Source organism: Vibrio sp. D401a (genome assembly GCF_030248515.1).
Classification (GTDB): domain Bacteria; phylum Pseudomonadota; class Gammaproteobacteria; order Enterobacterales; family Vibrionaceae; genus Vibrio; species Vibrio rotiferianus.
In genome coordinates this window covers 1-49,259 of the sequence record NZ_JAHGAI010000052.1, presented here as the reverse complement: position 1 = coordinate 49,259, position 49,259 = coordinate 1, and the positions used below count along the sequence as shown (strand labels likewise).

Here is a 49,259-nt window from a genome sequence, read left to right as displayed (position 1 = left end):
CCGAAGGTCGTCGGTTCAAATCCGGCCCCCGCAACCAATGCGACACTAGCTCAGTTGGTAGAGCGCAACCTTGCCAAGGTTGAGGTCACGAGTTCGAACCTCGTGTGTCGCTCCAAATTAAAAGGTTTTCATCATACCTTAAATGATGAACTATGGACGCGGGATGGAGCAGCTTGGTAGCTCGTCGGGCTCATAACCCGAAGGTCGTCGGTTCAAATCCGGCTCCCGCAACCAATGCGACACTAGCTCAGTTGGTAGAGCGCAACCTTGCCAAGGTTGAGGTCACGAGTTCGAACCTCGTGTGTCGCTCCACTTTCTTTTAGAAAAGTGGGGATAGCCTTCATTGTGCTTAACAATGACATTGCGACACTAGCTCAGTTGGTAGAGCGCAACCTTGCCAAGGTTGAGGTCACGAGTTCGAACCTCGTGTGTCGCTCCAGTTTGATAGCCCTCATTGTGCTTAACAGTGACATGCGACACTAGCTCAGTTGGTAGAGCGCAACCTTGCCAAGGTTGAGGTCACGAGTTCGAACCTCGTGTGTCGCTCCAATTTGATAGCCCTCATTGTGCTTAACAGTGACATTGCGACACTAGCTCAGTTGGTAGAGCGCAACCTTGCCAAGGTTGAGGTCACGAGTTCGAACCTCGTGTGTCGCTCCAGTTTCTATTATCGTATTAATCGATAATACATGGACGCGGGGTGGAGCAGCTTGGTAGCTCGTCGGGCTCATAACCCGAAGGTCGTCGGTTCAAATCCGGCCCCCGCAACCAATTTCCAAGCGATAGTTTTAGTAGTTTTTAAACCATCGATGGATGTAACTTTCATTATTTGAAGTGTTACAACCAGTCTCATCGCTCTTTTCATAATGCTGAGAAGCATCAATCCCTAAAAAACAAAACCTTAATCCGCATCAAATGATGTCGGACGATTTTGTTTGTGTTTTAAACATGATAAAAGTCGGCCGTCCAATGAATATCCTGATGCTCAGGCACTTTTATATCTTTAATTAACAGAGTTATCCACATATCTTGTTCTGTGGATAAGTTGGTTGATAAAGTGTTTTCTGTTTGGGGTTTAAAGGTTGTAAAGAAAGATCTTTTCTAAATTCGACGGTGATAAAACTTTCCCTAAAATATCTAAGTTACTGTTATTTATAGATAAAAGTGGTTTTATTGCGGATCGGATGCGTTAATTCTGGATCATTACTTTGTGTTTTTTTGATCCTAGTCATTTCTTTAAGCTGTGTTTAACTTTTTTTAATAGCTCAATTTCACAAGACTTAAATCTTTTTTTCCACATTTCAGAATTTGAGAACAAAATCATGATTTGCTGATGCAAAAAATGTTTTCAATCTCTTGCATATGAGCTACGCGTTAAGCGTCTCGTGGAAGACCTTTCTCTACAACTCTGATTAAACGCTTCTTCTTTGTATCGATAGAATCTGATTGATTGGCAGGAATTTGGTTAAATTGCTGCTCTAGAGCCCATTCGATATGCTCATCCAGTAATTTGTTTTCACCTTGGCGAGCTTCTAAAGCCTCTATTATTAGTTGGCTGTATTCTGCATTACCAAGTGCGACAGAAATATTACGCAACCATTGCAGATGCCCAATGCGACGAATCGCAGAACCCTCCATCTGTTTGAGGAATGTTGATTCATCCCAATTAAACATGGTCACAAGATCTGGCTCTTCAAAGCTCTCTCGGCGGTGGAAGTCTTCTTGTTCGGTAATTTCGGCATATCGGTTCCAAGGACAAACTAACTGGCAGTCATCACACCCATAGATACGATTTCCCATTGGCTTGCGGAACTCTTCAGGGATCACGCCATCAAACTCAATGGTGAGATAAGAGATGCAACGCCGAGCATCCACAATCTTCTCATCAACGATTGCCTGTGTTGGGCATGAGGTGATGCATGCCTTACATTTGTCGCATTGGTCAACGCTCGGTTCATCAACTGGCAATGGCAAGTCGATAAGTAGTTCACCAAGGAAAAACCATGACCCACAGTCTTTATCCAAAATGAGTGAGTGTTTACCAGTCCAGCCTAATCCTGCTTTCTGTGCCAATGGACGCTCAAGGATTGGGGCGGAATCGACGAAAGGTCGATAGCCAAATTGCCCAACTTCTTGTTCAATAAGTTTGCCAAGTTTATTAAGCTGCTTTCTCACCAATTTATGGTAATCACGCCCTAATGCGTAGCGGCTGATGTAAGCATGGTTTGTGTTTGCCAAATTAGAGGCAAACTTCGCCTCTGGTGGAAGGTAGTCCATACGGACACTGATGGCACGGACAGTCCCTGGCAACAGCTCATCTGGTCTAGCGCGCATCATGCCATGACGAGCCATCCAGTCCATTGAGCCGTGATAGCCAGCATCGAGCCATTTTTGCAGGGCAGCTTCATGTTCACTAAGATCAACATCGCAGATACCGACTTTCTGAAAGCCAAGCTCTTTACCCCAAATTTTTATTTGTTGTGCGAGTTGTTCGTAGTTCATGTTCACCACCAAGATAAAGGGGGGCGGATCTTACCGGATCTTATTCAATGGTGCTACCAGAAAGTCGAGTAGCCAGGAGTGAGAATGAATTTTGAAACAAAGTTATCAAAAGTTGATTTAGGCATGAGAAATTTTGCTTATGCATTCAATAGAATCAGTTAATTAGGTTTCGTCTTTTTGGCTGTTTTTTCGCATATATGACATTTGAGAGCTTGTCTCTCAAAACCAACACAGTTTACTATTCTTGTTCTTTTGATTTTTATATAGTCAACGATCATTAGTTAGAGAAGCATCAATGAGCACGAAACAATTTAATCTTAAAGATGAGCATGAAACGGTAGCACTTGGAACCGCATTGGCTCAGCTTTGTTCTCAACAAACCACCATTTATTTGCACGGTGATTTAGGTGCGGGTAAAACAACATTTAGCCGTGGTTTTGTCCGTGCTCTTGGCCACCAAGGTAATGTAAAAAGCCCGACATACACGTTGGTCGAGCCTTATCAGTTGGATAAGTGGCAAGTTTACCATTTTGATCTTTATCGTCTTGCTGATCCTGAAGAACTGGAATTCATGGGGATTCGAGACTATTTCACTGATGATGCAATTTGTTTAGTTGAATGGCCTGAAAAAGGACACGGGTTGCTACCTAAGCCAGATCTTGATATGAACATTCGTTATCAGGGTGAGCAACGTATCGCGGAGCTAACCGCAAACAATGAATATGGTGAGCAACTACTCAGTCAATTGGAGCTATGTTGAGTCTTTCAAAATTTAGAGCAGTGGCGATGTTAGTCGCCACTTTTCTCCTTATCATCCCTAATTTAGCCTTTGCTAACGTCGTTAAAAGTTTCCGAGTTTGGCCTTCTCCTGATGAGACTCGAGTCGTCATCGATTTAAGCGCGGAAGCTACCTATTCTTATTTTTCTCTCTCTGGGCCAGATCGTTTAGTGGTGGATCTCAAAAACACCTCAATGCAAGCTAAGTTGCCGGTTACTGTCACGGACAGTCCAGTATTAAAACGTGTCCGTAAAAGTAGCCCGCCAAATAAAGACACTTACCGTCTAGTTTTTGAGTTAAAGAAAAGTGTCAAAGCTGAGTTATTCAAACTCAAGCCTACACCTGGGGGGCAATACGGCCATCGCTTAGTTATTGATTTGTCACATGGCTCGAACAAGTCGACGACCACGAGTGCTTCAAAACCAAGTAAGCCAGCGTCACCGAGCAAAGATATGAGTACTGTGCATCGTGCACAAGAAATCCTTATTGCAATAGACCCAGGTCACGGTGGTGAAGATCCTGGCTCGATAGGTCCATCGCGTCGTAAGTATGAAAAAGACGCGGTATTGAGCATTGCTCGTAAGATTTCAGACCAATTGAATGCCGTTCCTGGTATCAAAACACGTATGACTCGTACCGGCGACTACTTCGTCAACTTAAACCGTCGTGTTGCAATTGCTCGTGAGAATGATGCTCATCTGTTGATCTCCATTCACGCTGACGCATTTACCTCACCTAAACCACGCGGTGGCTCGGTATTTGTGTTGAACACTCGCCGCGCGAACACAGAGATTTCTCGCTGGGTGGAAAATCATGAGAAACAATCAGAGTTGCTTGGTGGTTCAGGTACGGCTTTTGTTAGTAACTCCAGTGATCGCAATGTGAACCAAACCTTATTGGATCTTCAGTTCAGTCACTCTCAAAAGGAGGGCTATAAGTTAGCGACTGAGATTTTGGGCGAGATGGGCAAAGTTGCTCGTCTACATAACTCAAAACCAATTAATACCAGCCTTGCGGTATTACGTTCACCACAGATCCCATCAGTATTGGTTGAGACTGGTTTTATCTCTAACCCGACTGAAGAGAAGTTGCTATTCCAACGTTCTCATCAAGATAAGCTGGCGCGAGCGATTACTAAAGCCGTAGTGAAGTACTTGAAAGACAACCCACCAGAAGGGACGGTTTTCTCATCTTCAGCTAAGCCGACCGTTCATACTGTGAAACGTGGTGAGTCACTTTCTGTAATTGCGCAGAAATACGGCACGTCGACGAAAGCGATCATGAGTGAGAATAAGCTCAAGTCTAGTAGCTTGGCTGTTGGACAAAAACTAAAAATCCCGGGTATGGGAGCGGCTTCGATTGCTATTCCGAATAAGCCAAATACCGTTGAAACAAAGACGATCACCCACACTGTTAAATCAGGGGAGTTCCTCGGTAAGATCGCAAGTCACTACAAAGTGAAGATTGCAGATATTCGTAGGCAGAACAATCTCAAGTCAGATACCTTGTGGGTTGGTCAGAAACTGAAGATCACCGTTGCGGTAAAAGACAAACCAATCCGTAAGCACAAAGTTGCTCGTGGTGAATACCTAGGTAAGATTGCGTCGAAATACGGCGTGAGTGTATCCAGCATCCGCAAAGCGAATAACCTGCGTTCTGATGAACTTGCCGTGGGACAGGTGCTGATCATTCCAAACAAATAAGTGAGCTTATAACTCATCATGACCATTAAGATCTTGCCCGCTCGTCTGGCAAACCAAATCGCGGCAGGGGAAGTGGTGGAAAGACCCGCCTCTGTCGTGAAAGAACTGGTAGAAAACAGTCTCGACTCTGGCGCTACTCGAATTGATATTGATATTGAGAAAGGAGGCGCCAAGCTGATTCGCGTGCGCGATAACGGCAAGGGGATTGTGAAAGATGAGTTAGGTCTCGCGTTGAGTCGTCATGCCACCTCTAAGATCCACACATTGGACGATCTTGAAGCCATCATGAGTTTGGGTTTCCGTGGGGAGGCGCTAGCGAGTATCAGTTCGGTATCGCGCCTGACCATGACATCTCGTCCAGCGGCACAAGAACAAGCGTGGAGCGCCTACTCGGAAGGGCGAGACATGAAGGTTAAGCTGCAACCGACTGCACACCCAATTGGTACCTCGGTTGAAGTCTTAGATCTGTTCTTTAATACGCCTGCGCGCCGCAAATTCCTCCGCACCGAGAAAACCGAATTTGCTCACATTGATGAATTGCTTAAGCGTATCGCTTTAAGCCGCTTTGATGTCACTATCAATGTTCGCCATAACGGCAAAATGATCCGCCAATATCGTGCGGCAAAGAATCAGCTTCAAACAGAAAAACGCATTGCAGCGGTATGTGGCAATGCTTTTGTGCGTAATATGCTTCGCATCGAGCTTGAGCATCAAGGACTTAAGCTTCATGGCTGGATCACCACTCCGGAAGGGGCGAGGCAGCAGAGTGACTTACAATACTGCTACGTGAATGGTCGCATGATGCGTGACAAGTTGATCAATCACGCTATCCGTCAAAGCTATGAAACGAGTTTAAAGCCAGATCAATTCGCTGCGTATGTATTGTTTATTGAGCTTGATCCGCACCAAGTGGATGTCAACGTGCACCCTGCGAAGCATGAAGTGCGCTTCCATCAAGCACGTTTAGTGCACGATTTTATTTATCAGGCACTGGCGGATGCTCTTGCGCAAAGCTCAGTGATTGATAAACCGCACGTCAACGAGTCCGCGTTCCACCATGCAGATCTTGCCGAGCCGATAGAACCGTTTGAGACGATGACCTCTGCGCCTGAAGCAGCAAGTTCGCCGGAGCCAGTAAGTAAACCAGAGCAAACGGGTTCACTTGTACCTGAGCGAGTGTATCAAGCAATTGATAACACACCTGCCTATCCAGGGCGTTCAGACTATGAAGCGAAATCTCGCGATAGGGAATCAAGTAACGCTTCTATACGAGAAGCGCGAGCGGCGGATTCTTTCAAGCGAACAGATTGGATTGAGTCAAAACCAGCGCCTAAACCAACTTCAAGTAAAGAACAACGTCATGCCGAGCCTGCACCAAGTAAACAAGAAGTACGTGCTTATCATGAGTTGCTTCAGACGCCTGATTTTGAGCCTCAAACAGAGTCCCCAAAAGCGCCAGTCAGCACATCGGCAGAAGTTGCTTTACCGCCTGTTACGGCACTAAGTAAAGCGCTGGCTGTGGTGGACGAACAGTTTGTCTTGATGAGCAGCGACAGCGGTGTGGCTTTGGTTGCGCTGCCAAGAGCTGAATTTTATCGAACCAAAGGTCAGCTCACACCAAGCGATGGAGCGTTAAAAGCTCAGCCACTGTTAGTTCCATTATCCGTTAAGTTGGAGCCGGAATTAGTTGAGCTTGCGCGCGATTATCAGCAAGACTTTGCGCAGTTGGGCATTCAATTGAAAGCTCGAAATGACAAAGCTTTGATGGTCATGGGTGTGCCATCACCACTGCGTCAACAAAACTTACAAAATTTGATACCAGATCTGTTATCTTACGCGCAAACTCGCGTGAGAGGAGAGGTGGCAACGGTTCAGCTGCTATCAGAGCTGATAGATTGGCTTGCTTTGCAGGTCACGACTGTTAAGAGCCACTATACTCTATCCGAAGCCATTCAAATTATTGCGGAACTTGAACAGCTAAGACATGGTCAATTGCCATTAGAAGACACGAAATTTGTGTCTGCTGTTGATTTCTCTGCCACGATTGCCAAATTAAGACCATGACAGACAAACTACCTTTGGCCCTCTTTTTGATGGGGCCAACAGCATCAGGTAAAACAGAGCTAGCGATTCGCCTGCGCCAGAAATATCCGGTTGAGATCATCAGCGTGGACTCAGCGTTGATCTACAAAGACATGAACATCGGTACTGCAAAGCCAGATGATCGTGAGCTAAGCCTAGCGCCGCATCGTCTTATCGATATTCTTGATCCCAGTGAAGCATACTCTGCGGCAGACTTTCGTCGTGATGCATTGCAGGCAATGGATGACATTGTTGCAGAAGGAAAAATTCCGCTGTTAGTCGGCGGCACCATGCTGTATTACAAAGCCTTACTTGAAGGCTTATCACCTCTTCCTGCTGCAAATCCTGAAATTCGTCAGCAAATTGAGCAAGAGGCATTGACTAAAGGTTGGTCGGTGTTGCACGATGAGCTGAAAGAGATTGATCCTGTATCAGCTGCGAGAATTCATCCAAACGATCCTCAACGCTTATCGAGGGCGTTGGAAGTATTCCGCATTTCAGGTAAAACTCTTACTGAGTTGACTCAAACAAAAGGTGATAGCTTGCCTTACCGAGTCAAACAGTTTGCAATAGCTCCCAAGGACAGGGCAGAACTTCACCGTCGAATTGAACTACGCTTCGAGAAGATGATGGAGGCAGGTTTTGAAGATGAGATGAAAGCGCTGTATGCGCGTGACGATCTTCATCCTGATCTTCCATCAATACGTTGTGTTGGTTACAGACAGATGTGGGAGTATTTAGACGGGGAGTGCTCTCGTGACGAAGCGATATTTCGTGGCGTCTGTGCAACTCGTCAATTGGCCAAGCGTCAAATCACCTGGTTACGCAGCTGGAATGATTTAACTTGGTTGGATAGCGACAACATTGAACAAGCACTCGAAACCATGTCAGAAGCAATAGCATCTGATTGAGATAGCTGTGTATAATGTGATCGTTTTTGCGTGATCGCACTCTCAAAGGATCTGTTATTGGCAGTTTTTATACTATGCTGCTAATTACTTAGGGTGCATTTTGATTCGTTTAGCTCAGATGCAAAAAGCAGTACCTTTTGCATTGCACCGCTAGCTAAATAATTACAACTACAAATTAAATAAGGAAAATAAAATGGCTAAGGGGCAATCTCTACAAGACCCATTCCTAAATGCGCTACGTCGTGAGCGTATCCCGGTATCTATCTACCTTGTGAACGGTATCAAACTACAAGGTCAGATCGAATCATTCGATCAGTTCGTGATTCTATTGAAAAACACTGTAAATCAAATGGTGTACAAGCACGCAATCTCTACAGTTGTTCCGGCTCGTCCAGTGAGCCACCACAGTGGTGATCGTCCTCAGGGTGACCGTCCACAAGAGAAATCTGAAGATTAATTCTTCATTTAGTATTGTTAAAATAAGGAGTTGATTGCTTGTTTGACCGTTATGAATCCGGTGAGCGAGCCGTACTTGTTCATATCAACTTCACGCAAGAAGGTGAATGGGAAGATCTGGCTGAATTCGAAATGCTGGTTTCTTCCGCTGGGGTTGAGGCGCTACAAGTTGTAACTGGTAGTCGTCAATCCCCACACCCGAAATACTATGTCGGAGAGGGCAAGGCACAAGAAATTGCTACTACGGTGCAATTAACGGGTGCTGAAATTGTGATTTTTAATCACTCCCTCTCTCCTGCCCAAGAACGTAACCTCGAAGCACTGTGCAAATGTCGAGTCCTCGACCGCACTGGTCTCATCCTCGATATTTTTGCCCAACGAGCACGAACACACGAAGGTAAGCTGCAAGTAGAGCTAGCCCAGCTTCGTCATATTTCTACTCGTTTGATTCGTGGTTGGACGCACCTTGAAAGGCAGAAAGGCGGTATCGGTCTACGTGGGCCGGGTGAAACTCAGTTAGAAACTGACCGTCGATTATTGCGTGACAGAATCAAAGCCATCCTTCGCCGACTTGAAAAAGTAGCGAAGCAGCGTGAGCAAGGGCGCCGTGCCCGAAACCGAGCAGAAATCCCAACGATTTCTCTTGTGGGTTACACCAACGCGGGTAAGTCGACACTCTTCAACCGTATAACAGAAGCTGGCGTTTATGCCGCAGATCAACTGTTTGCTACTCTTGATCCTACCTTACGTAAGATAGAGTTAGCAGATGTAGGGCCTGCAATACTTGCAGATACCGTTGGTTTTATCCGACATCTACCTCACGATTTGGTTGCTGCCTTCAAAGCAACCTTGCAAGAAACGCAAGAAGCTGACATTTTGTTACATGTTGTTGATGCCAGTGATGAGCGTTTTCGTGAGAATATTCAAGCTGTTCATGAAGTTTTAGAAGAGATCGACGCACATGAAGTGCCGACGCTCGTAGTAATGAACAAGATTGATAATCTAGAAGAGCAGAAACCACGTATAGAACGTGATGAGGAAGGTATACCTCGTGCGGTCTGGGTCTCTGCGATGGACGGATTGGGCATTGATCTCCTGTTTGATGCGCTGACAGAACGTTTGGCGTCGCAAATGGTTGAGCATCAGTTGCGAATTCCTCCACAGTATCAAGGACGATTCCGTAGTACATTCTTCCAAATGAAGTGTATTCAACGTGAGGAATATGACCAGGAAGGTAACTTGTTGATCGATATTCGAATGCAACAGGTAGATTGGTCTAGACTTGAAAAAAGAGAAGGGGCAGTTTTAGTCGACTTTATAGTCACTTAAAGGACTGCTACAGTATAACGTCATATCAAATGATGGAGCTTTCTAATGGCGTGGAATGAGCCTGGAAATAACAACGGCAACAATGGCCGCGATAATGACCCTTGGGGTAATAATAATCGTGGTGGCCAGCGTCCTGGTGGCCGAGACCAAGGTCCGCCAGATTTAGATGAAGTGTTCAGCAAACTGAGTCAAAAGCTGGGTGGTAAGTTTGGTAAAAAAGGCGGCGGTGGTTCTTCTATCGGCGGTGGCGGTGGCGCAATTGGCTTCGGCGTGATTGCAGTTATTGCGATTGCGGTGTGGTTCTTCGCTGGTTTTTACACCATCGGTGAAGCAGAGCGTGGTGTTGTGCTGCGTTTAGGTAAATACGACCGTATCGTAGACCCAGGTCTGAACTGGCGTCCTCGTTTTATTGATGAATACGAAGCGGTTAACGTGCAAGCGATTCGTTCGTTACGTGCATCTGGTCTAATGCTGACTAAAGATGAAAACGTAGTAACGGTAGCGATGGACGTTCAATACCGTGTTGCTGACCCATACAAATACCTGTACCGCGTAACTAATGCAGACGATAGCTTGCGTCAAGCAACAGATTCTGCACTACGTGCAGTAATTGGTGACTCACTAATGGATAGCATCCTAACAAGTGGTCGTCAGCAAATTCGTCAAAGCACTCAAGAGACACTAAACCAAATTATCGATAGCTACGATATGGGTATCGTGATTGTTGATGTGAACTTCCAGTCTGCGCGTCCGCCAGAGCAAGTTAAAGATGCGTTTGATGATGCAATCGCAGCGCGTGAGGATGAAGAGCGTTTCATCCGTGAAGCAGAAGCGTACAAGAACGAAATCTTGCCGAAGGCAACAGGTCGTGCTGAGCGTTTGAAGAAAGAAGCACAAGGTTACAACGAACGTGTAACCAACGAAGCTCTTGGTCAAGTGGCTCAGTTTGAAAAACTACTGCCTGAATACCAAGCTGCACCAGGTGTAACTCGTGATCGTCTGTACCTAGATGCGATGGAAGAAGTGTACTCCAGCACATCGAAAGTGCTGATTGACTCTGAATCAAGCGGTAATCTTCTATACCTTCCAATTGATAAATTGGCTGGTCAAGAAGGTCAAACAGACACCAAACGTAAATCGAAGTCGACTTCAACGTACGATCACATTCAATTAGAGTCTGAACGTGCTCAGCAAGACACTTCGAACACACAGTCTCGTTCAACTGGTTCACGTCAAGGGAGATACTAGAAATGCGTAAGTTAATGATCCCTGTATTGGTAATCGCACTGGCATTAATGCTGATGTCACTGTTTGTGATTCCTGAAGGTGAGCGTGGTATTGTGGTACGATTCGGTCGTGTCTTGAAAGATAACAACGACATCACTCGTATTTACGAGCCGGGTCTGCATTTCAAAATGCCACTGTTTGATCGAGTTAAGCAGTTAGATGCGCGTATCCAAACAATGGATGGCCGTGCTGACCGTTTCGTAACGTCTGAGAAAAAAGACGTAATCATCGATACCTACGTGAAGTGGCGTATTGAAGATTTCGGTCGTTACTACCTAGCAACTGGCGGTGGTAACACACTGACAGCTGAAGCGCTTCTTGAGCGTAAGGTAACAGACGTGCTACGTGCAGAAATCGGTTCTCGTGAAATCAAGCAAATCGTATCTGGTCCACGCAATAATGACGTACTTCCAGAAGATGCAAACAGTGATGAAGTGAGTACTGAAGCTGCTCGTGAAGCATTGGAAATCGATGGTGAACGTGACCTAATCATGTCTGAAGTGTTGAAAGACACGCGCGATAGTGCAATGAAAGACTTGGGTGTTCGCATCGTTGATTTCCGTATGAAGAAGATCAACCTACCAGATGAGATCAGTGAATCTATCTACCGTCGTATGCGCGCAGAGCGTGAGTCGGTAGCGCGTAAGCACCGTTCTCAAGGTCGAGAGAAAGCAGAAGTTATCCGTGCACAAGCTGAGCTTGAAGTGGCAACAATTCTTGCTGAAGCAGACAAAACAGCTCGTGTAACACGAGGTGAAGCGGATGCAGAAGCGGCGAAGATCTACGCGAATGCGTACAACAAAGATCCTGAGTTCTTCAGCTTCCTACGTTCTCTAAAAGCTTACGAAAAATCGTTCAGCTCTAAGAGTGACATTCTTGTTCTGGATCCGAAGAGTGAGTTCTTCCAATACATGAACAATGCGAAAGGCGCAGAAGCTAAATAAGCTAAGCGCTACAGCAAATTAAAAAGGCTCCGTGATGGAGCCTTTTTTGTATCTTTTGGTATCTGTTGGATAAATATCGAATAGGCACCGCGAGTATGTTAACTCATCATGATGGCGATTACGGCGCCCGCTACTACTAAACAACCGCCAATGCGACGCAACTGGTTATCCGGTTGCTCACTTAACTGAGCGACCATGTTGCGCCAACCATTTGGGGCGATCAACGGTCCAATACCTTCAACGATCAATACTAGCCCTATCGCTAGCCAAATAGACTCTGACATCATGATCCCTAGTCGAATTCTGAAAAGTAAATATTATCAGTGATGTAGTGATTTCGAAATGAGTAAGATTGGCGAGTTTGCATTCTAGTATCCACTCTGTGAACAAAAAATGACTGCAAGAAGTGTGATTCGGTGCTAGAATCCATTTTTAACTAGCAATCAGACTTGGAAAGATGGGAAATAACGTAGTCGTTCTAGGCACCCAATGGGGTGACGAAGGTAAAGGTAAAATTGTAGACCTTTTAACTGAAGATGCAAAATACGTGGTACGCTACCAAGGCGGTCACAATGCAGGTCACACACTTGTAATTGACGGTGAAAAAACCGTTCTTCACTTAATTCCATCAGGTATCCTTCGCGATAACGTAAAATGCGTTATCGGTAACGGTGTTGTACTATCGCCTGAAGCTCTAATTAAAGAAATGAAACCTCTTGAAGAGCGCGGCATTCCAGTACGCGAACGTCTTTTCATTTCTGAAGCATGTCCTCTAATTCTTCCTTACCACGTTGCAATGGACCAAGCTCGCGAAATCGCTCGCGGTAAAAAAGCTATCGGTACTACTGGCCGTGGTATTGGTCCAGCATACGAAGATAAAGTTGCTCGTCGCGGTCTGCGCGTTGGCGATCTATTCGATATGGAATCTTTCGCTGAGAAACTAAAAGAAGTAATGGAATTCCATAACTTCCAACTAGTTAACTTCTACAAAGCTGAAGCAGTAAGCTACGAAGAAGTACTTGAGCAAGCGAAAGGTTACGCTGAACTACTAACTTCTATGGTTATCGACGTAACTGACGAACTAGACGCAGCACGTAAGCGCGGCGACAAGATCATGTTCGAAGGTGCACAAGGTACGCTACTTGATATCGACCACGGTACTTACCCGTACGTAACTTCTTCTAACACGACTGCTGGTGGTGTTGCTGCAGGTTCTGGTTTCGGTCCTCGTCACATCGGTTACATCCTTGGTATCGCGAAAGCTTACTGTACTCGTGTTGGTGCAGGTCCATTCCCGACTGAGCTATACGATGGTCTAGACAAGCAAGATCCAGTAGGTAAACACCTAGGTGAAGTGGGTCACGAGTTCGGTGCGACAACAGGTCGTCTACGCCGTACTGGTTGGTTCGATGCTGTTGCTATGCGTCGTGCAATCCAAATCAACTCTGTATCTGGTTTCTGTCTAACTAAACTAGACGTACTAGATGGTCTAGAAGAGCTAAAAATCTGTACTGGTTACAAGATGGAAGATGGTTCTACGCTAGAAGTTTCTCCGATGGCTGCTGAAGCATTTGAAAAAGCAACGCCTATCTACGAAACAATGCCTGGTTGGTCTGAGAACACATTCGGTGCGAAATCAATCGACGAGCTACCACAAGCTGCTCTAGATTACATCAAGCGCATTGAAGAGCTAACTGGCGTGCCAGTAGACATCATCTCAACAGGTCCTGACCGTAACGAAACCATCATTAAGGTTCACCCATTCGAAGCTTAATCGACACTCGTTAGAGATTTTTAAAAACCGGCTATGATGGCCGGTTTTTTTATATTTGTGAATTAGAACCGTAGGTGAAAAATCGTACTCGATATGGCAAGTTGTTGCCGTTAAGATTAGACAGGAGGCAAAATTTGCCTAAAGCTTAACTAACCTTTGCCGATAAGGTAATCAAGCAGAGGAGATCCTTGGCTGATCTTTGGTTTCTTAGATACCTTAAAGAGTACATATATGAAGTTACGAACAGTGGCTGCTTCACTGTTATTGATGCTGAGTGCAACATCGGCTAAGGCAAATGTTGCCGATGTAGGGGCGCCAGTTCCTATCTACACCGAAGCAGAATTGATTAAGCTTATTGAGCAGAATAAGCATTTAGAGCGCGTGCGCGCTGATAACTGCCAGCTAGTGGAAGATATCGTGGCACGTGCGACGCGCATTAATTTGCCGTCTTATGAATTCCTTTATGGCGATATGCTTGCGTGGGGCGTGTGTGTAGAGCAAGACGTAGAGCTTGGGCTTTACTACATGGAAAACGCAGCCCACCAAGGTTTACCTGCTGCGTTAGAGCAACTTGGCCGCTACTACTCTCGTGGAACTTTAGTCCAACAAGATAAAGAACGTGCGATCCCATACCTGCGTGAAGCCGCATCGATGGGCAACTTGAATGCGCGTATTCATCTTGCCGAACTATTACTGCGCGATTACGGTAGCCCGCTCGACTACGAAGATGCCTACCGTTGGTTGTATAACTCGGTGACTGCGGATAAGAGGCAACATAAGCGTATTGCGATGCTGAGAAATGGTCTTGAGCAACGTATGCCGCAAAACATTATTGCGCGAGCCAAGCGCCGCGACACCTTCTGGTAAATGTACTCTTAAAATACCAGTAACTTCATAAAGCTCTGCCAATAGATACAACAAAGCCCACATCATGTGGGCTTTGTTGTTTTTCCCGACGAGTAATCGTGAGTGATTAAACGACTTTGTGTGGACCGAAGCACTCGTAATGGAACTGCTCTTGCGCTACGCCAAGCTCAAGCAGTTGTTTCGCGACGTGCTGCATAAAGCCAACCGGGCCACAGAAGTAGACTTGTACGTTATCTTGCTTAAGAGCCGCTTCAATTTCATTTAAGTTGACGAAACCCGTGAAGTGGAAGTCTTCACCAATCTTATCTTCTGCTGTTGGTTGGTTATACCAAACCAATGAGTTCATGTTTTCTTTTGCATTCACGATTTGGTTTACGTGCTGTTTGAATGCGTGCTGTTGGCCGTTTTCTGCTGCGTGCACCCATGTTACTGGCGCTTGGTGCTCAGAAAGGCTCTCAAGCATCGATAGAGTCGGAGTTAGACCAACGCCCGCTGACACCAAAACAACTGGTGTAGCCGCGTCCACATCCATAAAGAAATCACCCGCAGGTGCAGCAAGTTGTACCTTATCGCCGATGTCCAACTCATCGTGAAGGAAGTTCGATACTTTACCGCCTTGTTCGCGTTTTACCGAGATACGGTAAGTATTCTCTTGAACCGCAGAGGATAGGCTGTATTGGCGAATCTCTTGGTTTTCGAACTTATCACTGTTGATGTAGATACCTAGGTATTGGCCTGGTTTGTACTCGGAAACCACTTCACCATCGGTTGGTTTGAAAACAAAGCTACAGATGTTTTCACTTTCAAGCTGCTTGCCCACCAACTCAAATTCGCGCAGCCCACGCCAGCCACCTTGAAGTGCGGCATTCTCTTGGTAGATTTGCTCTTCACGCTGAATGAACACGTTTGCAAGCACGCCGTAAGCTTCTGCCCATGCATCAATCACTTCCTGACCCGGAGAGAACAACTCATCGATAGTCGCCAGTAGGTGTGTACCAACGATTTGGTACTGATCTTTAGTGATCATAAAGCTGGTGTGCTTGTGGGCGATCTTCTCTACTGCACCAAGCAGTGCTGGTAGGTTATCGATGTTGGCTGCGTAAGCACAGATTGCATTAAATAGAGCTTCACGTTGGTCACCGTTACGCTGATTGCTCATGTTGAAAATGTCTTTCAACTCAGGGTTATGGGTGAACATACGATCATAAAAGTGTGCGGTTAACTTTGGACCAGTTTCTGCAAGCAGTGGTGCGGTTGCTTTTACGATATCAATGGTTTGGTTGGTGAGCATAATGGCTTCCTATTTAAAGTTGTATTTATAATGCATGTTTAAAGTTGTATCTCAAATGTATCTTTCGATCAAGAAAAGATTTACACTTTTGCTACTAGAGAGGATAGCAATATGCAGTTAACCAGCTTTACCGATTACGCGCTAAGAACCCTGATTTACTTGGCTTCACTGCCTAAAGATGAGCTGACAAATATTACTGAAGTGACTGATTTATTTGGTGTATCACGGAACCATATGGTGAAGGTGATCAATCGCCTTGGTCAGCTTGGCTATGTGCACACCGTTCGCGGGAAAAATGGCGGTATTCGTTTATTGAAGGCTCCAGAAGAGATTACCGTGGGGGGAGTCGTGCGCGATTTAGAGCCGTTAGATTTGGTGAATTGCTCCGTGGAATTTTGTCACATCACGCCAGCATGCCGCCTAAAAGAAAAGCTCGCCAAAGCGAAAATGGCTTTTCTTGCGGAATTGGATGGCTGCACGATTGAAGAACTATTGAGTGATAATTCGGAACTGCTAATCTTACTTGCTCGTCCATAGTGTTGTTTACGCCTTTAAAATCCTCTTACTAAGACTCTTTTTTAAAGCAATTTCTGTAGCTTATCGAGAGACTCGGATATACTAGCTCTATACCTTCCTTGCTAGATAGGCGTGCCTATGTCAGACAACATTCCAAACGATCCTTTCGCAGATCGTGAATCCAAAAATTACGAAAATCCAATCCCAAGCCGAGAGTTCATTCTTGAGTTTCTAGAAGAAGCGGGCGTACCGATGAATCGCAATGATTTGTTTGAAGCGCTAAAACTTGAAGGTGAAGAGCATTACGAAGGTTTACGCCGTCGACTGCGCGCAATGGAGCGTGATGGGCAGCTCGTATTTACGCGCCGTCAGTGTTACGCGTTGCCAGAAAAACTTGAGATGGTGAAAGGTTACGTAATTGGTCACAAAGATGGTCATGGTTGGGTTCGTCCAGAAGGCAGTGCCGGCAAGGATAATGACATTGTGCTGCCACATCACCAGATGAAACATATCATCCATGGTGACTACGTATTGGTGCAACCAACCGACAACAGTAAACGTGGTCGTCGTGAAGGGCGTCTTGTGCGCGTTTTAGAAGAGCGCAACACGCAGATTGTGGGTCGTTTCTTCCTTGAATACGGTTACTCATACGTTGTCCCTGATGACTCGCGCATCAGCCAAGACATCCTGATCCCAAATGAGCACAAAGCGGGTGCCCGTATGGGTAATGTGGTTGTGATTGAGATCACCGACCGCGGCTCTCGCTCACGTGGCATGATGGGTAAAGTGGTTGAAGTCCTTGGCGAAAACATGGCGCCAGGTATGGAAACGCAAATTGCAATCCGCACCCACCAGATTCCACACGACTGGCCAGAAGCGGTGGATAAGCAAATCGAAAATCTGGGCGAAGAAGTTCCAGAAGAAGCGAAAGTGGGTCGGGTCGACCTGCGTGACTTACCGTTGGTGACCATCGATGGTGAAGACGCTCGTGACTTCGATGACGCTGTGTACTGTGAGAAGAAAAAGAGCGGCGGTTGGCGCTTATGGGTAGCGATTGCTGACGTAAGTTACTATGTACGTACAGACACTGCGCTGGATAAAGAAGCCATCAACCGTGGTAACTCGGTGTACTTCCCATCGCAAGTTGTTCCAATGCTACCTGAAGTGCTATCAAATGGTTTGTGTTCACTTAACCCGCAAGTTGATCGCTTGTGTATGGTATGTGAGATGACCATCTCTGACACCGGTAAGCTGTCAGGTTACAAGCACTACGAAGCCGTGATGAACTCGCACGCTCGTCTGACTTACAACAAAGTGGGCGCGATTCTAGAAGGGGATGAAGAACTACGCATGCGTTATCACGCTGTCGTTCCTCACCTTGAAGAGCTGCACGCGATGTACAAAGTACTTAAAGAAGCGCGTGATAACCGTGGTGCGATAGAATTTGAAACCGTTGAAGCTAAGTTCATCTTCAACGCAGATCGTAAGATTGAAAGCATCGAGCCGGTGGTTCGTAACGACGCACACAAGATCATCGAAGAATGTATGATCTTAGCGAACATCGCTTCAGCGTCTTACGTTGAGAAAGCGAAAGAGCCAGCGTTGTACCGTGTTCACGAATCTCCGGGTGAACTGCGCCTGCAAGGTTTCCGTGACTTCCTCAGTGAGCTAGGTCTGGATCTGAAAGGTGGTCTAGAGCCATCACCAACCGACTACGCAGACTTAGTAAAACAAATCGCAGAACGTCAGGACAAAGAACTGATTCAAACCATGCTGCTGCGCTCAATGAAGCAAGCGGTCTACAACGCAGACAATGCCGGTCACTTTGGTCTAGCGCTGAAACGTTACGCGCACTTCACGTCGCCAATTCGCCGCTACCCTGACTTGCTGCTTCACCGCGCAATCAAATATCTGATTGCTAAAGAAGAAGGTCGTAACCAAGATCGTTGGACGCCAACTGGTGGTTACCACTACTCGTTTGACGACATGGATTTCTATGGTGAGCAGTGTTCGATGACAGAGCGCCGTGCAGACGACGCAACTCGTGAAGTGGCTGATTGGTTGAAGTGTGAATACATGCAAGACCACGTTGGCGACGAGTTGGATGGTGTTATTGCCAACGTGACCAGCTTTGGTTTCTTTGTTCGTCTGACTGAGCTGCATATTGATGGTTTGGTGCACATTTCAACACTAGCGAACGACTACTACCAATTTGATCCGATTGGTCAAAGACTTATCGGTGAAAGCTTCGGTAACATCTATCGCCTAGGCGATGCGGTGAAAGTGAAAGTGCTTGCGGTTAACTTAAATGACAAGCAAATTGACTTTGAATTAATCGAAACAAGCCGTAAGCTACGCGGCAAAGGTAAGACTGCGAAGAAACGCGCAGCGGATGCCAAGCGCAAAGCGAAAGAGAAAAAACGTGCAGCAACGAAAGGCGGCACGCGTGCGATACCTGCGATTGAGCCCACTAAGCGACCAGAGCCTGCAGAAGCAGATAAGCCTCGTAAAGGTGGAGCGAAACGAGGCGACACTGAAGGCGTGAAAAAGCCAAAGAAAGCACGTAAGAAAAAGCCACACAGTAAGTCGAAGAAGAGCAAGCGTACCAACAGCTACGCTCAGTAGGCTGAATCGCCAATCTATTCTGGATACAGAGAGGTAGGTTGGCGTAGGCAATACGACCAGAACAACAGGTTAAATAATGAGTAACGAATTTATCTACGGCATTCACGCAGTGAAAGCGGTATTGGAACGTGAACCAGAACGTTTTATCGAAGCATACGTCCTAAAAGGCCGTCAAGACGATCGCCTAATGCCAATCTTGAATGATCTTCAGGTCTGTGGTGTTTCGATTCAACAAATGACACGTAAAACTTTAGATGACAAAGCGCATGGTGCTAATCACCAAGGCATCATTGCTCGTGTTAAAGCTGCGAAACAGCTTAATGAAAATGACATTGATGGCATCCTAGCGCAGCACGAATCACCGCTACTATTGGTGTTGGATGGCGTGACGGATCCGCATAACTTAGGTGCTTGTCTACGTAATGCAGACGCAGCTGGCGTAGCGGCGATCATCGTACCGAAAGATCGTTCTGCACCGATGAACGCAACCGTAAGCAAAGTGGCTTGTGGTGCAGCTGAAGTCGTGCCATTGATCCGAGTGACTAACTTGGCTCGTACTATGCGTACACTGCAAGAGCAAGGTATCTGGTTTGTTGGTACGGCGGGCGAAGCAACGCACGACATCTACCAAGCAAAACTGACTGGTCCTCTTGCTATTGTTATGGGGGCAGAAGGTGACGGCATGCGTCGTCTGACTCGCGAAACCTGTGATGATTTGATTAAGATCCCAATGGCAGGTAGCGTTTCAAGCTTGAACGTATCTGTGGCATCTGGCATCTGTTTGTTTGAAGCGGTTCGTCAGCGTATTGCTGCAAAGTAATTGCTAGACAAATTTCTAATAAACAAATAGTTACTGCAAAGTCAGACATAATGATAAAAACAAAGGATGGGGTGCCATCCTTTGTCGTTTTCACCGATTTATAAATAAAAATCTTCAGGGAAGTTATGACTCAACAAGACATTAAATTCATCGCCTTTGACCTTGATGGTACGTTGCTTGATAGCGTGCCAGATCTCGCAGTAGCCGCTGACCAAGCGGTACAAGCGCTTGGCTTTCCGCCTGTTTCAGAAGAGCAGGTTCGTGACTACGTCGGTAACGGTGCAGACGTGTTGATCGGTCGTTCATTAAGCCAAAGCCTGACCATCAATCCAGAGCTGAGCGAAGAGCTTCGTGCTAAAGCGCGTGTACTGTTTGATGATTATTATGAGCAAAGCGGTCATAAGCTAAGCCACCTTTACCCAACGGTAAAAGAGACACTAGCAGAACTACATAAAGCGGGCTTTGTTATGGCGTTGGTGACTAACAAACCTTCAAAGTTTGTGCCTGACGTTTTGGAAAAGCACGACATCGCAAAATACTTTGTTGATGTTCTTGGCGGTGATGCATTTCCAGAGAAAAAACCAAACCCAGTCGCACTGAACTGGTTGATGGAAAAACACCAAATTCAGCCAAGTGAAATGCTGATGGTCGGCGATTCGAAAAACGATATCTTGGCGGCGAAGAATGCAGGTTGTGCCTCATTTGGCTTAACTTACGGCTATAACCACGGCGAGCCAATTTCGGCGTCAAACCCAGACTTCGTCGCTGACAGTTTGGCAGAATTATTGGATGTCGTAGCGGTTTCTGCATAACGGCTACAAAAGAGCTTCCAAAATACTCGTTAATGAGTACACTGAGTAAACCGTGCACCTATTACTGCACGGTTTTTTTCATTTAATTAGATTAAGAAGTCAAAGGAATCATTCTAATGAGCAAACCCATTGTATTGAGTGGTGTTCAACCTTCAGGTGAACTAAGTATCGGTAACTACTTGGGTGCTCTACGTCAATGGCAGCAGATGCAAGACGATTATGATTGCCAATACTGTGTGGTAGACCTTCACGCGATTACGGTTCGTCAGGACCCTAAAGCGCTGCATGAAGCGACTCTAGATGCACTGGCGATCTGTCTGGCAGTTGGTGTTGACCCGAAGAAGAGCACGCTATTTGTTCAGTCACACGTACCAGAGCATGCTCAACTTGGTTGGCTTCTTAACTGTTACACCCAAATGGGTGAACTGGGTCGTATGACGCAGTTTAAAGACAAATCTGCACGTTACTCAAACGACAGCTCAAGCCAGTTTGGTGATGTAAACGTGGGTCTGTTTGACTACCCAGTACTGATGGCGGCAGACATCCTGCTTTACGGCGCGCACCAAGTGCCTGTAGGTAGCGACCAGAAGCAACACCTAGAACTAGCGCGTGATATTGCTAACCGCTTTAACAACATCTACTCACCAGAGCAGCCAATCTTCCAAGTGCCAGAGCCTTACATTCCGACGGTAAATGCGCGTGTAATGAGCCTTCAAGACGCAACCAAGAAGATGTCAAAATCTGATGACAACCGTAAGAACGTTATCACGCTGTTGGAAGAGCCTAAGTCGATCATTAAGAAGATCAACAAAGCGCAAACCGACACAGAAACGCCACCGCGTATCGCTCACGATTGGGACAACAAGGCAGGTATCTCTAACCTAATGGGTCTGTACTCTGCAGCAACAGGTATGAGCTTTGAAGAGATTGAAGCGAAATACCAAGGCGTTGAAATGTACGGTCCATTCAAGAAAGACGTTGGTGAAGCTCTAGTTACTATGCTTGAGCCTATTCAAGCTGAATACCACCGTATCCGTGCTGACCGCGCTTACATGAACGAAGTGATGAAGCAAGGCGCTGAGAAAGCATCGGCACGCGCGGCTGAAACGTTGAAGAAAGCGTACGAAGCAGTAGGTTTTGTTGCTCGCCCATAGGCAAAACTCGAATATAAGAAAGCTCCACCTTTGGTGGAGCTTTTTTTATGTCTGTTTACTAATGAGCAGAAATAAACCTGTCTTTAGTTTTAAAGTAATGAGCTTTTAATCTTAATTATCCATATAACATGCTAGAGAAACCAAAACTGAGCAACAACTCTAACTTTTGTTTTTAACCTCTTTAGTTATTGTATTTGTTACAAAAACTGTTTAAAGGATCTGCCCTGGCATAATTTCGACTATCCGCTTGTGACATATTTCACGGCTTTTGCTGGTATTTCTTATTTATTTCATAAATAAACCTGATAGTAGGCACAAATGGTGGGCTCTGCTCAGGGCTTAGTTTGCATTTAAATTAATATCAGGTACGACAATGGATACGTTAATCAAACCCTCTTTACTTGCACTGACGATTGCCAGCGCACTTAGTGCCAACGCTAATGCTGAAATTATTCTTTCCCAGTATGTTGAAGGCGGTTCATACAATAAAGCCGTTGAAATCGCGAACACGGGCGATGCGGCGGTAACGCTAACAGGCTATGAACTGGCAAAATCATCAAACGGTGGTGGTACTTGGGGCAGCACAATCGACCTAAGCCAAGTGACGCTACAAGCTAACCAAGTGTATGTACTGGCTCATGGTGATGCGAGCGATGCAATCAAAGCGGTAGCGGATATCACTGATAAAAGCGTGGCGAACTTTAACGGTGACGACCCGATCGCGCTGCTTAAAAATGGTGAAGTGCACGACATCATCGGTGTGATGGGTGACGTAGATTTTGGTAAAGACACCACATTGGTTCGTAACAGTGATGCGCTAACCCCTTCTGCTACTTATGATGCATCACAATGGACGGCGTTCGAGAAAGACAATATTGATGGCCTTGGTGAGCTAAACGCGACTGAGCCACCGGCACCATTCGCTTGTGAAGTAGACGGTCAACAACCGAGCTTTACTGCTATCCAAGATATTCAAGGTGAAGGTTCGACGTCTCCATTTATTGATGGCTACCCGTACATCACAGAAGAAGACCACTTTGTTACTGGTGTCGTCACGGCAGTAACAACAGGCTTGACCAAAGGCTTCTACCTACAAGCGCTAGAGAACGACAACAACGATAAGACCTCGGAAGGCTTATTTATCCATACTGATGCTGCTGATACTAACCTAAAAGCAGGCGATGTTGTTTGTGTGAAGGGTAAGGTTCAAGAGTACTACAGCAATACTCAGCTTGCTTCTGATGCCAATAGCTATGTGAAGACGGGTACTTCGGATATCGATCTTGTTACCGATCTCATCATCAAAGAAGGCGAGACTCTACGTGACGCGCTAGAGCGTCATGAAGGCATGCAAGTTGAGTTGAAATCAGCGAGCGACTTGTTCGTGACTCGTAACTTCTCTTACGACTATGATTCACGTCGTAACAACATGATGCTTTCGCATGAAGCGCCTCTATTTAAACCGACTCAACTGCATGCTGCAGAAAGTGATGCAGCGGTTGAACTTGCAAAAGACAACGCTGCAAACCGCGTATACCTAGAATCTGATGGTAAAGCGCCAAGCGGTCAAATCCCTTACTACCCAGATTTTGCTAAAGATGCAGACCAAGATGGCTCTTCTGAGCAGCATATTCGCCTTGGTTCGCGAGTAGAAGGTATACAGGGCGTGGTAGCTTATAGCTACAATGAATACCGCCTGATTGCGACTAATGAAGTCGATAACACCAACTTCGTCACTTCAGGTGAAGGTTTCGACGTGGCTCGTAAAGATGCCCCTGCGATTGCGGATTCAGACTTGCGTATTGCAAGCTTCAACGTACTGAACTACTTCACGTCGGTAGCTGATAGTGGTCATGAAAACCCAACTGGACAAAACCGTGGTGCGACTAACCTAGACGAGTTCCTGATCCAACAAGCGAAAATCGTTGCGGCGATGAACAAGATGGACGCGGACATCATTGGTTTGATGGAAGTCGAGAACAACGGCTTTGGTGATAGCAGTGCTGTGAAGAACTTGGTGGATGCATTGAATGCTGAAATCGAAGATACAGAAGACCATTACACTTACGTTGAAATCGCGGATCAAGATAAATACCAAGACGAGTACTTTGGTAGTGATGCGATCATGGTGGCGATCCTATACCGTGCTAACGCGGTGACGCCAAAAGAAGCGGCGAAAGTGATTGTGACGCCAGAGCAACACATCGAAGAAAACACTATTACGCGTAATGACGGTGCAGAAGGCAACCCTGCTTACGACAAGTACCAGCGTCATAGCTTGCTACAAACCTTCACGGTGAAAGAGACAGGTAAAGATCTATCTGTTGTTGTTAACCACTTCAAATCGAAAGGTTCTGAATGTATTGAAGAGTGGATCGCAGGCGTAGAAGACTCTGAGCCAGCGGATCTGCAAGGTAACTGTAACAACTTCCGTGTTTCTGCTGCTAACGTTGTGGGTGACGCTCTGAAAGGCATTGAAGGTGACGTGCTAGTGATGGGTGACCTGAACGCGTACGGCATGGAAGATCCTCTGCTTACACTGACTGATTACTCGAAAGAGAAATACGGCCGTGATATCTACACTGCAGCTTACACAACCATTGGTGGTGGTGAACTTCAAGTAGAGAAGACCAAAATTGAAAAAGGCTACGGTTACCACAACCTGAATACCGTGCTGCATGGTGCTGATACTTTCTCATACACTTACTCAGGTGAGCTAGGTAACCTAGACCACGCATTAGCAAGCAACAGCTTGGCGCAAAAAGTGGTGGCGATTGAAGACTGGCACATCAACTCACTAGAAAGTAACTTGTTTGAATACAGCAGCAAGTACACAGGTGATATGCCGAAGTACAAAGATGCATTCTCAGCGTCTGACCATGATCCAGTGATCATCGCGATTGATTTCCCAGATACGGACATCACACTACCAAGTTCAGGTGACAACCTGGCTGTAGAAGTACGTCTGCCGCCAAACGCAGTGGTGGGTGATATCGTGACGGTAAGTCTAACGAAAGCAGCTCAAGCAGCATCATCAACGTCAGGTTATGGTGGCTACACAGCAAGTTCAACTCTGACGCAAACAGACATTGATGCTCGCAGTGCAAATGTGGAATTCGATCAAGCACCGGCAGAAGGTCAGTACGTTCTAGAAGAGAAAGTGACAGACTCTACGGGTAACACGGTCAAGTTCAGCGATTCTCGTGATGTTACGCTAGAGCCATCGAGCACGAACCCATCAGAAGATGATGATGGCGGTTCATTTGGCTTCGGTGCGCTACTTGCCCTGCTAGGTCTAGGTTTATTCCGTCGTCGCTAAGCGGATTTATTTCCTGACAAACGGTTCCTAAATAGCTGTAAAGACCAAAGGCCAGCCTATGCTGGCCTTTTTATTCAGCAAAAACTTGCCTTTCTTGCTTGGTATAGCAAAATACCGCCCTTGATTGTCACGAACGTGGCGATTCACTACGTAAGCATTGCCAAAACGGATTGGAGCAACCGACCTTTTATGTTGTTGATCATCGATAACTACGACTCTTTTACCTACAACCTTTACCAATACTTCTGCGAACTTGGTGCAGACGTAAAGGTGGTGCGTAACGATGAAATCGACATCCAAGGCATTGAAGCACTCAACCCAACCCATTTGGTGATCTCTCCAGGGCCATGCACCCCCAACGAAGCGGGTATCTCTCTACAAGCTATTGAACACTTTGCTGGTAAGTTGCCTATTTTAGGTGTTTGTCTTGGCCATCAGGCGATTGCGCAGGTGTTTGGAGGGGAAGTGGTACGTGCTCGACAAGTGATGCACGGCAAGACATCACCAATTCGTCACAACGGTCGCAGTGTGTTTAAAAACCTCAACAATCCACTGACGGTAACCCGCTACCACTCTCTCGTGGTGAAAAACGGCACATTACCTGATGTGTTTGAATTGACCGCTTGGACTGAACTGCCTGACGGAGCCATGGACGAAATCATGGGTTATCAGCATAAAACGCTGCCAATTGATGCGGTACAGTTTCACCCTGAGTCGATTAAGACAGAACAAGGTCATGAGCTACTTGCGAACTTTCTAGCGCGCTAAATGATCTGATCGTGATCACTTTTCTTAACAAATTCTTCATATTTTTCGCCTTGGAATGGGAATGCAAAACTATGCGTTCTGCTAATTAGGCGAGTCCTATTCATTTTTCTCATTTCTTTCTGAACCTTGCCATGCATGGTTTTTATAAAAAATTGCTTCTCTATTTGCGTTTCTTGGTGCATAAATAAGCATAGATAGTGAGTATGAGGTGCTGCGCTGGTATGCGAAAAGAATAAATCACTATTGAAATGGTTAATCAAATGTAAATACAATGCCGTAATAGCTTAAATGCAAAACATTATTTGCTGGCAAAGAGTGCCGGTTAAATTCGCTTATCTGCTAGGCATGCGGTATCAATAAGGAATGTGCAATGACAACGGAAAACAAAGTAGAGCGCGGTTTATTCGATGAGGTAATGGTACCTTGCTATAACCCGATGGAAATGATCCCTGTAAAAGGTGAAGGTTCACGCATTTGGGATCAGAACGGAAATGAATACATCGACTTTGCTGGTGGTATTGCGGTGAGCTGTCTTGGCCATTGTCACCCAGTTATGGTGAACGCATTGACTGAGCAAGGTAGCAAGCTTTGGCACCTAAGTAATGTTATGACTAATGAGCCTGCACTGCGATTGGCGAAGAAGCTAACAGAAGTCAGCTTTGCTGAGCGCGTGTTCTTCGCTAACTCTGGCGCGGAAGCAAACGAAGCGGCACTAAAGCTAGCTCGTCGTTACGCAGCAGACGTTCATGGTACTGAGAAATCTGAAATCATCGCATTCAAACAAGGTTTCCATGGTCGTACTTTCTTCACGGTAACAGTAGGCGGTCAAGCGGCTTACTCAGACGGTTTCGGTCCTAAGCCGGGCGATGTGACACACCTTCCTTACAACGATATCGAAGCACTACAAGCACACATGTCTGAGCGCACTTGTGCGGTAATGATGGAGCCTCTACAAGGTGAGGGTGGCATCATTCCACCAACACCTGAATTCGCTCAAGCGGTTCGCGAGCTGTGTGACAAGCACAACGCACTGTTGATCTTCGATGAAGTGCAAACTGGTAACGGTCGTACGGGTCACTTCTATGCATACCAAGGTCTAGGCATCACGCCAGACATTCTAAGCACAGCGAAATCACTGGGTGGTGGTTTCCCTATCGGTGCCATGCTAACGACGGCAAAACTGGCTGAGCACATGAAAGTGGGCACGCACGGTTCAACTTACGGTGGTAACCCACTAGCGTGTGCAGTTGCAGAAGCCGTTGTTGAAGAAGTGACAAAACCAGAAGTACTGGCTGGCGTATTAGAACGTGAAGCGATGTTCCGTGAAGGTCTGGAGAAGATTAACGCGAAATACAACATCTTCTCTGAGGTGCGCGGTAAAGGTCTACTGCTTGGTGCAGCACTTAATGAAGAGTGGCAAGGTCGTGCGCGTGACGTACTGGTTGCTGCAGGTAAACAAGGTCTCATGGTATTGGTTGCGGGTGCCAATGTCGTACGTTTCACACCATCACTCGTTATCACACAACAAGAAATCGAAGAAGGTTTGGCGAAGCTAGATAAAGCGATCGCAACGCTGGTTTAAGCGCGATCTCCGCTTATCGTCAACCTAGACACCCCCATCAAGGATCTCTGATGGGGGTATTGTTCCTACAATATAGTTAGGATCTTCTTGCATCTGGAGGGAGTATTGATGCTAGTAGTTCGCCCTATCGCAATGTCGGATTATGACGCGCTGCACACCTGTGCGGTTGAGTCAGGTCATGGATTTACATCTCTACCGGTTAACGAAGAACTGTTAACCAATCGAATCAAGCACTCAGAATACAGTTTTGGCAAACCTGACGTGAACGAAGCCGGTGATGAAGGCTACCTAATGGTGGGCTTTGAATCTGAAACTGGTGAAGTCGCAGGTACCACAGGTATTGAAGCTTCGATCGGCTGGGATGTGCCTTTTTATTCTTACCACATCAGCAAAGTGGTGCACTCGTCACCAAAGCTTGGCGTAAACAACGTGGTGAAGCTGCTGACGTTTGGTAACAACTACACGGGTAACAGCGAAATCTGTACCTTGTTTCTACGCGAAAAATTCCGTGGTGGCTTGAACGGACGTCTGATGTCCAAGTGTCGTTTCTTAATGATGGCAGAGCACCCAGAGCGTTTCTCGGAAACCATCTTTGCTGAAATGCGTGGCGTATCAGACGAGAACGGTAACTCGCCATTCTGGCAGTGGCTTCAAGAGCATTTCTTCTCTATCGATTTTACGCTTGCGGATTACCTAACTGGTATCGGCAAGAAAGGCTTTATCGCCGACTTGATGCCGAAGTTGCCAATCTATATCAACCTACTGAGCCCAGAAGCGCAAGCTGTAATTGGTAAAGTACACGATAACACGCGTCCAGCATTGAAGCTGCTTGAGCGTGAAGGCTTTACCAACCGTGGATACGTCGACATTTTCGATGGTGGTCCAACGGTGGAGTGTGACTTACGTAATATCGAATCGGTACGCCACTCATTCCGCGCGCAAGTCAAAATCTCTGAGCATATCAGCACACAAGACTTCTTGATGTGTAACTCGTCATTCGAGAACTTCCGCGCTGCGGCAGCGAAAGCGGCGTATGACGCAGAAACGCAAAGCGTAGTGCTAGCCCCAGAACTGGCGGATGCACTCTTGGTTGAGGAAGGGGATTTTGTTCGCCTTCTTCCGCAGTAACTGACGACAGAATTTAAGGATAGAAACAATGACACATTGGATTGCAGGTGAATGGGTACAAGGTCAGGGTGAAGCATTTACGTCTCTGTCACCGTACAACCAAGAAGTGATCTGGCAAGGCAACGGCGCAACAGCAGAGCAGGTTAACCAAGCGGTGTCTGCAGCGCGTGAAGCGTTTGTTGATTGGAAGAAGCGCCCATTTGCAGAGCGTGAGGCGATCGTGTTGGCTTTTGCTGAGAAAGTAAAAGAGAACAGCGAAAAAATCGCCGAAGTGATTGCCAAAGAAACGGGCAAACCAATCTGGGAAACACGCACCGAAGCTGCAGCGATGGCAGGTAAAATTGCGATTTCTATTCGTGCTTACCACGACCGTACTGGCGAAGCGACACGTGAAGCCGCAGGCAACCAAATTGTATTGCGTCATCGCCCACTAGGTGTGATGGCGGTGTTTGGTCCTTATAACTTCCCAGGTCACCTGCCAAATGGTCACATCGTGCCAGCACTACTGGCTGGTAACACCGTAGTCTTCAAACCGTCTGAGCAAACGCCATGGACGGGTGAACTCGCTATGAAGCTGTGGGAAGAGGTAGGTCTACCAAAAGGTGTGATTAACCTAGTCCAAGGCGCGAAAGAAACTGGTATTGCGCTGGCGGATGCGAAAGGCATTGATGGCGTGCTGTTCACTGGTAGTGCAAACACAGGTCATGTTCTCCATCGTCAGTTTGCTGGTCAGCCGGGCAAAATGCTGGCGCTTGAAATGGGTGGCAACAACCCGATGGTTATCTCGGATAACTACGGCGACCTAGACGCAACGGTCTACACCATTATTCAATCTGCCTTCATCAGTGCAGGACAACGCTGTACTTGTGCTCGTCGTCTATACATTCCATTTGGCGACAAGGGTGATGCAGTCATTACTAAGCTGGTGGAAGCGACACTCAATATTCGCGTAGACCAACCATTTGCAGAGCCTGCGCCTTTCATGGGACCGCAAATTTCGCTAGCGGCGGCCAAGTTCATTCTCGATGCACAAGCGAACTTGCAATCACTGGGTGGTGAAAGCTTGATTGAAGCGAAAGCAGGCGAAGCGGCGTTTGTTTCTCCAGGCATCATCGATGTGACGAACATCTCCGACTTGCCAGATGAAGAGTACTTCGGTCCACTTCTGCAAGTGGTGCGCTACGAAGGGCTAGAGAAAGCTGTAGAGCTGGCAAACGATACGCGCTTTGGTCTATCTGCGGGCCTAGTTTCGACCGACGACCAAGAGTGGGAATACTTCGTGGACCACATTCGCGCAGGCATCGTGAACCGTAACCGCCAGCTAACAGGCGCAAGTGGTGATGCACCATTTGGTGGTCCGGGGGCGTCGGGTAACCTACGTCCAAGTGCTTACTACGCAGCAGACTACTGTGCGTACCCAATGGCATCAATGGAAGGACAAGAGACGGTCTTACCTGCCACATTGAGCCCGGGTGTAAGCCTGTAATAGAGAAACACGAAGTGGTGACAAAGTATCGCCGCTTCTCTCTGCCGGAGCTATTTACCAAGTTAGGATTCTGGTAAGCGCGCTGGCAAACGCCAAAGGCGAGCTTAAGACTCTCCAGAGCGTGTTGACTGACTGGCACTTATGCCATACATACCGTCACAGGTTGATGGCCGCTCGTTCGTGATTCTGGACAGCTTTAGGGCTGTGAACGAGCGGTCAACTTCCTCTTACCCCTAACTCTACATTTCATAACAAGGAGTCGTTATGACGCCCGATGTGTTATTTGAATCGCTATGGCAAGACTACATTCAACGTCTTTGCCCTTCCGCTGCTAAAGTCCATCAACTTCTTCAAGAAGATGAGCCTCTGATTAATGACCATATTGCGCTACGTACGTTTAATGTCGCTCCCCTAGGCATTGAAACGTTAGCAAAGCCATTCCTAGCGGTGGGTTATAAAGCCTGTGGTGACTACGTATTTGAAAGCAAAAAGCTGGTGGCAAAACATTTTGAGCACCCAGATCCGAAACAGCCAAAAGTCTTCATCAGTGAATTGAAAGTGGATGAGTGCTCACCAGAGCTACAAGCCATTGTTCATAAACTGGTAGAGCAGGTTGATGCTTCTAAACTGACAGGCAGTGACTTCTTGTACGGCGGACGTTTGTGGGACCTTAGTTATGCTGACTTCCAAACTTTGGCGAAAGAGAGTGAATACGCTTCTTGGCTTGCTGCGCACGGTTACGGAGCAAACCACTTCACAGTGAGTGTGAATCAACTCAATCAGCATGAAGAAGTAAAGCAAGTGAACGACCACCTGCGCACCGTAGGCTTTACCATCAACGAGAATGGCGGTGAAGTAAAAGGCACGCCAGAGGTACTACTAGAGCAATCGTCGACCATGGCAGACAAAGTGCCAGTGACCTTTACTGAAGGCGTTGAGGTGATTCCTGGAGGCTTCTACGAGTTTGCTAAGCGCTACCCAATGGATAACGGTGAGTTGTACCCAGGATTTGTGGCAGCATCGGCAGATAAGATCTTCGAGAGTACCAACGGTTAATAGATATGAGGCGAGAGGGCTTCATCTCAAAGGATGAAGTCCGTTGTGAAGTGCAATGCTCTCGACTCTCAATGTCTAACTCCCAAAAAAGAAAAAGCCACCAAACTTGCATTTGGTGGCTTTTAAATTTTTTAAACGTTAATCGAGATTAACGAGTCCCGTAAACAACGATAGTCTTACCGTGCGCAGAAATTAGGTTCTGCTCTTCTAGCATCTTCAAGATACGACCTACTGTCTCACGAGAACAGCCAACGATTTGACCGATTTCTTGACGAGTGATCTTGATTTGCATGCCGTCTGGGTGCGTCATCGCATCTGGCTGTTTAGCAAGGTTCAGAAGAGTCTGAGCGATACGACCAGTTACGTCTAGGAACGCTAGGTCACCCACTTTTTGGCTAGTAACTTGTAGACGACGAGCCATTTGCGCAGAAAGGCGCATTAGGATGTCTGGGTTAACTTGGATAAGTTGACGGAATTTCTTGAAAGAAATCTCTGCCACTTCACAAGGAGATTTAGCGCGAACCCAAGCTGTACGCTCTTGGTCTTCTTCGAATAGACCAAGCTCACCAATGAAGTCGCCTTGGTTTAGGTAAGAAAGGATCATTTCCTTACCTTCTTCGTCTTTGATAAGAACCGCAACAGAACCTTTAACGATGTAGTACAAAGTCTCTGCTTTTTCGCCCGCGTGAATTAGCGTGCTCTTTGATGGGTACTTATGAATATGACAGTGTGAAAGAAACCACTCTAATGTTGGGTCGGTTTGAGGTTTACCTAGAACCATAATATCTCACTTCCTCTGCAGGGTACGCTTGCGCTATCCATATTTTAGCTAAGCCTGAATTGGCTTACTAGAATAAGAGCACTTTTTATATGCTGCAAGCTCTCTTGTGTTTCGGTTAGAAATAGTATCCTTTTTCGGAAACGATTTCTTGATTTTAATCGTGCCATGATTGAGATTTTGTAAGCAAAACTGTGCACATGATCACGGTATGAAAAGTAAACACTCAATTAACGAGGTTTTTAGCCAATTTTCCCAGTTTCGATGAGTTGCTGCAGAATCGGCCTCACTATGAGCTCCATTGCAAAGCTCATCTTACCGCCCGGCACCACAATGGTGTTATGACGAGACATGAATGAGCCATCAATCATAGCCAGCAAGTACGGGAAGTCGACATTCTTGATGCCGCGTAGGCGGATCACCACGAAGCTTTCATCCAAACTCGGGATGCCTTTGGCGTTAAGTGGGTTAGAAGTATCAACCGTTGGTACACGCTGAAAGTTGATATGTGTACGAGAAAATTGCGGGGTAATGTAGTTCAGGTAATCGTCCATCGATCGCACGATCGAATCCATTACCGCTTCTCTTGAGTGGCCACGATCGCGCGTGTCACGAACGAACTTTTGAATCCATTCCAAGTTCACGATTGGCACCATGCCAATTAGAAAGTCAACGTGACGCGCCACGTTGACGTCACCATCTACGACACCACCGTGTAAACCTTCATAGAACAGTACGTTGCTGTCTTCAGGTAAGTCTTGCCATGGTGTGAAAGTGCCAGGCATTTGATTATAGGGTACCGCCTCATCAAAGGTATGTAGATAGCGACGCACACTGCCAGTGCCTTCTTCACCATACTTTCGGAAAAACTCTTCTAACCCTGGGAAGTCATTGGCTTGCGGACCGAAGTAGCTGATGTGTCGACCTTGTTCACGAGCCTTACGGATCTCGACATCCATCTCTGGACGAGTAAAACGGTGGAAGCTGTCTCCTTCAACCCATGCAGGTTTAACGTTCATCATATTGAACATCTTACGGAAGGCTTCTGAGGTCGTGGTTGTGCCAGCTCCAGAGGAGCCAGTAACCGCGATGATTGGGTGTTTAGCTGACATGACAAACCTTGTCGAAAATTACTTACCTGTAAAGTACAACACGCGGATGTTGCACGGTCGATAACCCACTATAGCACGTAACAAGCCCGTGTCATCGAGTGGGATACGGTAAAATGTGAGGACGTTATTATTTTGCTCTAAGTTGAATATCAACCGTTTCATGGAGCTCGGAGAAGACAATCGTTGCCTCCCCCTTCTCGAGCTGAGTTCTAACTTGGTCAATTTTATCTTGTAATGATACTTCTACCGCACCGTAATCCGTCCCTTCACGCAGTACAAATTCGCGGATCAAGTTTTCTAATGTCTCTGGCGCAATGTCTTGCCATGGAATGATCATAAATACCTCAAACGTTTATGATGATGGTGTACTACCTGCCTCGGTTGATACTCGCGAATAGTTTACTGTGTTTGTTGTTTGGATACAGTAGAAAGGTATTCAGCAGCGATACTTTCATAATAAGCTGGCAGGGCTTCCTCTAACCAAAATTTTGGCTTAAGCGCTGTACCAGTAAGAAAGCCGACGTGGCCGCCATTTTCGTAAAGTCGGTAATCAATGTTGTCTGGCAGAACGAATTTTGGGATTACGGCTTCAGTCATAAAAGGGTCATCTTTAGCATGGATGATCAGTGTTGGTAGGGTGATCTGCTGCAGTTTGCTCAAGCCTGAACATTGGTCGTAGTAGTCTTGTGCATCTTTGAATCCGTGCAGAGGTGCGGTGACGAGATCATCGAATTCATACAGGCGAGTAACACGTTTGATCGAACTGTAAGACAGCGCAAGTTCCCCTTGTATCAAGTCGTGTTTTTGTAGCGCATTACGTTTAAGTGAAGAGAGCAAATAGCGTTTGTAGACCTTGGAAAAACCTTGCTCTATGCGGTTGGCGCATGCTGATAAATCCAGCGGGGCAGAAACGATTGTTGCTGCACTTAAAATCGGGTCGTCTCTGTATTGGGCTAAGTAGTTCGCCAACATGTTACCGCCAAGGGAAATGCCGACTGCAACTTTAGGGGTGTTGGGAAACTGCTGATTGAGCTGCTCGAGAAAGAAACGAGCGTCAGTCACTTCACCGGAGTGATAGGCGCGAGCTTTTTTGTTTGGCTTACCGCTGCAACCGCGGAAGTGCATCATCACCGATAACCAGCCTGATTTGGAAAAAGCATTCATTAAGCCGTTAGCGTAAGGGCTATAAAAGCATCCTTCAAGGCCATGGAACAGAACAAAAATGGGCTTGTTACGGGCAATTTCAGTGTCTTGTTGTTCTGACCATGCTAAGTCTAGAAAATCGTCATCAGGGGTATCAAGAGTTTGCCACACAGGGGTAAACAACGCTTTTTTACGAATAAAGCGCGGCAAAAGCGTTTGAAGGTGTGGGTTTTTAATTCCAGCTGCTGCGAAAAATTGGGTCATACTTAGTACCAATCAATTTAAGTATTATTGTTATTCACGTCACTTTGGTCTCTGTGCTTACGCGAATACGGTTTGATGGAGCTTTGCCATGAACTAAGCAGAGATTTTGTGCAATCCTTACCGCTAGTCTGAGAGATTGGTTCTGCTTAGAGCTTCAATGCCAACAAACGTATACTCTTATTTATATAAGTCTAAGTATAGATTTATTATAGATTTATGGATGATGAATATTCGGAACTGGAAGCGAAAATGCTTGTTGAAGGTGTTCTGCGCCCAGCTTTCGACAGTATCTTAATGTTAGTGGTTCACCGTCATTTGTCACTAGTATGAGTGAATTAATGCAGTCAACCAGATCAGACTGTTGTTGCTTTTCAAGCTGTAACTCAAACTGTAATGCCTCACGATAAAGTGCATCATTTACTTGAAGTTTGAGGTGTCGTCGTAGTTCGCGATAGGAGTGGAGTAATGTTTCGCTGCGGATTAGGCAGTCTTGAACAAGAGGCCAATCTTGCTCTTGAAAGATGAACTGCTGCTCATCGAGCCATCTGAGCAGCAGCAGTAGATTCACATTGCCGTGATAGTTATTTTGCAACGACAAGCACGCTTCTTTCACTTCTCGTACACCATAAAATTGCAGACTGAACTGCCAAAGGTGTTCAAGGGTTAAGGTGTATTCAGCGTGCTCTGTTGTCATTGATTAAACTCTAGTTCCATCTGCTCGAGGGTTTCTTGAGCAGACATCCATTCCATCTCTACATCTTCAAGCTCTGCTTTGCTAGAAGCTTGAAGGGCCAATACTTCATTAAGTTTAGCTTTGTTTTCCGCTTCATACAGAGAGTTGTCTGATAATTGCTCTTCAGCTGAAGCTAACGCTTCACCTAACTTATCCATTTTGTTTTCTAACTGTGTCAGCGTTTTGCGAATTGGAGCGGTCTGTTTACGAAACTCTGCTTCACGTCGCTTTTGCTCTTTTTTCGCTGCAGCACTATTCGCTGTGTCTTTCTCAGGCTGTGCCGATTGTGCTTCTTTACGTTCAGCTCTTTGTTGTTCAGTCAGCCACTTATAGTAATCGTTGAGGTCACCATCGAATGGTGCCACTTGACGGTCGTGTACTAGGTACAAGTCATCCGTTGTTGCTCGCAGTAGGTAACGGTCGTGCGAAACAATCACCATTGCACCTTCAAAGGTCTGTAGTGCCATGGTCAATGCTTGGCGCATGTCCAAGTCTAGGTGGTTGGTTGGTTCGTCGAGTAGCAATAGGTTAGGTTTTTGCCAGACCACTAATGCCAATACCAAACGTGCTTTTTCACCACCAGAAAACGGAGCGACTTTCTCAAGTGCTTTGTCACCTTGAAAACCAAAGCTACCTAAGTAATCACGTAGTTGTTGCTCAGTCTGGTCTGGAGCGATTTGCATCATGTGCTGTAGTGGTGTTTCTTCTGGATGCAGCGTTTCTAATTGGTGCTGAGCGAAGTAACCGATCTTCACACCTTGCGAGTAAGTCAGATCGCCACCTTGTGCTTTTAGCTCACCAGACAACAGTTTGATCAAGGTTGATTTACCTGCACCGTTACGGCCAAGTAGACCAATGCGACTGCCCGGGACAAGGTTAAGGCGGATCTTCTCTAGGATCAGGTTGTCACCGTAGCCTGCCGATACTTCATCCATCATCATGATTGGGTTTGGCAGTGCTGCTGGTTCGCGGAACTGGAAGCTAAATGGGTTATCGAACTGCGCTGGCAGCACTTTTTCCATACGCTCCAGAGCTTTAATTCGGCTTTGTGCTTGGCGAGCTTTCGATGCTTTGTAACGGAAGCGGTCGATGTAGCTTTGCATGTGTGACATCTGTTTCTGTTGCTTCTCGAACATCGCTTGTTGCAGCACCATTTTTTGTGCGCGTTGGTTTTCGAATGACGAGTAGTTACCCGTGTATTCATTCAGCTGTTGATTTTCGATGTGAATGATACGACCAACGATTGGGTCTAAGAAGTCACGGTCGTGCGAGATAAGAATCAGTGTGCCTGGGTAGTTTTGTAACCAGCGCTCTAGCCACATGACCGCGTCCAAATCCAAGTGGTTGGTTGGTTCGTCGAGTAGCAGTAGATCAGAACGACACAACAGCGCTTGAGCCAAGTTAAGACGCATACGCCAACCACCCGAGAACTGAGTCAGGTTCCAGCTCATTTGCTCTTGGCTAAAGCCCAGACCATCAAGCAGTTCGGCAGCACGTGCGCGAATGCTATAACCGCCAATGGTTTCAATCTTGCCGTGGATCTCTGCAACCAGCGTACCGTTGTCTTTTTCTTCAGCAATGGCTAACTGCTGTTCCAAACCACGAAACTCGCGATCACCATCAATGACGTATTCAATGGCACTGCGATCAAGAGCAGGGGTTTCTTGTGCTACCCACGCTAGTTCCCAGTGCTGAGGTTGACTGAATGAGCCCGCATCAATCGCCAGTTCATCTTTCAGTAGCGCGAATAGGGTCGATTTACCACAGCCGTTCTTACCAACCAGACCCACTTTATCGCCTGGGTGAATGGTTGCGGATGCTTGGTCTAAAAGAGGTTTACCGCCACGCAGTAACTGAATATCAGAGAAGGTAATCATAGAGTTTTAATTCACTTTGCGCCGCGCGCGTTTCTTGGTCGTTTATCTCGCGGTGAATAGTAGGGCTATTGGCAGGAAAAGTCGATCTCTGCGCTTTAATTGCATTATGCTATACAAAAAAGTATAACAAACTGATAACGATAATTTTCCCTGAGAAATCAATACAAGGATGACCATTTGGCTGTTGCTACGCCCATTCCTCCGAGGGTTCTGGTGATTTATGCTCATCCAGAGCCACAAAATTCCATTGCCAATCAAGTGATGATTAAAAAAATCGAATCACTGGGTCATGTCACCGTGCACGATCTTTATGGCGCGTACCCTGATTTCTTTATCGATGTGAACTACGAACACGATCTGCTGATGACGCATGATGTGATCGTTTTTCATCATCCTCTCTATATGTATTCCTGTCCCGCACTGTTGAAAGAGTGGATGGATCGTGTGTTGGGTAAAGGCTTTGCGTTCGGTGATGGTAGCGCATTAGCGGGTAAGTACTGGCGCAGCGTGATCACTACTGGCGGTAAAGAGGATGCGTTTAGCCCGATGGGGTACAACAAATACCCGTTGGAACAAATCCTCCAGCCGTTTGAACTGACCGCCGCTTTGTGTCAGATGCATTGGATTGAGCCTTTAGTGCTGTACTGGTCGCGCAATGTTTCGGACATCGAACGTTATCAGCATGCTGAACAATATCGTCAATGGCTGAACAATCCTCTGAGAGAGTGGGATGAGCAAGGAGGTCTACATGGCGATAACCAGTGAGTTTCTTCAAAGTAGTGTGGTATTTCTTTCTGCTGCTGTTATTGCGGTGCCGATTGCCCAGCGACTTGGTCTGGGCTCTGTGCTTGGTTACCTGATTGCCGGCGTTCTAATTGGTCCTTGGGGGCTGGGGTTGATCAGTGATGTGGACGCGATTCTCCACTTCGCCGAACTCGGGGTGGTGTTGCTGCTGTTCTTAATTGGTTTGGAACTGAACCCTAAAAAGTTATGGCAGATGCGCGGACCTATCCTCGGTCTGGGTGGCGCTCAAGTTATTGTCACCACGGCGGTGATCGGCAGCATCGTCAGCCTATTTGGTTTGAGTATGCAAGTGAGCTTAGTGATCGGCATGGGCTTGGCACTCTCGTCCACGGCGATTGCACTAAAAGTGATAGAAGAGCAGGGGCAAGCTGGCACGGAAACCGGACAATCTGGTTTTGCAGTGCTGCTGTTCCAAGATATTGCCGTCATCCCGATGCTTGCCATGTTGCCCTTACTCGCTGGTGGTCAAAGCGGTGGTGATTGGTTAGATGCTATTTGGGTGCTGGCGAGCGTTGCAGCACTGCTGGTTGGTGGTCACTTTTTGCTGCGTCCTCTGTTCCGTTTTGTGGTGATGAGTGGTGTGCGTGAACTCTTCACCGTTGCCGCCCTCCTAGTCGTACTTGGCATTTCTGTTGCGATGCAAAAGCTGGGGCTTTCGATGGCGCTCGGTACTTTCTTAGCGGGTGTGCTGCTGGCAGAAAGTGAATACCGTCATGAACTAGAAATTGCGATTGAACCGTTTAAAGGTCTGCTGCTTGGCTTGTTCTTTATTGCAGTGGGCATGGCAGTGAATCTTGGTTTATTAGCCTTGCAACCGTTCGCGATTCTTGGTGCCGTGATTGCTCTCGTGGTGGTCAAAGGTTTGGTGCTGTATGTCTTAGCTCGCACTGCTCGAGTCCGTGCTAAGTCGCGCAGTCGTATGGCGGCGATTTTGAGCCAAGGTGGTGAGTTTGCGTTTGTGATTTTCACCGCGGCAAGCCAAGAAGGTATCTTAACCAAAGAGCAAGTTGCCTTTTTGTTGGTGGTGGTGAGTTTGTCGATGGTGACTACGCCGCTGTTGCTCATGGGGCAGAAGAAGTGGTTTGCTCACACGCTGAACCAAGAAGAGAGCGTGACGACCAATGTGGTGGATCGTCGGCCACGAGTGATCATCGCTGGCTTTGGTCGTTTTGGTCAGATTGTCGGACGCTTGATGTACGCCAATAAGATCAAGGTAACGGTATTAGAAAGTGACGCGAGCCAAATCCACTTGCTGCGTAAATACGGTTATAAGGTGTTTTATGGTGATGCGACTCAGATTGATTTGTTACGTGCCGCGGGGGCTGATAAAGCGGAAGCCTTGGTGATCTGTACGGATTCACCTGATGAGGTGATGGCGATTGTCGACATTTGCCGTGCACATTTCCCGAAATTGAAGATCCTTGCCCGTGCCCGCAGCCGTGTGGAAGCGTATCAGTTGATGAACCATGGCGTGCAAAATTACTCGCGAGAAACCTTTTTGGGCGCATTAGATCTAGGTCGCCAAGCGCTCGTAGAATTGGGTATGCACCCGTATCAAGCAAAGCGGGCAGAAGCACATTTTCGCAAGCTAGATAATGCTATGCTCAAAGACTTATTGCCTCAGCATAATGAGGATAAAGAGCTCGCTCAACGCTCGAAAGAAGCCCGTAAAGAACTAGAAGAAATCTTTGGTCGTGAAATGGAAAGTGACCAACAGTCGCCAAATCATTGGAAGTAGTACCCGTATAGCATCTAGCGGGAAAAGGAACAAAAGTGAAAGCCAAGAAACGTTTTATCGCGGGAGCTAGCTGCCCGCAATGCAGTCAGCAAGATACCCTACGCTGGTGGATTGAGAACAACATCGAGCTGGTCGAGTGTGTCGACTGCGATTATACCGAGCAGCGTAAACCGCAATCTGTAGAAAAAAATAAACACTCGGAACAAGAAATGATCGGGATTTTTAAGCCTGAATAATTGAACTTCGTTAATTGATCCCCATAATACTACCATCTCGGTACTTAACCCCATTCTGGTTAGGTCAATTAATCTCCCTGGAGTTAGTATGAAAATTGAAAAGAACGTTGTTGCAAGCCTTGCATACAAAGTAATGTTGGAAGACGGTGTTGTTGTTGATCAATCAACTTCTGAAGCACCTCTTGATTACCTACATGGTCACAACAACCTAATCACTGGTCTTGAGAAAGAACTAGAAGGTAAAGTGGCTGGCGACAAGTTCTCTGTAACTGTAGCTCCTGAAGATGCATACGGCGACCACAACGACGCACTAGTGCAACGTGTTCCTGCAGATGTGTTCCAAGGCGTTGACCAAATCGAAGTTGGCATGCGTTTCCTAGCAGATACTGACCAAGGTCCAATCCCTGTAGAAGTAACTGAAGTAGACGGCGACGAAGTTGTTGTAGACGGCAACCACATGCTAGCTGGTCAAACACTAACTTTCGAAGTAGAAGTTATGGCTACTCGTGAAGCGACAGCTGAAGAGATCGAACACGGTCACATCCACCAAGGTGGCGGCGGCGGTTGCGGTCACGACCACGATCACGAAGGCGGCTGCTGTGGTGGCGAAGAAAAAGCTGACGACCACGAATGTTGTGGCGGCGGCGGTTGCGGTTCTCACTAATCGCACGCTCTTCACTAGATAACGCTATCTAGTAAAGCTTTAAAAAGCGCAAGTTGAGGTTTCAACTTGCGCTTTTTGTTTATCTGGGGTGTAGTGCCAATCATACAAGGAATAACAGTTGGACAAAGCGATGATGAAACCTTTCTCGATTGCCATTCATGGCGGTGCAGGCACTATCTTGCGTGAACAGATGAGTGACGAACTGCAACAATCCATCTTGGCGGATTTAGAAGCTGCGGTAAAAGCGGGGCATCAAATCCTAGCAACAGGTGGTGAAGCCATAGATGCGGTCGTGGCGGCAGTGAAAGTGCTGGAAGACTCTCCTAATTTTAATGCGGGTAAAGGCTCAGTACTGACCCATAACGAGATGGTCGAAATGGATGCCTCTGTGATGGATGGTCGACACCAAGCCGCAGGGGCAGTCGCTGGGGTGCGTCATATCAGAAACCCCATTGAACTCGCTCGTGACGTGATGCGAAACAGCAACCATGTATTGTTGGTGGGCGAGGGCGCAGAGAAGTTTGCTTTTGAACAAGGTCATGAGTACACCGAGCAGGATTACTTCTTTACCGATCGCCGCTATGAGCAGTTGCTGTCTATGCGTGAAAAAGGATTATTTGCGCTTTCAGAATCTCGCTACCCAGATGACCGTAAGCACGGTACGGTTGGTGCGGTGGCATTGGACCAACAAGGCAACTTAGCCGCTGCGACCAGTACTGGTGGCGTGACCAACAAGAAATACGGACGAGTGGGAGATTCCGCTCTGATTGGTTGTGGCACGGTGGCAGAGAATGGCGTTGTGGCGGTTTCAACCACTGGTGTCGGTGAGTTCTTTATTCGTAAACGTGTTGCGGAAGACGTTGCAGCACGCATGCGTTATTTGCAAGAAGACGTACATACGGCGTGCGAACACATTATTCAGGGTGATTTAAAAGAAATGGGCGGTGAAGGTGGTTTGATTGCGATTGATGCTAAAGGTGAGCTGCATTTTGCGATGAACAGTTCTGGTATGTACCGAGCTGGCATCAATACGCAAGGTGAGCTGAGCGTGAAAATCTACGCAGACGAATAGTTTCTTCCCGATCATTCCTGAGCAATATTTTTAAGTAGCCAATACAACAAAGCCCAGAACACGTTCTGGGCTTTATGCAATTTGTACTTGCACTTTAATAATGCGGTGGTGGTGTTTCTTCTGATGGATCGGCTAAATTCGACGAGTCCATATTTTTCACTTTACCTACCACATATTTCATCTGATCGAGCATCTTGGTAATTTGCAGTTGCTGTTGCGACAAGGCGCCGTTCAGATCTTCAATAGTCTGTTCTTGGAACGCAAGCTGACATTCTAAGTCATTAATGCGTGCTTCCAATTGCTGAATGATTTTATCTGTCATGATCCGTTCTCTAGCTGCCAAGCTTGGGCAATGCCCGCAGAAGTGGCAGTAATTACACGTTGCTTGGAATCAAAGGCTGCATCATACACGACCGCACGAGGAGGGCGAGTATCTTTTTTCGGCTCAACTTCAAATCCATCGACGCGTTTACCGGTTTTAGTGTTCCACACCATCACTCGACCGGAAGGGGTGCCTGTAACGAGCAGGTTACCGTCATCGGAGAAACGCGCCGTTGAGAAGATCAACTGGCGAGACCAACTGCTGAGTTGTGTCACTTCTTCACCTGTCTCTAAATCCCAGATGATGGCTTGATTGCCACCGTCTGAGGTCATGGCCAGTTTACCATCTCTCTGCAAGGCGACTCGAACAACGCGCTGGTCGTGTTCAAAGGTGCGTAGTACCAATCCGGTTTCGGTGTCCCAAAGGTAAGCTTTGTAGTCATTTCCACCTGTGAGGGCGAAACGACCATTAGGGGAAATGGCGACAGAATTGACTTTTTCTTGATGCGCAAGGAACTCTAGCCGACGACCAGTGACTAAGTTGACGTGAATTGCTTTACCGTTGGACAGTCCAAGTAACACCTGTTCACCGTTACTGGTGATATCAACGTCTCGAATCAGCGCGTCATCGATAGACCATAATCCTTCGGCTTGGGTCCATCCGAGATCCCACACAGCGAAGTTCATTTGGCTTGCTGTGACGGCATAGCGGCCATTGTCCGAAATGCGAATATGAGAGACCACATTGGCGGCTTGATCGAGTTCACCCAGCTTTGCGAGTTGTTTATTTTGCGCTAAATCCCACAGTACCAGTTGGTGTTCTTTGGAGTACAGCAGCGCAAATCGACCATCTCGACTGAGCGCAAAGCTGGTGGAACCTTGTGGTTCGAGTGACCAACGTTGAACATCGCGATCGGAAAAAAAGCATCCACTTAACGTGGTGATGACAATTAAATATAGGAATAAATGAGAAATTCTTTGCATCACATCTAATAATCCAGTTTGTGTCTTGAGACATATAGCTAGTATATTGGTATAACGATTGTCTTCACTAGTCTCATAGAAGATTTGTGCACAACAACCAATGGCGCAGCCATTATTTGGAGAATTTAATGAAATCAGTTTTAAAAGTGTCGCTACTTGCTGCAACAGTAATGCTAGCGGTAGGTTGTCAAAAAGAAGAAACAAAACCAGAAGCAGCACCTCAAGCAGAACAAGTTCAGGCAGAAACTGGTAAAGCTGTTCACTTTAAAACAGACGACGATAAAGCGGCATACGCAATTGGTGTTTCATTTGCTAACTACCTAAGCGCTAGTATCGAAAAACCAAGCGAAATCGGTATCGACCTAAACAAGGACCTAGTTCTTAAAGGTATCGAAGACGTATTTAAAGGTAACGCAGCACTAAACGAAGAAGAAACTCGTGCAGCTCTAGAATCTCTAGACAAGCGTGTTGCTGAAACTATGCAAAAGCAAGCGGCTGAGAAAGCGGCTGAAGCGAAAAAAGCTGGCGATGACTTCCGCGCTGAGTTTGAGAAGCAAGAAGGCGTAGTGAAGACAGATTCAGGTCTTCTGTACCAAGTAATTACTCCAGCTGAAGGAGAGCAACCAAAAGATACTGATACGGTTCAAGTACATTACAAAGGTACTCTGATTGACGGTACACAGTTTGACAGCTCTTACGATCGTGGCGAACCTGCAACATTCCCACTAAACCGCGTAATCCCGGGCTGGACTGAAGGTGTTCAACTAATGCCTGTAGGTTCTAAGTTCAAATTCGTTATCCCGCCAGAGCTAGCATACGGTGACCAAGACACACCAAGCATCCCTGCTAACTCAACGCTAGTATTCGAAGTTGAACTGCTAAAAATTGAGAACGACAACGCTGCTCAATAATTGGCATCAGTGATAACTCGATGAAAAAAGGCCCGTTTTACGGGTCTTTTTTGTTCTAGGTCACTAGTTGATGAGTTTGCTAGGTTGCCTTTCAAATTTTCTGATAAACTTACACCAATTTGTTGATTTTTCGCTCGAAGGCTTATGACAACTACAGAAACAATAAATGCGGAAATGTTGCTCGAAATGGAATCTGTCAACGTGATGCCATTTACCGAGCACGATAAAATCATCTTGAGATCTTACGAAGCGGTCGTAGACGGCATTGCCAGTCTGATCGGTCCATTTTGTGAGATCGTTCTTCACTCACTAGAAGACCTCAATACCTCTGCAATCAAAATCGCTAACGGTGAAAACACTGGTCGTCAGGTAGGTTCTCCTATCACTGACTTAGCACTTAAGATGCTGAAAGACATCGAAGGTTCTGAGCGTAACTTCTCACGTTCATACTTCACCCGCGCAAAAGGCGGCGTACTAATGAAGTCGATCACCGTTGCTATTCGTAACGGTGAAAACCGCGTGATTGGTCTGCTTTGTATCAACGTCAACCTCGATGCGCCTTTCTCTCAAGTGCTGCAATCTTTCATGCCAACACAAGAAGCGAAAGAAGCGGCGTCATCCGTTAACTTCGCAAGTGATGTTGAAGAGCTAGTAGACCAAACGGTTGAGCGCACGATTGAAGAGATCAACGCTGATAAATCGGTATCGAATAACACCAAAAACCGTCAGATCGTTATGGAGCTGTACGATAAGGGTATTTTCGATATCAAAGACGCGATTAACCGCGTCGCAGATCGCCTGAACATCTCTAAACACACCGTTTACCTATACATTCGTCAGCGTAAGACTGAGGACGAATAAGCGTGAGTGGATTAACTTACACGCTGGTAGTGAACGGTCCAGTTTACGGCAGTCAATCGGCGCGCAGCGCATATCAATTCGCACAAGCGGTAATTGAACAAGGACATACTCTGGTGAGTGTGTTCTTTTACCAAGATGGCGTCACCAATGGTACGGCTCTGAGCGTGCCTGCCAACGATGAGTTTGACCTAACCAAAGCATGGCAATCACTCGCACAGCAACACGATGTTCGTTTGGAAACCTGCGTAGCAGCCGCTTTGCGTCGCGGCATCATCAGCGAAGATGAGGCGAATCAGCATGGTCTTGAACAAAACAACCTTGCTGAAGGGTTCGAACAAGCTGGTTTGGGTAGCTTAGCCGAAGCCATGTTAACGCAAGATAGAGTGGTGCAGTTTTGAGTCAGCTAACTTACCTATTTCGTAGCGCACCTCATGGTAGCAATGCAGGTCGTGAGGGTGTAGATGCGCTGCTAGCGGCGTCAGCGTACTGTGAAGACATTACGGTACTGTTTTTTGGCGATGGTGTTTACCAACTGCTACTTGGTCAAGATCCTACTGGTATTTTGAGCAAGGACTACGCACCGATGTTGAAGTTGTTCGACTTGTACGATATTGAACAAGTGTTTGTCTGTGCCGACTCTCTAGCAGAACGTGGCTTGGCACAAGCCGATTTAGTCATTGATGCAGAAGTTCTGAGGACCGAGCAACTCAAAGACAAACTGCAGCAAGCAGGTAAACTGCTGTCATTCTGAGGACGTCATGTTACATATCATCAAATCCGTAGCTGCATTAGACGATGCAATGGCACTGTACAGTGAGCAAGATGATGTCTTGTTGATTGAAGATGCCGTGTACGCGGCTAACCCCCAGCATAAGGCGTTCAGTAAGGTAAAAGGTCCATCAGTGTTTGCACTACAAAGCGATATTGATGCCCGTGGCATGAGCAATCGTATCAGCCCATCTATTGAAGTGATTGGCTATGCTGGCTTTGTTAAACTCTCCGCAAAGCAGGCCAAATCTCTTACCTGGGATTAACCCCTTTCTACTGTGGATTGAACTTTACGGACGAATTACCTTAATTGAACAAAAAAGATCCGTATATTTCTTGACACACCTCTCACTGCTGCATAGAATTTTGCGTCCCTAACTGCCAACCGCTGTTAGGGATAGATTTTTCACAAAGCTTACTTTCAAGTAAATCAGGAGCTAGTTAATGGCAACTATTAACCAGTTGGTACGTAAGCCACGTGCAAAGCAAGTTGTTAAAAGCAACGTGCCTGCACTAGAAGCGTGCCCACAAAAACGTGGTGTATGTACTCGTGTTTACACTACTACACCTAAAAAACCTAACTCAGCACTTCGTAAAGTTTGTCGTGTACGTCTGACAAACGGCTTCGAAGTTACATCGTACATCGGCGGTGAAGGCCACAACCTTCAAGAGCACAGTGTTGTACTAATCCGTGGCGGTCGTGTAAAAGACCTTCCGGGTGTACGTTACCACACTGTTCGCGGTGCACTTGACTGTGCTGGCGTTAACGACCGTAAACAAGGTCGTTCTAAGTACGGTGTGAAGCGTCCTAAGTCTTAATGGATTCCGTTAAGTAAGGCCAAACACTAAATTATTTTTAATTTTTTGAAAAAACTGAAAAGTTTTGGATAAAACCTGAAGAAGACAACGGAGAAAATCCATGCCACGTCGTCGCGTCATTGGTCAGCGTAAGATCCTTCCAGATCCAAAGTTCAAATCTGAACTGCTGGCAAAATTCGTTAACATCCTAATGGTTGACGGTAAAAAATCTACTGCAGAGAAAATCGTTTACACTGCACTAGATGCTATGGCTGAAAAGTCTGGTAAAGACCACTTAGCTATTTTTGAAGAAGCTCTTGAAAATGTTCGCCCAGCGGTAGAAGTTAAATCTCGCCGTGTAGGTGGTTCAACTTACCAAGTACCTGTAGAAGTACGTCCGGTTCGCCGTAACGCACTTGCTATGCGTTGGTTGGTTGAAGCTGCGCGTAAGCGTGGTGAAAAATCTATGGCTCAACGCCTAGCTGCTGAAATGCTAGACGCGTCTGAGAACAAAGGTACTGCGGTTAAGAAACGTGAAGACGTTCACCGCATGGCTGACGCAAACAAAGCGTTCGCTCATTACCGTTGGTAATACCTTTTCAGTGCTGCAAGGTTCCTTGCAGCACTTCTTTAGTTCCTATGCCTATGCTAGGAACTATTGCTATATCTAGGGGATAGCTTTTTTAGACATAGCAATAGTCCCTAACTCTCTAAGTATAAGAGGATTCAATCGTGGCTCGCAAAACTCCTATTGAGCGCTACCGTAATATCGGTATCTGTGCTCACGTAGATGCAGGTAAAACAACCACTACTGAACGTATTTTGTTCTACACTGGTCTGTCTCATAAAATCGGTGAAGTTCACGATGGCGCAGCAACCATGGACTGGATGGAGCAGGAGCAGGAGCGTGGTATTACTATCACTTCAGCTGCAACTACTACTTTCTGGCGTGGTATGGAAGCACAATTCCAAGAGCACCGCGTAAACATCATTGATACTCCAGGACACGTTGACTTTACTATCGAAGTAGAACGTTCTTTACGTGTACTTGATGGTGCAGTAGTTGTGTTCTGTGGCTCATCTGGTGTTGAACCTCAATCTGAAACTGTATGGCGTCAAGCTGACAAGTACCACGTTCCACGTATGGTATTTGTAAACAAGATGGACCGCGCAGGCGCAGATTTCCTACGTGTTGTGGACCAAATTAAAAACCGTCTTGGTGCGAATCCTGTTCCAATCCAGCTAAACGTTGGCGCGGAAGATGATTTCCGAGGTGTTATTGACCTTATCAAGATGAAAATGATCAACTGGAATGAAGCCGATCAAGGCATGTCGTTTACATACGACGAAATTCCAGCAGACATGCAAGAGCTAGCTGAAGAGTGGCGCAACAACCTAGTTGAAGCGGCAGCTGAAGCAACTGAAGAGCTAATGGACAAGTACCTTGAAGAAGGTGAGCTGACTGAGGCTGAGATCAAACAAGCTCTACGTACTCGTACACTAAACAACGAAATCGTACTAGCTACTTGTGGTAGTGCGTTCAAGAATAAAGGTGTTCAAGCAGTACTAGACGCAGTGATCGAATTCTTGCCATCGCCAATCGACGTACCTGCAATTAAAGGTATCGACGAAAAAGAGAATGAAGTTGAACGTCATGCAGACGACAACGAACCGTTCTCGGCTCTAGCATTCAAGATCGCGACTGACCCATTTGTGGGTACGCTAACTTTCATGCGCGTTTACTCTGGTGTTGTGAATTCAGGTGATGCTGTTTACAACTCAGTAAAAGACAAGAAAGAGCGTTTTGGTCGTATCGTTCAGATGCATGCGAACAAGCGCGAAGAAGTAAAAGAAGTTCGCGCTGGTGATATCGCAGCTGCAATCGGTCTGAAAGACGTAACAACAGGTGACACGCTATGTGATCAGAACCACAAAGTGATTCTAGAGCGCATGGAATTCCCTGAACCTGTAATTCAGATCGCTGTAGAACCTCGTTCTAAAGCAGACCAAGAGAAAATGGGTATCGCGCTAGGTAAACTGGCTGCGGAAGACCCATCATTCCGCGTGGAAACGGATGACGAAACAGGTCAGACTCTGATCTCTGGTATGGGTGAGCTTCACCTAGATATCATCGTTGACCGTATGAAGCGTGAATTCAGCGTTGACTGTAACGTTGGTAAACCTCAGGTTGCTTACCGTGAGACCATTCGTGGTTCTGCGGAAGTGGAAGGCAAGTTCGTTCGTCAATCTGGCGGTCGTGGTCAATACGGTCACGTATGGATCAAACTTGAGCCTTCAGAACCTGGTGCAGGTTTCGTATTCGTAGACGAGATCGTGGGTGGTGTGGTTCCTAAGGAATACATCAGTTCGGTAGCGAAAGGTATCGAAGAGCAAATGAATAGTGGTGTTCTAGCGGGTTACCCTGTTCTAGATATTAAAGCTACACTATTTGATGGCTCTTACCACGATGTTGACTCAAGCGAGATGGCGTTCAAGATCGCTGGCTCGATGGCATTCAAGAAAGGTTCATTAGAAGCACAACCTGTGATTCTAGAACCAATGATGAATGTCGAAGTAACTACTCCGGAAGACTGGATGGGTGACGTTGTTGGTGACCTAAACCGTCGTCGCGGTATGATCGAAGGTATGGATGAAGGTGTGGCTGGTCTTAAGATCATTCGTGCTCAAGTTCCACTATCTGAGATGTTTGGTTACGCAACGGACCTACGTTCTGCAACTCAAGGCCGTGCTTCTTACTCTATGGAGTTTAATGAGTACGCTGAAGTGCCGAAGACCTTTGCAGAAGCCATCATGGCTGAGCGTGGTTACTAATTGACGATTGAACCACAAAAAGTTTACGACTTTTTGCTAGATCAAGCCGTCGAAATATTGCGCTAACGGACGTTGGCGCATAAAATAACAATTTCTGGCGCGTCGAGATCAATAATGATCGCGGCGAATCATAACTAGGAAGGAACACGATTGTGTCTAAAGAAAAATTTGAA

The 49,259-nt window shown here is 46.5% G+C and carries 45 protein-coding genes and 7 tRNA genes; 41 read left to right on the top strand and 11 right to left on the bottom strand.

Annotated elements, in window-relative coordinates:
- Window positions 1–39 precede the first annotated feature (39 nt).
- From KIV41_RS21820 to KIV41_RS21790, 7 genes are all read left to right on the top strand, one after another.
- Window positions 40–115, top strand: a tRNA-Gly gene (locus tag KIV41_RS21820).
- Window positions 116–157: 42 nt separating this feature from the next.
- Window positions 158–234, top strand: a tRNA-Met gene (locus KIV41_RS21815).
- Window positions 235–236: 2 nt separating this feature from the next.
- Window positions 237–312: transfer RNA gene (locus tag KIV41_RS21810), tRNA-Gly, on the top strand.
- A gap of 51 nt (window positions 313–363) precedes the next feature.
- Window positions 364–439, top strand: a tRNA-Gly gene (locus KIV41_RS21805).
- Window positions 440–473: 34 nt separating this feature from the next.
- Window positions 474–549: transfer RNA gene (locus KIV41_RS21800), tRNA-Gly, on the top strand.
- 35 nt (window positions 550–584) lie between these two features.
- Window positions 585–660: transfer RNA gene (locus KIV41_RS21795), tRNA-Gly, on the top strand.
- A 34-nt stretch (window positions 661–694) separates the two neighbouring features.
- Window positions 695–771 (top strand) — tRNA-Met (locus tag KIV41_RS21790).
- A gap of 603 nt (window positions 772–1,374) precedes the next feature.
- Here KIV41_RS21790 and queG read toward each other — a convergent pair.
- Window positions 1,375–2,502 carry a tRNA epoxyqueuosine(34) reductase QueG gene (gene queG / locus KIV41_RS21785; RefSeq protein WP_045389460.1) on the bottom strand — a complete coding sequence of 376 codons (1,128 nt, stop codon included), beginning with the start codon at window positions 2,500–2,502 and terminating at the stop codon, window positions 1,375–1,377.
- Between the two features lie 295 nt (window positions 2,503–2,797).
- Here queG and tsaE point away from each other — a divergent pair, with 295 nt between their 5' ends.
- The 8 genes from tsaE (at window position 2,798) to hflC (ending at window position 11,992) form a co-directional block, all read left to right on the top strand.
- Complete coding sequence (gene tsaE, locus KIV41_RS21780) at window positions 2,798–3,262, top strand: tRNA (adenosine(37)-N6)-threonylcarbamoyltransferase complex ATPase subunit type 1 TsaE (protein ID WP_010444015.1); 465 nt, start codon at window positions 2,798–2,800, stop codon at window positions 3,260–3,262.
- Window positions 3,256–4,983, top strand: a complete 1,728-nt coding sequence (locus tag KIV41_RS21775) for a LysM peptidoglycan-binding domain-containing protein (RefSeq protein WP_045389457.1) — start codon at window positions 3,256–3,258, stop codon at window positions 4,981–4,983. Before tsaE ends, KIV41_RS21775 begins: the two co-directional genes overlap by 7 nt.
- 18 nt (window positions 4,984–5,001) lie before the next feature.
- Window positions 5,002–7,047, top strand: coding sequence for a DNA mismatch repair endonuclease MutL (mutL, locus tag KIV41_RS21770; RefSeq protein ID WP_252041274.1), 2,046 nt, complete (start codon window positions 5,002–5,004; stop codon window positions 7,045–7,047).
- A complete protein-coding gene (miaA, locus tag KIV41_RS21765) occupies window positions 7,044–7,976 on the top strand; it encodes a tRNA (adenosine(37)-N6)-dimethylallyltransferase MiaA (protein ID WP_010444012.1) in 933 nt (310 codons plus the stop codon). The genes mutL and miaA overlap by 4 nt, the downstream gene beginning before the upstream one ends.
- 193 nt (window positions 7,977–8,169) lie before the next feature.
- Window positions 8,170–8,433 carry an RNA chaperone Hfq gene (gene hfq / locus KIV41_RS21760; protein ID WP_005438329.1) on the top strand — a complete coding sequence of 88 codons (264 nt, stop codon included), beginning with the start codon at window positions 8,170–8,172 and terminating at the stop codon, window positions 8,431–8,433.
- A gap of 38 nt (window positions 8,434–8,471) precedes the next feature.
- Entirely contained in the window at window positions 8,472–9,761 is a 1,290-nt protein-coding gene (gene hflX / locus KIV41_RS21755) for a ribosome rescue GTPase HflX (protein WP_010444006.1), read from the top strand.
- A gap of 45 nt (window positions 9,762–9,806) precedes the next feature.
- On the top strand, window positions 9,807–11,009 hold the full coding sequence (hflK, locus tag KIV41_RS21750; RefSeq protein ID WP_010444004.1) for an FtsH protease activity modulator HflK: 1,203 nt from the start codon (window positions 9,807–9,809) through the stop codon (window positions 11,007–11,009).
- 2 nt (window positions 11,010–11,011) lie between these two features.
- The gene (gene hflC / locus KIV41_RS21745; RefSeq protein ID WP_071236479.1) at window positions 11,012–11,992 is read left to right on the top strand and encodes a protease modulator HflC; all 981 of its coding nucleotides are present in this window, start codon (window positions 11,012–11,014) and stop codon (window positions 11,990–11,992) included.
- A 98-nt stretch (window positions 11,993–12,090) separates the two neighbouring features.
- On the opposite strand, the gene KIV41_RS21740 is transcribed toward hflC, so the two are convergent.
- Entirely contained in the window at window positions 12,091–12,276 is a 186-nt protein-coding gene (locus KIV41_RS21740; protein WP_010444000.1) for a DUF2065 domain-containing protein, read from the bottom strand.
- Window positions 12,277–12,449: 173 nt separating this feature from the next.
- Between KIV41_RS21740 and KIV41_RS21735 the strand changes: the two genes are divergently transcribed.
- Both KIV41_RS21735 and KIV41_RS21730 read left to right on the top strand, forming a co-directional pair.
- The gene (locus KIV41_RS21735) at window positions 12,450–13,766 is read left to right on the top strand and encodes an adenylosuccinate synthase (protein ID WP_010443999.1); all 1,317 of its coding nucleotides are present in this window, start codon (window positions 12,450–12,452) and stop codon (window positions 13,764–13,766) included.
- Window positions 13,767–13,997: 231 nt separating this feature from the next.
- Entirely contained in the window at window positions 13,998–14,633 is a 636-nt protein-coding gene (locus KIV41_RS21730) for a tetratricopeptide repeat protein (protein ID WP_038884079.1), read from the top strand.
- Between the two features lie 106 nt (window positions 14,634–14,739).
- On the opposite strand, the gene hmpA is transcribed toward KIV41_RS21730, so the two are convergent.
- Complete coding sequence (hmpA, locus tag KIV41_RS21725) at window positions 14,740–15,924, bottom strand: NO-inducible flavohemoprotein (RefSeq protein ID WP_285337685.1); 1,185 nt, start codon at window positions 15,922–15,924, stop codon at window positions 14,740–14,742.
- Window positions 15,925–16,035: 111 nt separating this feature from the next.
- Between hmpA and nsrR the strand changes: the two genes are divergently transcribed.
- The 11 genes from nsrR (at window position 16,036) to KIV41_RS21670 (ending at window position 31,190) form a co-directional block, all read left to right on the top strand.
- Window positions 16,036–16,461, top strand: a complete 426-nt coding sequence (gene nsrR / locus KIV41_RS21720; protein WP_010443993.1) for a nitric oxide-sensing transcriptional repressor NsrR — start codon at window positions 16,036–16,038, stop codon at window positions 16,459–16,461.
- Window positions 16,462–16,578: 117 nt separating this feature from the next.
- The gene (gene rnr / locus KIV41_RS21715) at window positions 16,579–19,065 is read left to right on the top strand and encodes a ribonuclease R (protein ID WP_285337684.1); all 2,487 of its coding nucleotides are present in this window, start codon (window positions 16,579–16,581) and stop codon (window positions 19,063–19,065) included.
- A 76-nt stretch (window positions 19,066–19,141) separates the two neighbouring features.
- Window positions 19,142–19,885, top strand: a complete 744-nt coding sequence (gene rlmB, locus KIV41_RS21710) for a 23S rRNA (guanosine(2251)-2'-O)-methyltransferase RlmB (RefSeq protein WP_005438340.1) — start codon at window positions 19,142–19,144, stop codon at window positions 19,883–19,885.
- Between the two features lie 125 nt (window positions 19,886–20,010).
- Window positions 20,011–20,697, top strand: coding sequence for a phosphoglycolate phosphatase (locus tag KIV41_RS21705; protein WP_252041270.1), 687 nt, complete (start codon window positions 20,011–20,013; stop codon window positions 20,695–20,697).
- Window positions 20,698–20,813: 116 nt separating this feature from the next.
- Window positions 20,814–21,851: a tryptophan--tRNA ligase gene (trpS, locus tag KIV41_RS21700; protein ID WP_005432761.1), complete on the top strand. Its 1,038-nt coding sequence runs from the start codon at window positions 20,814–20,816 to the stop codon at window positions 21,849–21,851.
- Between the two features lie 373 nt (window positions 21,852–22,224).
- A complete protein-coding gene (locus KIV41_RS21695) occupies window positions 22,225–25,170 on the top strand; it encodes an ExeM/NucH family extracellular endonuclease (protein ID WP_285337683.1) in 2,946 nt (981 codons plus the stop codon).
- A gap of 189 nt (window positions 25,171–25,359) precedes the next feature.
- Window positions 25,360–25,938 (top strand): aminodeoxychorismate/anthranilate synthase component II, encoded by a 579-nt coding sequence (locus tag KIV41_RS21690; RefSeq protein ID WP_071236483.1) that lies wholly within the window; start codon window positions 25,360–25,362, stop codon window positions 25,936–25,938.
- 370 nt (window positions 25,939–26,308) lie between these two features.
- Window positions 26,309–27,520, top strand: a complete 1,212-nt coding sequence (locus KIV41_RS21685; protein WP_285337682.1) for an aspartate aminotransferase family protein — start codon at window positions 26,309–26,311, stop codon at window positions 27,518–27,520.
- A 108-nt stretch (window positions 27,521–27,628) separates the two neighbouring features.
- Window positions 27,629–28,648: an arginine N-succinyltransferase gene (gene astA / locus KIV41_RS21680; protein WP_285337681.1), complete on the top strand. Its 1,020-nt coding sequence runs from the start codon at window positions 27,629–27,631 to the stop codon at window positions 28,646–28,648.
- A gap of 28 nt (window positions 28,649–28,676) precedes the next feature.
- Window positions 28,677–30,134, top strand: a complete 1,458-nt coding sequence (gene astD, locus KIV41_RS21675; protein WP_199455535.1) for a succinylglutamate-semialdehyde dehydrogenase — start codon at window positions 28,677–28,679, stop codon at window positions 30,132–30,134.
- 264 nt (window positions 30,135–30,398) lie between these two features.
- Window positions 30,399–31,190, top strand: coding sequence for a DUF1338 domain-containing protein (locus KIV41_RS21670; RefSeq protein ID WP_038892627.1), 792 nt, complete (start codon window positions 30,399–30,401; stop codon window positions 31,188–31,190).
- 148 nt (window positions 31,191–31,338) lie between these two features.
- Here the strand turns inward: KIV41_RS21670 and crp are convergent, their stop codons facing one another.
- The 6 genes from crp to KIV41_RS21640 form a co-directional block, all read right to left on the bottom strand.
- The gene (gene crp, locus KIV41_RS21665) at window positions 31,339–31,971 is read right to left on the bottom strand and encodes a cAMP-activated global transcriptional regulator CRP (RefSeq protein WP_005381432.1); all 633 of its coding nucleotides are present in this window, start codon (window positions 31,969–31,971) and stop codon (window positions 31,339–31,341) included.
- A 239-nt stretch (window positions 31,972–32,210) separates the two neighbouring features.
- A complete protein-coding gene (locus KIV41_RS21660; RefSeq protein ID WP_010443971.1) occupies window positions 32,211–33,080 on the bottom strand; it encodes a phosphoribulokinase in 870 nt (289 codons plus the stop codon).
- Window positions 33,081–33,207: 127 nt separating this feature from the next.
- The gene (locus tag KIV41_RS21655) at window positions 33,208–33,417 is read right to left on the bottom strand and encodes a YheU family protein (RefSeq protein ID WP_010443970.1); all 210 of its coding nucleotides are present in this window, start codon (window positions 33,415–33,417) and stop codon (window positions 33,208–33,210) included.
- 62 nt (window positions 33,418–33,479) lie between these two features.
- Window positions 33,480–34,487, bottom strand: a complete 1,008-nt coding sequence (locus tag KIV41_RS21650; protein ID WP_045389421.1) for a hydrolase — start codon at window positions 34,485–34,487, stop codon at window positions 33,480–33,482.
- Between the two features lie 214 nt (window positions 34,488–34,701).
- Complete coding sequence (locus KIV41_RS21645; RefSeq protein WP_010443967.1) at window positions 34,702–35,181, bottom strand: TIGR02444 family protein; 480 nt, start codon at window positions 35,179–35,181, stop codon at window positions 34,702–34,704.
- Window positions 35,178–37,097: an ABC transporter ATP-binding protein gene (locus KIV41_RS21640; RefSeq protein WP_285337680.1), complete on the bottom strand. Its 1,920-nt coding sequence runs from the start codon at window positions 37,095–37,097 to the stop codon at window positions 35,178–35,180. The genes KIV41_RS21645 and KIV41_RS21640 overlap by 4 nt, the downstream gene beginning before the upstream one ends.
- A 177-nt stretch (window positions 37,098–37,274) precedes the next feature.
- Here KIV41_RS21640 and kefG point away from each other — a divergent pair, with 177 nt between their 5' ends.
- From kefG to KIV41_RS21615, 5 genes are all read left to right on the top strand, one after another.
- On the top strand, window positions 37,275–37,862 hold the full coding sequence (gene kefG, locus KIV41_RS21635) for a glutathione-regulated potassium-efflux system ancillary protein KefG (protein ID WP_010443963.1): 588 nt from the start codon (window positions 37,275–37,277) through the stop codon (window positions 37,860–37,862).
- Window positions 37,846–39,639 carry a glutathione-regulated potassium-efflux system protein KefB gene (kefB, locus tag KIV41_RS21630; RefSeq protein ID WP_285337679.1) on the top strand — a complete coding sequence of 598 codons (1,794 nt, stop codon included), beginning with the start codon at window positions 37,846–37,848 and terminating at the stop codon, window positions 39,637–39,639. Before kefG ends, kefB begins: the two co-directional genes overlap by 17 nt.
- A 35-nt stretch (window positions 39,640–39,674) precedes the next feature.
- Window positions 39,675–39,875, top strand: a complete 201-nt coding sequence (locus KIV41_RS21625; protein WP_010443959.1) for a YheV family putative zinc ribbon protein — start codon at window positions 39,675–39,677, stop codon at window positions 39,873–39,875.
- Between the two features lie 88 nt (window positions 39,876–39,963).
- Window positions 39,964–40,539 carry a peptidylprolyl isomerase gene (gene slyD, locus KIV41_RS21620; RefSeq protein WP_285337678.1) on the top strand — a complete coding sequence of 192 codons (576 nt, stop codon included), beginning with the start codon at window positions 39,964–39,966 and terminating at the stop codon, window positions 40,537–40,539.
- A gap of 130 nt (window positions 40,540–40,669) precedes the next feature.
- Window positions 40,670–41,611 carry an isoaspartyl peptidase/L-asparaginase family protein gene (locus tag KIV41_RS21615; RefSeq protein WP_285337677.1) on the top strand — a complete coding sequence of 314 codons (942 nt, stop codon included), beginning with the start codon at window positions 40,670–40,672 and terminating at the stop codon, window positions 41,609–41,611.
- Window positions 41,612–41,705: 94 nt separating this feature from the next.
- Here KIV41_RS21615 and KIV41_RS21610 read toward each other — a convergent pair whose 3' ends face one another.
- Together KIV41_RS21610 and KIV41_RS21605 are read right to left on the bottom strand one after the other, a co-directional pair.
- Window positions 41,706–41,933: a SlyX family protein gene (locus KIV41_RS21610; protein ID WP_005451463.1), complete on the bottom strand. Its 228-nt coding sequence runs from the start codon at window positions 41,931–41,933 to the stop codon at window positions 41,706–41,708.
- Window positions 41,930–42,916, bottom strand: a complete 987-nt coding sequence (locus KIV41_RS21605) for a WD40 repeat domain-containing protein (protein ID WP_038884063.1) — start codon at window positions 42,914–42,916, stop codon at window positions 41,930–41,932. Before KIV41_RS21605 ends, KIV41_RS21610 begins: the two co-directional genes overlap by 4 nt.
- Window positions 42,917–43,044: 128 nt before the next feature.
- On the opposite strand from KIV41_RS21605, the gene fkpA reads away from it, so the two are divergent.
- From fkpA to fusA, 8 genes are all read left to right on the top strand, one after another.
- The gene (gene fkpA, locus KIV41_RS21600; protein WP_010443954.1) at window positions 43,045–43,827 is read left to right on the top strand and encodes an FKBP-type peptidyl-prolyl cis-trans isomerase; all 783 of its coding nucleotides are present in this window, start codon (window positions 43,045–43,047) and stop codon (window positions 43,825–43,827) included.
- A 144-nt stretch (window positions 43,828–43,971) separates the two neighbouring features.
- Window positions 43,972–44,688, top strand: coding sequence for a transcriptional regulator (locus tag KIV41_RS21595; RefSeq protein WP_005438378.1), 717 nt, complete (start codon window positions 43,972–43,974; stop codon window positions 44,686–44,688).
- Window positions 44,689–44,690: 2 nt separating this feature from the next.
- Window positions 44,691–45,086, top strand: coding sequence for a sulfurtransferase complex subunit TusD (gene tusD, locus KIV41_RS21590; RefSeq protein ID WP_010443953.1), 396 nt, complete (start codon window positions 44,691–44,693; stop codon window positions 45,084–45,086).
- A complete protein-coding gene (gene tusC, locus KIV41_RS21585) occupies window positions 45,083–45,439 on the top strand; it encodes a sulfurtransferase complex subunit TusC (RefSeq protein ID WP_182027082.1) in 357 nt (118 codons plus the stop codon). The genes tusD and tusC overlap by 4 nt, the downstream gene beginning before the upstream one ends.
- 7 nt (window positions 45,440–45,446) lie before the next feature.
- Window positions 45,447–45,722 carry a sulfurtransferase complex subunit TusB gene (gene tusB, locus KIV41_RS21580; protein WP_010443951.1) on the top strand — a complete coding sequence of 92 codons (276 nt, stop codon included), beginning with the start codon at window positions 45,447–45,449 and terminating at the stop codon, window positions 45,720–45,722.
- A 178-nt stretch (window positions 45,723–45,900) separates the two neighbouring features.
- Window positions 45,901–46,275 carry a 30S ribosomal protein S12 gene (gene rpsL / locus KIV41_RS21575; RefSeq protein WP_004399892.1) on the top strand — a complete coding sequence of 125 codons (375 nt, stop codon included), beginning with the start codon at window positions 45,901–45,903 and terminating at the stop codon, window positions 46,273–46,275.
- A 100-nt stretch (window positions 46,276–46,375) separates the two neighbouring features.
- Window positions 46,376–46,846 carry a 30S ribosomal protein S7 gene (rpsG, locus tag KIV41_RS21570; RefSeq protein ID WP_005382796.1) on the top strand — a complete coding sequence of 157 codons (471 nt, stop codon included), beginning with the start codon at window positions 46,376–46,378 and terminating at the stop codon, window positions 46,844–46,846.
- Window positions 46,847–46,986: 140 nt separating this feature from the next.
- The gene (gene fusA, locus KIV41_RS21565) at window positions 46,987–49,086 is read left to right on the top strand and encodes an elongation factor G (RefSeq protein WP_010443947.1); all 2,100 of its coding nucleotides are present in this window, start codon (window positions 46,987–46,989) and stop codon (window positions 49,084–49,086) included.
- The last annotated feature ends 173 nt before the right edge of the window (window positions 49,087–49,259 follow it).

Excerpts from the sequence above, each read along its gene's own strand:
- queG (WP_045389460.1), bottom strand. The coding sequence starts at position 2,502 with ATGAACTACGAACAACTCGCACAACAAATAAAAATTTGGGGTAAAGAG.
- tsaE (WP_010444015.1), top strand. The coding sequence starts at position 2,798 with ATGAGCACGAAACAATTTAATCTTAAAGATGAGCATGAAACGGTAGCA.
- KIV41_RS21775 (WP_045389457.1), top strand. The coding sequence starts at position 3,256 with ATGTTGAGTCTTTCAAAATTTAGAGCAGTGGCGATGTTAGTCGCCACT.
- mutL (WP_252041274.1), top strand. The coding sequence starts at position 5,002 with ATGACCATTAAGATCTTGCCCGCTCGTCTGGCAAACCAAATCGCGGCA.
- miaA (WP_010444012.1), top strand. The coding sequence starts at position 7,044 with ATGACAGACAAACTACCTTTGGCCCTCTTTTTGATGGGGCCAACAGCA.
- hfq (WP_005438329.1), top strand. The coding sequence starts at position 8,170 with ATGGCTAAGGGGCAATCTCTACAAGACCCATTCCTAAATGCGCTACGT.
- hflK (WP_010444004.1), top strand. The coding sequence starts at position 9,807 with ATGGCGTGGAATGAGCCTGGAAATAACAACGGCAACAATGGCCGCGAT.
- hflC (WP_071236479.1), top strand. The coding sequence starts at position 11,012 with ATGCGTAAGTTAATGATCCCTGTATTGGTAATCGCACTGGCATTAATG.
- KIV41_RS21740 (WP_010444000.1), bottom strand. The coding sequence starts at position 12,276 with ATGTCAGAGTCTATTTGGCTAGCGATAGGGCTAGTATTGATCGTTGAA.
- KIV41_RS21735 (WP_010443999.1), top strand. The coding sequence starts at position 12,450 with ATGGGAAATAACGTAGTCGTTCTAGGCACCCAATGGGGTGACGAAGGT.
- KIV41_RS21730 (WP_038884079.1), top strand. The coding sequence starts at position 13,998 with ATGAAGTTACGAACAGTGGCTGCTTCACTGTTATTGATGCTGAGTGCA.
- hmpA (WP_285337685.1), bottom strand. The coding sequence starts at position 15,924 with ATGCTCACCAACCAAACCATTGATATCGTAAAAGCAACCGCACCACTG.
- nsrR (WP_010443993.1), top strand. The coding sequence starts at position 16,036 with ATGCAGTTAACCAGCTTTACCGATTACGCGCTAAGAACCCTGATTTAC.
- rnr (WP_285337684.1), top strand. The coding sequence starts at position 16,579 with ATGTCAGACAACATTCCAAACGATCCTTTCGCAGATCGTGAATCCAAA.
- rlmB (WP_005438340.1), top strand. The coding sequence starts at position 19,142 with ATGAGTAACGAATTTATCTACGGCATTCACGCAGTGAAAGCGGTATTG.
- KIV41_RS21705 (WP_252041270.1), top strand. The coding sequence starts at position 20,011 with ATGACTCAACAAGACATTAAATTCATCGCCTTTGACCTTGATGGTACG.
- trpS (WP_005432761.1), top strand. The coding sequence starts at position 20,814 with ATGAGCAAACCCATTGTATTGAGTGGTGTTCAACCTTCAGGTGAACTA.
- KIV41_RS21695 (WP_285337683.1), top strand. The coding sequence starts at position 22,225 with ATGGATACGTTAATCAAACCCTCTTTACTTGCACTGACGATTGCCAGC.
- KIV41_RS21690 (WP_071236483.1), top strand. The coding sequence starts at position 25,360 with ATGTTGTTGATCATCGATAACTACGACTCTTTTACCTACAACCTTTAC.
- KIV41_RS21685 (WP_285337682.1), top strand. The coding sequence starts at position 26,309 with ATGACAACGGAAAACAAAGTAGAGCGCGGTTTATTCGATGAGGTAATG.
- astA (WP_285337681.1), top strand. The coding sequence starts at position 27,629 with ATGCTAGTAGTTCGCCCTATCGCAATGTCGGATTATGACGCGCTGCAC.
- astD (WP_199455535.1), top strand. The coding sequence starts at position 28,677 with ATGACACATTGGATTGCAGGTGAATGGGTACAAGGTCAGGGTGAAGCA.
- KIV41_RS21670 (WP_038892627.1), top strand. The coding sequence starts at position 30,399 with ATGACGCCCGATGTGTTATTTGAATCGCTATGGCAAGACTACATTCAA.
- crp (WP_005381432.1), bottom strand. The coding sequence starts at position 31,971 with ATGGTTCTAGGTAAACCTCAAACCGACCCAACATTAGAGTGGTTTCTT.
- KIV41_RS21660 (WP_010443971.1), bottom strand. The coding sequence starts at position 33,080 with ATGTCAGCTAAACACCCAATCATCGCGGTTACTGGCTCCTCTGGAGCT.
- KIV41_RS21655 (WP_010443970.1), bottom strand. The coding sequence starts at position 33,417 with ATGATCATTCCATGGCAAGACATTGCGCCAGAGACATTAGAAAACTTG.
- KIV41_RS21650 (WP_045389421.1), bottom strand. The coding sequence starts at position 34,487 with ATGACCCAATTTTTCGCAGCAGCTGGAATTAAAAACCCACACCTTCAA.
- KIV41_RS21645 (WP_010443967.1), bottom strand. The coding sequence starts at position 35,181 with ATGACAACAGAGCACGCTGAATACACCTTAACCCTTGAACACCTTTGG.
- KIV41_RS21640 (WP_285337680.1), bottom strand. The coding sequence starts at position 37,097 with ATGATTACCTTCTCTGATATTCAGTTACTGCGTGGCGGTAAACCTCTT.
- kefB (WP_285337679.1), top strand. The coding sequence starts at position 37,846 with ATGGCGATAACCAGTGAGTTTCTTCAAAGTAGTGTGGTATTTCTTTCT.
- slyD (WP_285337678.1), top strand. The coding sequence starts at position 39,964 with ATGAAAATTGAAAAGAACGTTGTTGCAAGCCTTGCATACAAAGTAATG.
- KIV41_RS21615 (WP_285337677.1), top strand. The coding sequence starts at position 40,670 with ATGATGAAACCTTTCTCGATTGCCATTCATGGCGGTGCAGGCACTATC.
- KIV41_RS21610 (WP_005451463.1), bottom strand. The coding sequence starts at position 41,933 with ATGACAGATAAAATCATTCAGCAATTGGAAGCACGCATTAATGACTTA.
- KIV41_RS21605 (WP_038884063.1), bottom strand. The coding sequence starts at position 42,916 with ATGCAAAGAATTTCTCATTTATTCCTATATTTAATTGTCATCACCACG.
- fkpA (WP_010443954.1), top strand. The coding sequence starts at position 43,045 with ATGAAATCAGTTTTAAAAGTGTCGCTACTTGCTGCAACAGTAATGCTA.
- KIV41_RS21595 (WP_005438378.1), top strand. The coding sequence starts at position 43,972 with ATGACAACTACAGAAACAATAAATGCGGAAATGTTGCTCGAAATGGAA.
- tusB (WP_010443951.1), top strand. The coding sequence starts at position 45,447 with ATGTTACATATCATCAAATCCGTAGCTGCATTAGACGATGCAATGGCA.
- rpsL (WP_004399892.1), top strand. The coding sequence starts at position 45,901 with ATGGCAACTATTAACCAGTTGGTACGTAAGCCACGTGCAAAGCAAGTT.
- rpsG (WP_005382796.1), top strand. The coding sequence starts at position 46,376 with ATGCCACGTCGTCGCGTCATTGGTCAGCGTAAGATCCTTCCAGATCCA.